We start from the raw sequence: 54,085 nt of genomic DNA on the forward strand, positions 1-54,085 counted from the left end.
TCCAGGGTTCGCACCCCGGCCTGTCGAGCGGACTCTAAGATCAGGCCAACTTCTTCAGGCGACACCTGCCCTGACTGATTGGCTATGCCATATTTCAGACCAAACTGAGCGGTTCCCAGCGCAAACTTAGCGAGCATGATTAGACTCTAACTCAGTTAACAAACTATCATTTTTTAAATGCGCAGCATCAATAAGCCTCTTAACCTTCCGGGCCATAGCCTCATGCTTTTTTATTCCTTTAAGCACACCATTTGCGATCACCTCACCGGGCCACAGGTGACCGTCACGCCGCTCAATTAGCCGTAAAAAATCCTGCAAAACAACGCTGATCAGAATTGAATCGGTAACATCCCAACCATGAACGAAACCATTCCTTAAAAACCCTTCCACCTTGAAACCGACGACTTCTAAGGCTCTATTCCATGATTCCAAGCCCGGATAAGCTTGACCAGCCCAGACACGTTTCATACCAAGACGTTTAAAAGCGTGCTCCACAACTAGCGCCATAGCCTCTAGAGCCGCCATAGGCGAATTTTTGCTTTTTACGGGACACACTAACGATATTTGACAAGAAGATTTTTCATAATTTATCTCAGACAAGCTAATCACGCCAAGCAATACGCCATCTTTACCTTTTATCAACACAATAAACCTATTGCTTTTTAAAGCATTGAAATAAAACTCTCTTTGCTCATCAACGGTATTTGGGAACTTACCTTGATCAAGAAATTGCGTATTTTTTTGGCTATTGAACCAGCCCGCCCATATAGGGAAATCCTCTTCAGAGGGAACACAAAGATCAATTTTTTCACCTTCGATAAAGATATTATTCATTCGCCTCCCCTCGCGATTGCGGCCCGGAGAGCGGACGCAACCTGCTCAATATCTGAAATCTCTAAAGATGAAAACATTGGCAAACTGATGGCTTCGGCGTAATAGCGCTCGGCCTCGGGAAAGTCACCAACCTTAAACCCGATATGTCGGTAATACGGCTGAGTGTGCACAGGAATGTAGTGCAGGTTCACGCCAATACCCTGTTCCCGCAGGGATCCAAAAACCTGGCAATGTGTCTTGGCAATCTGGTCAAGTTGCAGACGGATGACATAGAGGTGAAGGCCCGAGTAGCTGTCCGGATGCTGCCAGGGCTTGATGACGGGCAGGTCGGCAAGCAGATCGTCATAGCGACGGGCCAGCTGATGCCGGCGAGCCACATATTGATCGAGGCGCTGCATCTGGGTGACGCCCAGTGCTGCTTGCAGCTCAGTCATTCGATAGTTGAAGCCCAGATCGATCTGCTGGTAGTACCAGGGCCCGTCAGCATCATGCGTCATCTGCGCGGGGTCGCGAGTGATACCGTGGCTGCGTAGCAGCGTCATCTTGTTCGCCAGCTTGGCATCGTTAGTCAGTGCCATGCCGCCTTCGGCAGTGGTGATGATCTTAACGGGGTGGAAACTGAAAACGGTGATGTCGCTATAACGACAGTTGCCGATGAATTCACCGCGATATTTGCCGCCAATGGCATGGGAAGCGTCTTCGATGACTTTGAAATCGTAGCGTTGCGCCAGGGCATGGATAGCCTGCATATCGCACGGCTGCCCACAGAGGTGCACTGCTACTAGCACTTTCGGCAAGGTACCGTTCTGCTCGGCCTGCTCCAGTTTGTGAGCCAGTGCCTTGGGACAAAGGTTGTAAGTGCATGGGTCGATATCGACGAAATCAACCTTTGCCCCGCAATAGAGCCCGCAGTTGGCGGAGGCCACAAAGGTAATTGGACTGGTCCAAAGATAGTCACCGCTATCAAGCCCCAGCGCCAGGCAAGCGATATGCAGCGCGGAGGTAGCGCTATTTACCGCCAGTGCGTGCGTTGCGCCGACGTGATTGGCCACAGCCTGCTCGAAGCGCGGAACCATCGGACCCTGGGTAAGGAAGTCCGAGCTCAGGACTTCGACAACAGCGTCAATATCAGCCTGGGTGATGTCCTGGCGACCATAGGGGATCATCAGATTTTTCCGATATTGTCGCGATTGTCGTTAATCCACGCCTGCAGCTGGGCATCGCTCATCCACTCAGTATTGTTGTCGCTGGCGTAGACGAAGCCCTCAGGTACTTTCTTGCCGTCTTTGATGCGCTTCGGGCAAGTAGCCCAGCTATGGATCGTCGGCAGAATTTTGAAATGTTCCTGGTACTCGTAAGTGTAATAGGCGTCTTCGGCACTGATCATCTGCTCGTGCAGCTTTTCACCCGGACGAATACCCACCACTTCCTGCCTGGCTTCAGGCGCCACGACTCGCGCAAGATCGGTGACTTTCATCGACGGGATCTTCTTGACGTAGATTTCGCCGCCCTCCATGTCCTCGAAGGCATGCCAGACCAGTTCAACGCCCTCTTCCAAGGAAATCATGAAGCGGGTCATACGCTCGTCGGTAATTGGCAGCACACCCGACTCCTTAATAGACATGAAAAAGGGAATGACCGAGCCGCGGGATCCCATTACGTTGCCATAACGGACAACCGAGAAGCGTGTCTCATGGCCACCGACGTAGGAATTGCCAGCTACGAAAAGCTTGTCGGAGGCCAGCTTGGTGGCTCCGTACAGATTGATCGGGCTGCTTGCCTTGTCGGTGGAAAGCGCAACTACGCCCTTAACGCCCTTGTCGATGCAAGCGTCGATCAGGTTCATAGCACCATTGATGTTGGTCTTGACGCATTCGAAGGGGTTGTATTCCGCAGTCGGCACGATCTTGGTGGCTGCGGCATGCACAACGTAATCCACGCCATCGAGGGCTCGATACAAGCGATCCTTGTCTCGCACGTCGCCGATGAAGAAACGCACGCGATCATCGGCAGTAAATTTCTTGGCCATGTCCCACTGTTTCATTTCATCCCTGGAGAAAATGATGATTTTCTTGGGATTATACTTAGCCAAAGTCATCGGCACGAAGGTATTACCAAAGGAACCCGTGCCGCCAGTGACGAGGATGGTTTTATTAGAAAGCATACTTACTCACTCTTAACTCTGGTAATTATTAACAGTCACTAACGATCTTAAAAATTCAAGCTTAAGAGAATCTTGCCATCTTCGTGAATTTTTCATTATTGACTACTAGATCTTTGTAGGCTCCCTTATCTACTACCCTGCCTTTTTCCATCATGTAGATAATTTCGCATTGCTGCACTGTTTTCAGGCGATGCGCAATGAGGATGATAGTTTTTTTTCCGGCCAATTCGTGAATAGCACTCATGATGATGTTTTCCGTAATGCCATCCAGTGCGCTGGTAGCTTCATCGAAAACCAGAATACTTGCATGGTTATATAGGGCACGGGCGATGCCTATGCGCTGGCGCTGGCCACCGGAGAGTTGCACGCCACGCTCACCAACCTTAGTGCTTAGCCCATTCGGCAGGCTGGAGATGAGATCATCCAAGTGTGCGAGGCTGGCGGCTTGTTTAACTTTGTCTTGGTCAATTTCTTTGAGGCTTAGACCGAAGGCGATGTTTTCGGCCATGGTACCTTCAGTCAGAAAGATTGTTTGCGGGACAAAGCCGATCTGTTGTTGCCACAAACCTTTATTGCTTCCATCGATAACCGTACCACCTATCTTTAACCGCCCTTGTTGCGGTTCAATCAGAGCAAGAATCAGATCGATCGTGGTGGACTTACCTGAACCAGACTCGCCTACAAACCCAACAGTGCTGTTAGCTGGAATCGTCAGATTCAGGTTATCCAAGGCCGGCTTATCTTTGCCCGGATAGGTAAAGGTGACATTCTCAAGAGTAATTTCGCCAACCGGAAGCGGTGAATCATGGCAGCGGGGCGATTGGTCTTTTTCCGACAAAAACCTCTGAGATGCAATAAGGTCGGACTTGATCGAATCAAATCCTGGCAGCCCGCCTTTTATAGTAGTAATACTGCCGTATATCTGCTGTAGTGCCGGCAAAAGTTTAAAGCCAGCAAGAGCGTAAACAGCGAGCACGGGTAGTACTTGACTGAGAGTTCCGTTGTGCAGTTTAAGTAGAATCAAAATCAAAGCTATCATGGAACCAAACGCAATCAATTCCATGAAATAGCGCGGCACCTGGCTATAGGCATTCGTGGTGCCTTGGGCGTGCGCCAGGCTTTTTCCCGTAGAGCTGAACTGCTCGATAAAGTTATTGGTGCGGTTGAGCAGCAAAAGATCCTTGATACCGCCAAACCCTTCATTCATCAGGCGAAAGCGCTGGGTACTTGTATCTGAGATGATGATGCCGTTGCGTATCAGGCGGTTTCGGATTAGAAAATACACACCCACATAGCCGCTGGTAAAAACCAGCAAACCCACAATGGCAATAAGCGGGTTATAGCTGATCACTGCTACCGAGATAAATATGGCCAGCACCAGCCGGGAGATCAGATGCATAACCTGAACGATAATTGAGTGGGTGACCCGGCTTGCTTCTGTGGTGATCTGCTTGGTCAGTTGAGCACTAGAGCCTGACGCGTGGAACAGCCAGTTTTGACGGAGGTAATGCTGGTAGAGGCGGTCAGCGATTTCTGTACCCACTTGCATGCTGAACAGGGATAACCGCCAGATGGTAAAGATAGAAACAAAGGAGGCAATCGCCAGTATGGCCAGCACGCCAGCTCCCGTAGCGAATAGAAAATCCGTAGGACTGTTCAGCCCGCTGATAACATAGAGCTTGTTATAAATCTCATTACTTTCCAGCAGGTTGATTTCTGCCACCAGCGCCATAAAGGGACCGATCGAAGCGATGCCAACCAGTTCCAAAAAGGCCATCAGTACTACCAGGACCTGCAGGCTATAAAAGCGTTTGCGTTGATCAGGGGTAAGTAAGCGGAAGAGCTCTATCAAAGTTTTTAGCATTAGGTTTCTACCAATGTCGTTTGCCACACCACGAGACGAGATTTAAGAGTATGTGAGGCGGACTAAGCGACACTTCATTTCTATTCGCACATTGCCGTTACGACTTGCCCAACTTCTGTTTCGGTCATATAGGGATGAAACGGCAAACTGATAACTCTTTCAGCAGCAGCATCGCCAACTGGCAAATGTGCACTGCTATCTGCTACTGCGGGCTGCTTATTAAGTGGGGTAGGATAATGAACGGCGGTCGGGATGCGCTGGGCCTGAAGTTTGGCCTGGATGGCTTGGCGATCCTCTACCTGAATGGTGTATTGCGCATAGACGCTGGTGTTGTGCCTCTCAACAAAAGGCATGGCTGTGATGCCTGCTTGGTTGAGTAGTTGATCGTATTTAGCCGCAACGTGCTGGCGAAGCTCGACTTCTTCCGAAAAAATCTCAAGCTTGGGTAATAAAATGGCTGCCTGCAGTGTGTCTAACCGGCTGTTTACGCCCACACGTATGTGGTGATAACGGCGATCCTGACCGTGGCGGGCGATCTGGCGGATAATTTTAGCCAGTTTATCGTCATTGGTGAAAATGGCACCGCCGTCGCCGTAACAACCCAGCGGCTTGCTAGGAAAGAAGCTAGTACAGGCAACGGTAGTCAAGTTACAAGACTTTTTTCCTTTGTAAGTTGCGCCAAAGCTTTGAGCAGCATCTTCGATTACGGGAATGCCATATTTTGCGGCGATAGCGTTAATAGTGTCGAAATCGGCACACTGGCCGTACAAACTAACCGGAATAATAGCTTTGGTGCGCGGGGTAATAGCTGCTTCCAGCTTGCCTGGATCTAAATTGTAGGTTTGTGGGCATACGTCTACATACACTGGTTTTGCACCTAGCAAGGCCACGGTTTCTGCGGTGGCGATATAGGTAAAACCGGGGGTGATTACTTCGTCGCCAATACCAATGCCAAAGGCCATTTGGGCGATTTGCAAGGCATCGGTGCCATTGGCGCAGGTAATGCAGTATTTGACACCAACGAAATCGGCCAGCTTTTCTTCCAGCTCGGCGACTTCCGGGCCGAGGATGTACTGGCCGTGGGCAAGCACCCGCTGGATTCCAGCGTCGATCTTGTCCTTGATGCGGGCTTGCTGGGTTTTCAGGTCGATGAATTCGATCATTTACTGCGCATCCACTTTGTTCAGGATGTTGCCGGTTAATACATAGCGGGCGCTGGTATGGGGACAAGCGACTTCACCCTCCCCGTTTACCGGCAATTCGAGTTGCTCACCAAACTCACTCATCCAGCCGATCTGCCGGGCCGGCACACCAACCATCAGCGCATAAGCGGGTATATCCTTGTTGACCACCGCACCGGCGCCGACAAAAGCATACTCACCTATCGTCACGCCGCAGACGATGGTGCAGTTGGCTCCCAGAGTGGCGCCTTTCTTCACCAGGGTGTCGAGGTACTGGTCCTTGCGCTCGATCAGCGAACGAGGGTTGTACACGTTGGTAAAGACCATGCTCGGGCCACAGAACACGCCCTCTTCGAGGGTGACGTTGTCGTAGACGGAGACATTGTTCTGCACCTTGCAATTATCACCGATGAGAACCTTGTTACCGACAAACACGTTTTGCCCGAGGGAAACGCCCTTGCCGATGCGGGCACCGCTGCAGACATGTACGAAATGCCAAACGCGCGAGCCTTCGCCGATCTGGGCGCCGTCATCAACGATGGCGCTCGGGTGCTGGTAGTGGTTCATGAGAGTCTCCCGTACCAATGAACATCTTTTGCCAGCAAGCCGGCTCCTACGTATCAGACCAGATGGTTCAGGAATGGGTGGCCTTCGCCGTTCTGTGAGCTGACGATGGAGGCAGAGCGAATGGTGTTGACCGTTTCCACGCAGTGGCGGGCATCTTCGATACCGTAGCCGCGACCGGCGAGGATTTCTGCGTAGCTGGTGGTATGCAGATCGGTGAAGCCGTCGGAGAACTCAATTTCGTCGCCGTTGACGGTAATGGAGCGATAAGTTGGCTTCTTGCCCTTCACCGCTTCCGGCAGATCGTTGGCGTCGATGGAGAGGAACCAACGCACGCGGGCCTTTTCGTATTCGAGGTAGCCAGCCGCCTTGTAGTCGGAAGCAAAGTGCACGACGTTGCGCTGCAGCTTGCCAAAGATGAAATGCAGCATGTCGTAGAAATGCACACCGATGTTGGTGGCCACGCCGAAGGATTTGCGCGGGTCACCCTTCCAGCTTTCCATGTACCACTTGCCGCGCGAGGTAATGTAGGTCAATTCGACATCGTATTTGTGCGCGGCGTTTTCGCGAGCGACCTTGTCCTTTAGGTTGAGGATGGCCTGGTGGTGACGTAGCTGAAGGATGTTGTAGAGGCGCTTGCCGGTTTCGCGTTCAACTAGAGCCAGCTCATCCAGATTTTCTGGCGTCGGCACCAACGGCTTTTCACAGATCACGTCACAACCCAGACGCAGGCCGGCCACGATATGCGCGTGGTGCAGGTAATTGGGTGAGCATATGGACACATAATCCAGCGCTGTAGCGGGATCTCGCTTGATGCGATAGGCATGTTCCTGAAAACGCTCGAACTCGGTGAAGAACTCGCTCTGCGGCGAGATACTATCGATGATGCCGACCGAGTCATTGATGTCATAGGCGGAAACCAGAACATTGCCGGTGTCCTTGATGGCGCGCATATGACGGGGAGCGATATAACCGGCAGCGCCGATCAGGGCAAAGTTTTTCATCAGAGTTCCTTGTAACGCATCAGGAACCGGCAGGTGATCGAACAGGCCTGCCGGGCCATGTTATTGATATCTTCGATCAGGCCTTTATGATGTGCGAAGCCGGCGCGCGATATTTTCCACGGCTATCAACGATCAGTTTGGCGTTCTGTTTGATTAATTCGTAATCGAACTTGTCATGATCGGTGGCCAATACCACAGCATCGAAGCTGGCAAGGCTCTCAGCAGTCAGCGTTTCGCTATTCAGCTTAAAGTGATGCTCGCGCATTTTTGGAAAGGCCGGCACGTGCGGATCGCTGTATGCGACAACACCACCCTTGGCTTCGATCAGCTCCATGATCTCTACAGAGGGAGATTCCCGCATGTCGTCTACGTTCTTTTTGTAGGCGATACCCAGAACAAGCACCTTGCATCCCTTCAAGGCTTTGCCACGATCATTCAAGCCATCCATCAATTTGCTCAGCACGTACTCAGGCATAGCCTGGTTGACCTCACCGGAAAGCTCGATAAAGCGCGTGTGCAGGCCATACTCTCGGGCTTTCCAGGTCAGGTAGAACGGATCGATAGGAATGCAATGTCCACCCAGGCCAGGACCGGGGTAGTAAGCCGTAAAGCCGAAAGGCTTGGTCGCAGCAGCATCAACCACTTCGAAGATATCGATTCCCATGCGGTCAGCGACTACCTTCATTTCATTGACCAAGCCGATATTGACTGCTCGATGGATATTTTCCAGTAATTTGGTCATCTCAGCGGCTTTGGTTGAGCTGACCGATACCACTTGATCAATGGCCTGCTCGTACAGGGCGATTCCCACTTCCAGGCAGGCTGGAGTGTGTCCGCCGATAACTTTTGGAATGGTACGGGTTTCAAAGTTAGGGTTGCCCGGATCTTCACGCTCGGGCGAATAAACCAAGAATATGGATTCACCCACTATCAAGCCACTTTCCTGCATTCTAGGCAGCAGCTCTTCTTCCGTAGTACCTGGGTAGGTAGTGCTTTCCAGGGAAACGACTTGGCCTGCACGTAGGTAAGGCTTAAGCGAGTCGGTGGTATTAATCACGAAGCTCATATCTGGCTCGCGATATTTGTTTAGCGGTGTGGGCACACAAAGGATCAGAGCATCACACTCACTAGCGCGCCGGAAATCTGTAGTCGCCTCAAAGCCGCTCTCGCGAGCGGCAACAATTTTTTCAGAAGCGATATGTTCAATATCGCTTTGTCCTGCATTGAGGTTGGAAACCTTTTCCTCATCTATATCGATGCCCAACACACGGTAGCCAATAGCATTGTATCGCAGCATCAAAGGCAGCCCCACGTAGCCAAGGCCAACGATGCCAATTAAAGCTTCCTTGTTTTTGAACTTCGCAACGCTGGCCAATTTTTGTTGGGACATCAAATACACACTCCAAATATAATAAACATAATAAAAAGAATGACCGCCTCAGTCGAAATACCTTAGAGCAATCAAGAAACAAAACCTAATAAATAACCTGATACATACTTCTAACAGATGACTCACATGACCCCATGTACGTCTGCCAGCATAAATATATCTCTAAAAAGTTGTAATAATCAGGATTAACATCATCTTCGCCTAGCCTGCTTCTCATACATTGAGCTGCAGGCATGTCGTTATCTGAAGACCGACACAGTCTTGAGAAAAAGCGTTTCTGCTGGCAATTTTACGTTGGATGCTTACCACAACACTAGTGCGTTTGATCCTGAGGCTGCAGGACATCCAAGATTCGCTCCAGCGGTGCTTGAAGCGGTCCACTTCTGGACGACGCTGACGAAAACAGCACAGGGCATGACCTACATCCTGCTCAGTCACTCGCCTGCTCCACCCGTCGAGATATTTGCGCCGGGCCTGTCCTTCTCCTCATACCTCGCGTGTAGCTGAGCGGCGAGGACCTGCTTGGCGTTACCCTCACCATGCACAACTCGAATTTCAGTTGGCCACTGCTGCATTCCAGTCACAAATTCTACCAATCCTTTCTGGTCCGCATGGGCAGAATAGCCACCGATATTGGTAATGCCTGCACGGATGTCAATGCGCTTGCCTTCCAGATCAACGTAGCCGCCTTTCGGGCCATAGTTCTGAATCGCATCCCCTGGCGTGCCTTTGGCCTGGTAGCCAACAAAGAGGACGTTGTGCCTTTTGTCACCCAGCATGGCCTTTAGGTAATTGACGATACGGCCACCGCCGCACATCCCGCCACCGGCAATGACGATAGCTGGACGAGCGGTTTGGGTCAGATGGTTCACGATGCGCTGGTGATCCGCATGGCTATCTATGGTGATGAGCTGCCCGAAGGTAAGCGGGCGGCGACCGGACTGGAGGCGCTCACGTGCCTCCTGATTCCAGAAGAGATGAAGCTCCCGATAAGCCGCCGTGAAACGGCTGGCAAGAGGGGAATCCAGAATGATGGGGAGTTCGGGCCAGTTGGTTTCCTGGCTTGGCGATGCATTGCTGATCGCGGGCAAGCCCGCTCCTACAGGGAGGTGTGCGGGGTTGGTGAGTTTGGTGTGAATGATCTCTTCGAGCTCGTAGAGCAGCTCTTGCGTTCGACCGATGCTGAAGGCTGGGATCAGGACGGTGCCCTGGTCCTGCAATGCTTGCTCGATGACTGCTTCAAGGCGTTGACGTCGGGTGTTGCGATCTTCATGCAGGCGGTCGCCGTAGGTGCTTTCCAGCACCAGAATATCGGCCCGTTCCGGTGCTACAGGTGGCCGTAGGAGCGGCGCATTAGGTGCGCCGAGATCGCCGGAAAACACGATGCGCTTTTGAGCGCCGGTGGCCGGGTAGGTGATGTCGAATTCCACATAGGCCGAACCAAGGATATGGCCGGCACGCTGCAGCCGAACTCGGCAACGCAAGTCCTTGGAATCATGCAGGGTGAACCAGGTTTTGTAGGGCAGCGCGATGATGCGTTGTTCGATCAGCTTGATATAACGCTCAACCTGCTTCTGGTCCCTGCTGACACCTAGCTTGAACGCGTCTTCCAGCACGATGGGCAGCAGTTTTGCCGAAGGCTCGCTGCAAAGGATTGGCCCTTTGAAACCGGCTGCAAGAAGATATGGGATACGGCCAACGTGATCGATATGCACATGGGTTGCGATCAGCGCTCGTACGGTATCCAGAGGAAACTCTATATCCAGGCTGCCCTGCCCCGTGGTTCCGGAGGCATTGGTTTCTGCACCCTGAAACAAGCCACAGTCGATCAGGTAACTGTTGGCTACGCTGGCATGCAGCTGATGGCAGGAGCCCGTTACACCGCTGACGGCACCGTGGTGAACAATTTTCGGAAGAGACATCGGTTAGTTCCTTTAACCAGATTTATCGGAGGGCCATCGGAAACATCGCATCTTGCCAGCGAACTTCCATACCTCCAAGGTTCGACGTCAATAGGCAACAAGAACCAACTGAGCCGACAGGATAATGCCTGCCACCGTGGACATTATTCTTTTATTCGGGCCAGCCCTGCCAACAGCCGAGCCAAAGCGCCCTGATTGTTTTGCAATACGGAATATCCTGCGCTACGCATGCGCTCGGTTCGCGCGGGGTCACCCCATAAGGCCTCGACCTCCTTTGCCAACTCAGCAGCGCTGGTGATCTCAAAGAGCGCGCCGGCATCTCGTAACTGCGCGGCGATATCGAGGAAGTTGAACAGGTGCGGGCCGGTCAGCACGGGCTTGCCGAGGGCGGCGGGTTCGAGCAGGTTGTGCCCGCCGGTGGGCACCAGGCTGCCGCCAACGAAGGCGATATCCGCCAGCGCGTAGAGAAACAGCAGCTCTCCCATGGTGTCGCCGAGCACTACCTGTGTAGTCGCCTCTGGCGGCTCGTTCTGGGAGCGCCTGACTGTGCTGAAGTCCTGCTTACGGCATAGCTCGTACACCGCCGCGAAGCGTTCAGGGTGGCGCGGCACGAGAATCAACAAAGCATCGGGGTGTGTGGCCAGCAACTGCCGATGTGCGGCCAGCAGGATTTCGTCTTCACCGGCGTGGGTGCTCGCCGCGATCCATATCGGTCGATTGACTGCGTTCCACTGGCTGCGAAGTTCCGCTGCCTTTTTGGGGAGTGCCGGGTCGATGGTCAGGTCGAACTTGATCGAGCCGGTTACTTCGACGCACTCGGCGCGGGCACCCAGACGGCGGAAGCGCTCGGCCTCGGCCTCGGTCTGTACGGCAATCAGGCTCAGCTCGGCCAGCATTGGCGCAGTCAGCCGGGCGAAACGCGCATAGCCTCGTGCCGAGCGCTCGGACAGTCGCGCGTTGGCCAGCGCAACCGGAATACCACGCCGCACGCACTGGTGAATGTGGTTGGGCCACAGCTCGGTTTCCATCACCACGGCCAGCTTGGGTTGGGCGCGATCCAGAAAACGCGACGCTGCCCAGGGGAAGTCATAGGGCAGGTAACAATGCTGCACGCTGTCGTCAAAGAGCGCCTGGATTCGCTCGGACCCGGTCGGTGTCATGCAGGTGATGGTGATCGGCAGTTCGGGATAACGGGCCATCAGCTCGCGGATCATCGGCGCTGCGGCGATGCTCTCGCCCACCGAAACCGCATGCACCCAGATACCGCCCGGTTTCAACTCGGGCAGCCCCAGGGCGAAACGCTCACCGATGCGCTTGGCATAAGCCGGCGCCCGCCTGGCGCGCCAGAGCAGACGCAGAAAAACCAGCGGCAGGCCGAGGTGGAACAGCAAGGTATAAAGGGTGCGATTCATGGGGGCGAAGTTTACGCGAAAGAAATCCCTGTATGACAAAGCTGCAAACCGTAGATTGGATTAGCCGCAGGCGTAATCCAACACTGGCGATGCAATCGCCACCTTCAAACAATTGCTCGCGGCCAGCGGCGGAAGCGCCTCCGGCGATTCCGCCCTACGAAAAACCATGCCGGACGACCACCATCTGTAGGGCCGAATTTATTCGGTCGAAGATGCGCAGCCGAACAACAGCCGAACAAGTTCGGTCCTGCACGTTGTCACGCAGCCCTGTATGACAAAGCTGCAAACCGTAGGCTGGATTAGCCGAAGGCGTAATCCGGCACTGGCGATGCAATCGCCACCTTCAAGCAATTGCTCGCGGCCAGCGGCGGAAGCGCCTCCGGCGATTCCGCCCTACGAAAAACCATGCCGGACGACCACCATCTGTAGAGCCGAGTTTATTCGGTCGAAGATGCGCAGCCGAACAACAGCCGAACAAGTTCGGCCCTGCACGTTGTCACGCAGCCCTTTGCTTGACGCTTGCCGTTGCCCCATCCGGTTTATACTGCCGGCCTGTTTTCTTGCGAGGTCCGCCCATGTCCGAATCCCTCAGCACCGACGTCCTGATCGTTGGCGGCGGCGTCGCCGGTCTCTGGCTCAATGCACGCCTACGCAAGCAAGGCTTTGCCACTGTGCTGGTGGAAAAAGCCGCATTGGGCGGCGGGCAGAGTGTGAAGTCCCAGGGGATTATCCATGGCGGCACCAAGTACGCGCTGAGCGGCGCGCTGACGGGCGCCTCCGAGGCCATCGCCGATATGCCCAGGCGCTGGCGTGAGGCGTTGGCGGGCAATGGCGAGCTGGATCTTTCCGGCGTGCGGCTGCTCTCCGATGCGCACTATCTGTGGTCACCGGGCACGCTGGCAGGCAACCTCACCAGTTTTTTCGCCAGCAAGGCCGTGCGCTCGCGGGTCGGTCAGGTCAAGGGCGACGAGCTGCCGCCGGCGCTGCAACATCCGACGTTCAAGGGCAAGGTCTACCGGCTCAGCGAGCTGGTGCTGGATGTACCGAGCCTGATCGCCCGGCTGGCCGAGCTGGCGGGCGATAGCCTGTTGGCTGCCGAGTATGTCGAGCCGCTGCGCGAAGGCGATGAACTGGTCGGCCTGCGTGTGGACGGACGCGATATCCGCGCACAACGCATCGTCTTCAGCGCCGGGGCGGGCAATGCCGAATTGCTTGCCGCGCTGGGCCTGCAACAACCGGCCATGCAGCGACGACCGCTGCACATGGTGATAGTCAAGGCGCCCTCGCTTAAGCCGATTTACGCGCACTGCCTGGGTGGCGGCACCAAGCCGCGGATCACCGTGACCAGCCATCCGGCGGCGGACGGTGAGTGGGTCTGGTATCTGGGCGGCGATCTGGCCGAAGCCGATGGCGTGGCGCGCGACGAAGCCAGCCAGATCGCGGCGGCGAAAAAGGAACTGGCTGATCTGGTGCCCTGGATCAACCTGTCCGCCGCGCACTGGGCAACGCTGCGAGTCGATCGTGCCGAACCGGCGCAATCCAGCCTGGCCCGCCCGGACAATGCCTTTATCGCCGAGCAGGGCCGCCTGCTGGTCGGCTGGCCGACCAAGCTGGCGCTCTCGCCGGACTTTGCCGACCACGTTCTGGCTGCGCTGGATCGCGACGGCATCCGCCCTGACAGCCATCCCCCGCTGCCACAACTGCCGCGCCCGCCTGTGAGCGGACCATTCTGGGAGGGCCTGCTGTGACACTGCACGATCATTACCGCCCGCTGGGCAGCACTGGCCTGCTGGTCTCCCCGCTGGGCCTGGGCACGGTCAAGCTGGGCCGCGATCAGGGCGTGAAATACCCCAGCGGCTTCAGCATTCCCGACGATAAGCAGGCGCTGCAATTGTTGGCGCTCGCCCGCGAGCTGGGCATCAATCTGATCGACACTGCGCCGGCCTATGGCGTCAGCGAAGAACGCCTGGGCCCGCTGCTGGCCGGCCAGCGTGATGAATGGCTGATCGTCAGCAAGGTGGGCGAGGAGTTCGAGAATGGCCAATCGCGCTTCGACTTTTCCGCCGAGCACACTCGGTTTTCGGTAGAGCGCAGCCTGCAACGTCTGCGCACTGACCGCATCGAGCTGGTGCTGGTGCATTCGGATGGCAATGATCTGGATATCCTGCGCAACAGTGGCGTGTACCAGACCCTTGCCGACCTCAAACGCGAAGGCAAGATCCTCGGCTTTGGTTTCTCCGGCAAGACGGTGGAAGGTGGATTGCTGGCTCTGGAACAGGGCGATTGCGCGATGGTCACCTACAACCTCAACGAACAGGCCGAGCGCCCGGTGATCGATTACGCCGCCGCACACCGCAAAGGCATTCTGGTGAAGAAAGCGTTGGCCAGTGGGCATCTTGCAGCGGGAGAGGATCCGGTGCGACGCAGTTTCGAGCTGCTGTTCGGTCAGCCGGGGGTCAGTAGTGCCATTGTCGGGACGATCAATCCGCGGCATCTTGAGGATAATGTGCGTACAGCTGCGGCGGTAATGTCAGATTACGCCTTCGGCTAATCTGGGTTTCGGGGGCGCAATCCTGGTGTTGATGTAATCCGCGGTCATGCCTACACAGGCCCTGTGCAAGCCCTGGAGGAAACGGGTGGATGTCGCTTTTTACATCCACCATGACCCCGCCCGGTGGACCGCCACCCGGTGGATCGGTGAAGCGTGATCCACCCTACGCCAGGCCGTAGCTTGGATTCACCTTCGCTCGTCGAGTCGATGAAACATGACCCGATTATCAGAATCCCGGAGGCTGTCACATGCCGAAAGTCCTGGCACGCAAGAGCCCCACTGCATTCAAGACCCTGCCACTGCTTGTCGAAGCCGGCCCGGACAGCCTCAGCTATCAGAGCCTTGGCAGGCCGCTGAATTTTAGTGAAGTGATCGAACGTCGCCGCCCAGTGAGCGTCCCCGACACCAACGCTTTCGCCATCGAACTGGCCAACCTCGGCGTCTCGGTACGTCTGACCCTCAGCTTGCAAGGTCGCGAATATTGGGTGCTGGTCCGTCAGCGGCGTCTGGACCGGGGCGACGTGGTGCTCAAGCTGATTTCCGGCTACGTCCCAGCGCATGAATTGAACCTGCCGCTGCTCACCGCCATTCAGGAAATCGCCGAGGAATGCCTGCTGGAAACGCCCGAAGGTTGGCTTGCGGGGCGCTTCGGCGATACATGGCTGCCCACGCCCTACCAGAGCAGCCTGCCTTATCGAGAAGCAGTCCACTTCAAGCTCGCGCCGCTATCGGGTGCAACACGTCCGGTGCACTGTGGCAAACAAATGCTGATGGAGCGCCCGCGCGCCTACGTTCATCTGCCGACCGCATCCTTGCAGCTGGTTTACGACATGCACCTCGAAATACCGAAAGAGGTGCGCCAGCTCAGCCTGTTCCATGTGGACGAACGCCTTGAAGGCGAGCAACTGGTGGCGCGCCTGGATCGAAGCCGGGCGGACCTGTACCTGATTCCCCTGCATCAGGGCCAGCCGCAGGCGCAACTGCTGCAACTGCGGGATGGTCAGTTCATTACTGTGAGTACGCGGGGGCTGTGGTTCTCGGAGAGCTTTGCGCCGCAGAACGACTGGGTGGTGCATGAAGAGAGAATTCGCTGGAAGGACTGGTGGGCGGCCAGGTCGGTCAACGTGGTGCGCTGAGATTCTGTAGGAGCTGACCATGCCTGCGAAGCGGTGCTCAGCCTATGCTCGGGCTCGGAATCCTTAAGGGGCATGGCCCGTTCCCACGAAAGCAGACGGCTATGTCGCGCACAAGATTGCTAATGGCGCCATCAAAAATCCGATAGAGCGGGCATTACAATACCCTTTCTCCACCTTGATAACGATATAAAAGGTATTTTATTGCCTTTTATAGTGCGTCGGGCTATTTTTTAGGCAGTTTGATGCCGGTAGCAAACATGTATCCACTCACGCTGCAGATATATACAAACCATGCATGGCACGATGCCATGCAGCTCACTTTTGGACGACCCGAACTGGGGCTAGCCGGCGCCTGTTCTTATGCCTATAGGCAGGAATATCTCGTTGATGTTCTGGATAACATGGGCAGCCGGCTGGGCGATGCGGTTAGCGCCACACTACCGCTGGGCTGGGATCTCTGGCGCCTCCCCCATGCCCCGAGTTTCCTCTTCGACATTCTGCCTTCAGGAGCGGCTCGTCGATTCCTGCTCAAACGCTTGGCAGGTGAGCGCCCCGAGGAACTCGATCTTGATCTTTTTCTGCTGAGTCGCTGCACACCGGCGCCAATCGGTAACCTACGCATCAAGGAGGCGGCAGAAACTATCGCCGGTAGCCCGATGCTGGGCTTCTCGCGGGACGACGTCGTCAGTCGCGACGCACGCTTCCTTGAGTATGCCTACGAGCAAGGCGCCGCCATCGGTGGCGCCACTGGCGCAGGCGGTGAGGCGCCCAAGCTACTTTTGACCGAAGATCGGCAGGGGGCACTACACCCCGATGCCGCGTTGCCTGATGCAGAAGTCACTCGGCATTGGTTTGTAAAATTCGCACGCAACAAAGCCAACAAGACCGACCAGGATATTCTGCGCAGCGAATTCTGCTATTACCGGAGCATCCAGAAGCTGGGGATGAATACCGTTGACGCTGAAGGTTTGTCATTGGAAGAAGCGCGCAAGCCCAGCTTGTGGATGCAGCGCTTCGATCGCAATGTCACCGTCAATGGCGTTGACAGAACTGCCGTCGAATCCATGTATTCGCTGACGAGCGTGACCGAACCTGGCAGCTATCTGTCGCACATCCACGTGCTGCAACAGCTCGTCGAGCTTTGGCAAAGTGCGGGACAAGGCGAGCAGGTCGGCGATCTGGTATTTGAGTATCTGCAACGCGATCTGCTGAACCTGATTCTGGGCAACTCAGACAACCATGGCCGCAACACATCGATTCTGCGCACGGACAAGGGCGTAAAACTGGCACCTATCTATGACCTGGCTCCCATGGTTATGGACGATGAAGGCGTGACACGCACGACCAAGTGGCCGCAGCCCATTGAACTGGCTGGCGAGGTGGACTGGCGCAAAGCCTGTGATGCGGTGGTGTCATGGACCGATTCAGAAGCCTTGTTCGAGCGGCTCAGAGCAGCTGCACGACAGTTCATGGCCTTACCCGACCTGCTAACTGATGAAGGCGTGCCTCAGGCAACCATGAATCATCCGCGTATCGCGCTACGCAACCTGCCTCAGCGTCTCACCAGCTGGGGGCTCATCTGAATGGAGATTACAGAGCGTGACCGCACCCTGACGGAAATACGGACGCAACTGGCTGCCGGCGATATCACCATTGGTCAAGCCGTCCGCAGGCTGCGCAAGGAAGTCACCGGCCTGCAACAGGCCAGGTTCGCCCAGATGTGCAAGCTGTCTCTGCGCGCGCTGCGTCAGCTGGAACAGGATGAGGCCAACCCAACCCTGCACACGCTGAACAGCGTATTCAGCCCCTTCGGCATGCAGGTCGGCATCGTATCGAAGCCGAGGCATTCCACAGAACTGCCAAAGGCTTGAGACCATCGGCAGGTTGAACCTGCCTTACGCCTTACGAATCTTCTCGACAATGGCCGTGGTCGAACTGTTTTCCACCAAGCCCAGAACGCGCACCTCGCCGCCCCAGGCTTTGACTAGTTCGGCACCGACCACCTGATCGACACCATAGTCACCGCCTTTGACCAGCACATCGGGGCGTACTTGAGCCAGCAGGCTCTCCGGGGTGTCCTCGGCAAAGCACACCACCCAGTCCACCGCTTCCAGTCCGGCCAGCACAGCCATGCGTCGATCCACGGTATTGATCGGGCGCCCCGGCCCTTTCAGGCGGCTGACCGATGCGTCGTCATTGACCGCAACAATCAACCGGTCACCTTGAGCGCGGGCCTGCTCCAGATAGGTCACATGCCCGGCGTGCAGGATGTCGAAGCAGCCATTGGTAAAGACGATCTTCTCGCCCTGAGCGCGTGCATCCTCGACCACGGTCAGCAACTGCTCGACCGTCATGGTGCCGCGCCCCGAGCCTTCCTCACGCTGTATGGCGCGGCGCAATTCAGGGGCGCTGACGCAAGCAGTACCCAACTTGGCGACGACAATGCTGGCAGCCAGGTTAGCCAGCGCCACAGCTTGCGGTAGCTCGGCGCCGGCAGCCAGCGCGGCAGCCAGGGTGGAAATCACGGTGTCGCCGGCACCCGTCACATCGAATACTTCGCGCGCCCGTGCCGGCAGGTGCAATGCTGCCTGGTCAGGGCGCAGCAGCGTCATGCCGTGCTCGCCACGGGTCACCAGCAGCGCATCCAGTTCAAGACTGCGCATCAGCGCGGCACCCTTGGCCACCAGTTCGGCCTCATCGGCGCAACGCCCGACGATGGCCTCGAACTCGCCCAGGTTCGGCGTGATCAGCGAGGCGCCGCGATAGATTTCAAAGTCCTTGCCCTTGGGGTCGGCCAGTACCGGGATGCCACGACCGCGTGCGGCCTGGATCAGCGCTTGATGATTCTTCAGCGCACCCTTGCCGTAGTCCGACAGCACCAGCACCTTGACCCCGGCCAGCAGGCTTTCGACCTCACCCAGCAGCGCCGCCGGATCGGTGTCGAAGGGCTCTTCGAAATCCATTCGCAGCAGTTGCTGATGACGGCTCATGACCCGCAGTTTGACGATGGTCGGCTGATGATCGAGACGCTGGAAATGCGCCTGCACACCGGCTGCCGCCAGGCTGTCAGACAGGCTCTGGCAGGCTTCATCTTCACCCGTGACCCCCACCAGCGCCACCGGCGCGCCCAGCGCTGCGATGTTCAGCGCCACGTTGGCCGCGCCACCGGGGCGATCCTCGATCTGCTCGACCTTGACCACCGGCACTGGCGCTTCCGGCGAAATCCGCGATGTGCCGCCATGCCAGTAACGATCAAGCATGACATCGCCCACTACCAGAACGGGGGCTTGGTCAAAACGGGGCATGGACAGCTTCATGAAGGCTCCGGCGGGCAGGAAAAAACGGCGGTGATCATAGCATGTGGAAGGAAAACGCCAGTCAGCGCAGAGCCCCAGGCCCGCTACAGCTTGCGGACCCAGAACAGCTCGTGGCGACGTACCGCCTTGCGAAAGAACTCGTCGTCCCCAGTTGTCGGCCAGCGACGACCCGCCAGAATGCGCTGAATACTCCGGCGCAGACGCTTCTTGAGTGGTAGAGGTACTTGCAGGTCATGCTGCATGGCCAGCGCCATGGCCTTGTCCAGCCGTGTCTCGGCACTCAACGTCGGGCTCCACAGCTGATCAGCCGGCAAAGGCTCGATAGCCGGCGGCAGGGCGATACCACAGCCAGCCGGCCCCATGGGCCAGCGATCGTTGTCGTGCAGATGATTGGCGTAGAGCAGAAGGGCTTCGGGTTTCCACTCCCCCTCCTCTATTGCCTGACGAAGCGCACGGGTTGCGGCAACGTGATCGGCGTGCGGATCCAGCTCCGGGTGAGGGGTGATCACCACCTCGGGACGGAAATGCGCGAGCAGAGCCCGCAGATCGGCCTGCAGGTTCTCCCACGTAGGCTGTCCGTCGCGGTCCCCTGGCAGCTGCAACGGGTTGTGCGCTCTCACAGTACGTATGTCGGTTTCACTCGACTCACGAGAACCAAAGACCCGCTCAGGCATGGCCTCCATCGCCGACAGTTGCAAACAGTAGTAGCCAAGCTGCACGCAGTACTGCTGCGCCACGCCCCCCCACAGCGGCACAGCCAGGCTGCCCCAGGTGCGCAGCCGGCCTTTGAGCCGCGCCGCAGCAGTGCTGTCCAGGCCAAGGCGGCGGTAGTTATCAGCCTCAATCTCACCCTGGGTCAGCGTGACGATGGCCACCTCCCCGGTATGACTGTAGAGACCAAAGGCCGCCAGCTCGGCGTCATCGGCATGGGGCGCGATAATCAGCACCCGCCGCTGCGTATAGTCGGGGTTACGCATGGCATGCAGCCTGACCTCGGCACCCAGGCGGCAGTAGCGGCTATCGAAACGCAGCGAACCCGCCCGCAACGCCTCTTGCTGGCCGGACAGGTTCAGATAGCGCCGCCCTCTTACGCCGCGCTCGAAATCCTGGCGATCCCCACCGATATACACCCGCGGGTCACGCAGGCGTCCGGCCCAGGTCGCCTTGAGCTGCACTTCCAGAATCAGCGTTTCGCCATCAGGCAAGTCACCGGCCAGGTGCAGACAACCACGCTCGATACGTCCGTCCAGTTGCACGGCATTCGGGGGGAACTCGTAACGGTAATCTTCCTGCGGACGATAGAACAGGTGATCCGCAAACCACGCCTCGTGGGCAATCCAGCCCAGAACCACCAGCAGCGGCACCAGCCAGAAGCTGACGGTCACGCCTATCACCAGCAGCGCGACGAGCGCCGTCAGCATTGCAATACGTTTGTCACGACGATGCTGCCGCAACAGCTTTTGTTTGCGCGTGTCCATACTTACACCTGAAAGACCGGAACCCGGTTACACCAGCGGTCCTTGTATTCACGGTCCGCACGGCCAAAGGAATAACGCAGTGGCTTGCCCAGCGCACGCGCCTCAGCCCAGGCCGCCTGGGTGTTGACGAAGCTCAGCACACTGCCAGGACTGAAGTCGCGCTGCTGGGGATCGACGCCCCCGTTGATGTACTCGACCGATACCCACTTGGGCGACTCGACCCGGTAGAGCACCTGGATGGCGATGGGTTGCTCGTCGAGCAGCACCACCGAACCGGTCATGAATTCCCGCAGCAGGTCGAACACTTCATGAAGATGCGCCTTGCCGGGCGCTTCGAAATTCCAGCGGCGCTGAAAAAGATCGGCATACATCGCCGCCTGCTCTGCCGGGGAAAAATCCTGCATCGGACGCAATACACCGCCCGCTTCCTCCAGCAAGCGCTGCTCGCGCCGCTGGTTGTAGCGGAACTTCTTCGAATACTGTTCCGGCTCACGGGCCAAGGCCAGGCCCTCCGGCTGCTCGCGCAATGTACTGATCGCGCCAGAATTAAGCTCGGAGACGTAACGCATGCGCTGACGTACCGGCACACCGACCTGCTCAGCAACCGGCAGGATGATTTCAGCATTACCCAGATCGAACAGGCCACGTTTGCCGGTCTTTTTCAGAACATCCTTGGAAAGCGCCAGATACCGCCCCCAGCAAGGGATCGCAGCGACCCATTGGCCCTGCCGTTCCCAAGCCAGATAGCGCACCGGAATATTGGCAAGACGGGCCAGACGTTCGACGACGTCTGGATGTGTGGCAACACTGCCACCATAGCGCTGCCAGATCTCGGCATAGGTGGGGGCATCAATAGTGCGCCAGCCGCGTTCGCGCCAGCGCTGAATAAACTGCAGCATTCAGTATCCCTACTTGTCAGACTCTTCGTCCTTGAACTGCGTGGCGTGAAGCCTGGCGTAGGCACCATTGACCGCAAGCAGCTCGGCATGGCTGCCGCGCTCGACAATCCGCCCCTGCTCCATGACCAGAATCAGATCGGCTTTCTCGATGGTGCTCAGGCGGTGGGCAATGACCAGCGTGGTGCGACCCGTCATCACATGATCCAGCGCACCCTGAATATGTCGCTCGGATTCGGTGTCCAGCGCGGAAGTCGCCTCATCCAGAATCAGCACGGGCGCGTTCTTCAGCAGCGCACGGGCAATGGCCAGACGCTGGCGCTGACCTCCGGAAAGCAGCACACCATTCTCGCCAATCTGGGTCTGGTAACCCTGCGGCATCTGCTCGATAAATTCATCGGCGTAGGCATCGCGAGCCGCACGCTGGATATCTTCAAGCGGCGCGCCGGCCAGATCGCCATACGCGATATTATTGGCGACCGTGTCGTTGAACAGCGTGACCTGCTGAGTAACCAGGGCGATATGCCTGCGCAGATTACGGAGCGTGTAATCACCGACCTCAACACCATCCAGCAGAATCTGCCCCCGGTCATGGTGATAGAAGCGTGGGATCAGGTTCGCCAGGGTGGACTTGCCGCTGCCCGAGCGCCCGACCAGCGCCACCATCTGGCCTGGCTCGACGGTGAAGCTGATGTCGTGCAGCACCTGCTTGTCAGTGCCTGGGTAGACGAAGCTGAGCCCCTCAACCTCCAGCCGCCCGGAAATACGCTCTCGCTCGATCGTGCCTGTATCGATTTCAGGCTCTTCATCCAGCTGCTCGAAGATACTTTCAGCGCCGGAAACGCCTTTCTGGATGGTGGAGCTCACTTCCGAGAGCTGGCGAATCGGCTTGGGCAGCAGGCCGGCCAGGGTGATATAGGCCACCAGATCGCCCGCCGAGGCATCACCGCGCAGCAGCAGCACCAGAAACATCAAGACCGCCATGGCGCTGTAGATCACCAGCTGCAGGCTGGGGGTATAGACCGCGTTGGTCTTCACCATACGCAGCTGCTTGCCTGTATTGTCCTGGCTGGACGCCAGAAAACGCGCCTGCTCGTAAGGCTCGCCACCGAAGCTGCGCACCACCCGGTAACCCTGGATGGTCTCTGAGGCAACATGCGTCACATCACCCATCGCCACCTGAATCTTTTTGCTCTGCTTGCGAAATTTCTTGCTGGCGCTGGAGACCATCACACCAATCAACGGCAGGATCGCCACCATCACCAGCGTCAGCTTCCAGTTCATCCACAGCAGGGTGGCAAACAGGAAAATCACCGTCATCCCTTCGCGGACGACCACCTTGATCGCATCTGTCGCAGCACCGGTGACCATGGTCACATTGTAGGTGATACGCGAAATCAGATGGCCGGAGTTATGGCTGTCGAAATAGCGATTGGGCAGCGTCAGCATGTTGTTGAACAGCGCCACACGCAGGTCGTGTACCAGCCCCAGTGAGACCTTGGCCAGAAAGAAATTGCCAAGAAAGGAACCGACTCCCTGCAGCAGGGCTATGAGCACGATCAGTAAAGGCACGGCCTGTAGCAGCTTGAGCTCAGCAATCCAAGGCGCATGCTCTAGCAACCAAGGCACCCTAACGAACAACCCGGCATCCGGATTACTCAGGCCGTCTACAAAGAACTTGAGGATGTAGCCGAGCATCGGCTGGGTGGAGGCGAATATCAGGAAGCCCAAGATACTGACTACGAACATACCGATATAAGGTCGAACGTACGTCAGCAGCCGCAGGTAAATGCTCAGGCTCGAAGGGGCAGATGAAATTGGAGAAGCCATAGGGAGCCGTCATCAAAAAAAGGCGTCAATTCTATCACAGCCTTAATAAGGCCTCTTTGAGCAGGTAAGATAGCCGACCTACTGCTGATCAGGCCCCCCTTGAATGACCATGCGCACGCTTGACTACGCCCAATATAGCGCCCTGCGTGAAGGGGCAGAGGTACTTGAAGCCGACGGTTCGGGCGACAAAGTGCTGCGCCTGGCAGATGGATCATTCCTGAAGCTATTTCGGCGCAAGCGCCTTATATCGTCCGCACTCTGGTATCCCTATGCTCAGCGCTTTGCCGACAACTGTCAGGCATTGACCGAGCGCAACATCCTCTGCCCACACGTCCGTGATGTCTTTCGAATCAGCGGAATCGCCCGCGACGCCGTGCATTACGACCCTCTACCCGGGCACACGTTGCGCCAATTACTGGGCGAGGTCGAGCAAGCCGACCACCTGAAAGCACAATTCGGTCAGTTGCTCGCCAGACTCCACGAACAGGGGATTTATTTTCGTTCCGCACACCTGGGCAACATAGTTCTGACGCCCGAGGGTGAATTAGGATTGATCGACGTCGCCGATTTGCACGTACGCAAAACGGCGCTGCCACGGTCACTGCGGCTACGCAATTTCAAACACATGCTCCGTTACGAAAAAGATCGCCAGTGGCTGCTGAGCCAGGATGGAGGCTTTTTTATTGGCAGCTACCTAGCCAACCAGTCAGTCTGCGATGCCACGGAGCTAGCTGCAGTGCTGCACTAGAACGGAGTCGACGGGCCTGGGCCAGAGGTAGCTTTTTCGACTTTGGCATCAGGATGCATCATGATGCCACTTTGAAATCATTGTCGATCAGCAATAGCCTCTGAAGAGGGGGCAGATTTAAGGCATATCTCTACACCATGACGCCAGAGCCACAAGAACGACTACAGCCGCTTTCGCAATCCGCCAAACCGCAGCCGCTGATCTCAATCGTCGCCCCTTGCTACAACGCCGAGAAGTATCTGGAAGATGCACTACAAAGCATCTTTGCTCAGGACTATCCCCACTTCGAAGTCATCATCGTTGATGATGGCTCGACGGATAGCAGCCTGGCCATGCTTCGAAGACTGCAAAGCACTTACAATTTCCAGCTCCTGTCCCAACAAAACCAGGGTGTTAGTGCGACGCTAAATAATGGGCTCAAACTAGCCAGGGGCGTCTATGTTTCCACGCCGGACCTGGACGACATCATGCTCCCACACTCGCTCAGTGTCAGGGCCAGATACCTTGATGAGCACCCCAGAGTAGGCTGCGTAGGCGCTTTGATTGCTTACATGGACAGCGACGGGACAGATATCAAAAGTCAGCACCGCACCCAGGTGAAGAAATTCAGTTTTGACCGAATTGTTAGCGAAGCCGTGGTCATCGGTGCACCCGGCGCGCTTTATCGCATGGAAGCCTTACAAGCGGCGCAGTTCTACGACCCGAACATAAAAGTTCAGGACTTCCAGATTACACTCAGAATCGCCAGCAAGGGTTACGAAGTACACGAACTACCAATGTGTGTCACACGTTACCGTCGACACCCGAACAACCTGTCCAGAAGATTCAAGGTGCTATTTGATGCCGATATGCTGGCGATGGCTCCCTACCAGTCGCACCCTGGATACCAGAAGGGCAGGACGGTACTGGTCAATAAGGCATTGAAGTATGCGGCTGTTGCCGACAAGAAGTACGCTTGGAGCCTGTTGCGTACCATTCCGCTACGCCAGTACAACTGGACAACACTCAAACGCCTAAAGCGCCTCGTGCTTCATCGATGACCAGCAAGGGGAAGCGTCGGAAGAAGACTAACCCTGAGGTCCAGCTACTTGCACCAGCAGGATAGTTAACCTGCATGAGTCGGGCCGATTGATAGCCGCTTCTTTCGACTCATGCAGCGCAGTCTTGACCTGAGCGGTCTTGGCAGGGAGCTGGTGCCATTGCCTAGAGACTTGGCAGAATCAGACCGCCGAAGCGTTCCGCTCCCGAATAGTCCGCCCCAATATCAATGCTGCCGGCAACAAAACAAGAGGCCACAGCTCGTCAGGGTTTCCGATCAACTTGCTACCGTCGAAATTGAGCATTACCAACGAACAGGCTAGGTAGACTCCCCACGGATCACGCCCGCGCCAGGCTTGCCACAACGTCATTGCCATCACGACCATGAACAGTATTAAAGAGATGCCACCGGTATAAAGCCCCAACGCAACGAAGATATTGTGGGGGTGCTGAATGGGCATGCCTCCCGCCAGGGTCTGCGAGGTTTGGAAGTCGACGCCACACCCCAAGGCCCATCCACAATTACCCCACTCACCCGTCATGATACGAAACAGATCAATACGGTAAGAGTCCCCCCGGGCGAGCAACGACTGAAACCAGGCTTCATCATGCACCAGCCAGAGTGCCAGACTAAACAAAACGACGGCTACCAGCAGCACAATCGATCCACGGCGAGGGAAGCGATAGACGCCGTAAAGTGCCCACAAACCGAACAGGAACGCCGCCCCAACCAAGGCTGTACGCGTCTGTAGCACGAACGCTACTGCGACCAACGATATCACCACCGCGCATACTGCCTCCATCCAACGGCGCTCGCGCTCCCAAGTCGGCATCGCCAAGCCCAGCGCGCAGAACAGCCAGATGCTGACATAAATTACATTCTCCATACGCCCAGGCAGCAGCCCAACACGCTGCCCAAATATAAATATACCAGTACTCCAGTTATATACAGCACTGGCAAAAATATACAGCGCGATAACCCAGAACAGTGCACGAGCGAAAGAACCGCTACGCAAGAACACAGGATCGGCAAACCCCGCCACCACAAACACAAATAAAGTGACATAGAGGATATGTTTATAAAACTGTGGATCTCCGGCAATAACTGCGGGCACCAGGAACCAGAGCAAAAATACCAACCAAGCCCACGCCAGTGGCTGACCAAGCAAGCCTGCACCACGCTCCTTGAGCAAGAAGAACAAGCCCGGCAAAGCGAGCAGCGCGTAGAAAATATTGTTCGTCCATTTAGCAGAGTTCAGGAGAATGTAACTCAGCAGGAACAAAACCAATACGACGCTAAAGTAACGAGAATAAATCCGCCGACTCAAACTGCCTTCAGCCAATAACATTGAGCATCCATCCCACGATAAGTCCAAGAACAAAAGTACCAAGTAACTTTATCCGCTCCCTGCGCTTGCGCCGCAACTTATTGACTTTTTCCTCCGGGACCTCGACATGCTCGCCGAAACCGGTATGCAGAACGGCATCACTCTCAAGAATGAGCGCATAACGGTTTTCAGAAGCGAACAGGCGCGACAGGTTCTTCTCGCCGCCATGGCTCGAATACGGCGCGTGTTGCTGATAATCGGCCAAGCGTCGCAGTCCAGGGTTAAAGGAAAACCCTTGCCATTCAGGCTTGTGTGAGCCGAGCCGGTAAAAAGCAATGCCGTCGATTATCTGGCGCTGCTCAAGAAAAACGTACGGGCTGTGCACCTGGAGGTCATGGCTAAAGCTACGCAGCCATACTTGCAATGCCTGCGGGTCCGCCTTGAGCAGAGTCATCGAATCCTCAATAAAGCCTGGCCGATAGAATGCCCAATCATCTTCACAATGAAAAATCCACGGCGTCTCAACAAGTGCATATGCGGCATCGATGGATAACATCTGCCCCAGCTTGGGCATATTGATGATGAATCGGGTATGCGGTCGCCAGTGTTCGGGAATACATTTTTCCACTGCTTTGTCTCCCGAATCCTCGGTGATGAGGACCTCGCGAATTGGCGTGGTATTGAATGTATCGAAGCTGGTCAGCGTCTGCGTTAGGAGGTCGAAACGACCGCAACTGGTCACTACCAACGTGACGTCACTGTCTTTGGAAAAGATCAAGATATAGGCCTCTCAAACCCATGGAATGGCACTCTTGGCATCCTGTGCGGCTAGTAGCAGAAAATGGGGCGGAAAACCCAATACGCACGCCCTCTTAAACTCCAAGCCTATTGCGCAGCTGGCAGAACCAGCCGGGAGGTGGAGATGGACGTAAATTTGCTCGCATGGCCTGCACGATCTCAGCACCAATATGCTGAAAGCTGTAACGAGACTCTGCCAGGAGCCGACCGCTCACTGCGATCCGTGCCGCCCAGGCCGAATCGGCCCGCAGTTGAGCCAGCTTGATGCGCAGCTCGTCTATCGTCCGATAGAGCACCAGGTTCTCCATGTCGACGAACCCAAGTGCCCGGTTCTCCTCCTCACCCTGGTCGTACGCCAGTAATACACAACCGCAGGCCATGGCCTCGAAGTTCTTGATCATGTACTCGCCCATGCCGACATCAGCACTAACGAAGAAGCGGATGCGATTTAGAGCGTTGAGGTAATCCTCGCCTGAATTGGTACGGGTCACCACCAAATTTTCCAGCTGCGCCAGTTCATCCAGCAGCGCTTTACGCCCACTGTAGGCGATGCTCTTGGTGCTACCGATAAAGCCCAATTCGATATCGCGCTCGCGCCCGAGATCGCGCAACAGAGCCTGATCGTACCCCTTAGGCACGAACTCGGCATCCACACCCTCCTCTCGCAACCGTCGAGTCACGAAACTACCCGAGCTTATCACTCGCACCCAAGGCAGCTTGCGGTAGTACGCGCTGAACTTTCCGGTGTACTTGCAAGGTATATAGTTCTGGTAAGCATCATGCTCGAGAACCACCAGATTTGGGACACTGCGAATGAAGTCCACCTGGCGAATCTCCTGCTTGAATCGCAGAAAGAACAGGATGCGGTCATAGCGGGTCACATCCACGTGCAGACGGAAATAACGGCGCAGATTTGCCTGCTCCTCTCGCCCCAGCCAACGGATATCGCAATCGCAGTGGTGCTGAACACTTTCGTAAAGACGGTCCAGGATCGCCCGCTGTTCAGCTTGAACCAAAAATAGGACTTTCAATATATTCATCCGTCTACTCGGCGCTCAGCCAAAGGAAGTTCATGACAGCCTCGGCGGCTGAACTCGGTCGCCTGTCACTACTACAGAGAATAAAAAGGCTCAGCCTCATCCAAGAAGCCCCTCTTCCATCGCACCACCTTACTCGTCAAGGTATGGATATCTATAACCAGCTTTAACCACGTTGTGTGCAACCAACATCTGCGAGGGATTGCTCTAAGCGCTTTAAGCACAATCAATAATCTCTGAAGTCTATTTGCATCATAGGCAGGGGACGCGCTAGCTAATAGACACATAGCAACACCTAATCTGCCAATAAGCGCTGCCGGACCACCATTGGCAATTGCCAGAAGACGGCACGAATCTTTTCATCCGAAAAAGCGTGTAACTTCGCAGCGGCAACCTGGCTCTCGCATGGCGCAGCAATCTGCTGTCTCAAGACTCGCGCCAGGCTATGACTGTCGGCCAGTTCAAACAGTATCCCGGCCCCCTCCACAACTTCACGCCCCCCGCCACAATCCGAGCAGACCACTGGCACCCCTGCCGCCATCGCCTCTAGCAGTACCATACCGAAGGGCTCATGGTCGGAGGTCAGAGCAAACACATCAAAGGCCTTAAAATAGCGCCGGCCATTGGCTACTTGGCCGAGAAAGCGTACCTGCCCAGATACGCCCAGCTCGGCGGCGAGATGTTTTAACGAAGCCTCCAATTGGCCTCTGCCCATAATCGCTAGCAGGCTGCCTGTAGGCAGTTGCGGTAGTGCTTGGGCGAAGCCACGTATGAGCGTCGCCTGATCCTTGTCCGGATGCAGACGACCGACATTGCCGACCACCCAGGCGTCCTGCGGCAAGCCCAGGTATTCGCGAGCAACTTCGCGAGACACCTGCTCGGCCTGCACCGCCTCGATATCGATTCGGTTATAGAGCGTTTCAATCCGCTCAGCAGACCAGCTTGGCAAGCAGGCACGAATATCGTCGCGCACAGCGTTGGAGACGCCGAGCAGGGATAGTCGACTTTTGAAAAAATTAGCGAACAGTTTTCTAGAGCGTCGCTTGTAGTCGCCAAAAGCATGGTGCACGCCTATTACCGGCAGATCGGTTCCCAGCAATGCCACGTAGACAGGTTTGAAACGATGCGCGATGCAAAGCGCAAAGTATCGTGTTGCGGCGATACGGCGAATATCACGGATAGCCTTCAACTTCAGCCCACGCACGTCGCGGCTGCTGTAGTTGAGAAACAGCACTTCGTCCGAAGCCGACCCTTTGACAACTTCATCACTGGGTGCGCCAGTCAGATATACGGTGCAAACCTTGTATGGCGTTCCAACGAAAAGCGCGGCGTACTGCCGCGCGCAATCAAGGAAGGGACCATCGTAACCGTGGCAGAACTGCAACACCCACTGCTCAGACGCTGTCATACCAATCCTTGTCATCCTTCACCACCAACACATCCTCCATGATCAGGTACTGCAGATCCGACCCGTAGAACATGTTCAACGCATCAGTCGGCGAGCAGATCATCGGCTCACCACGGCGGTTGAGTGAGGTATTCAGCGAGACGCCGTTGCCGGTGAGTTTTTCCAGTTCCAGCATCAGGTCATACCAGCGCGGGTTGTGGCGGCGTTCGAGGACCTGGGCGCGGGAGGTGCCGTCTTCGTGGACGACTTCGCTGACGCGCTCCTTCCACTCATCATTGACTTCAAAGGTGAAGGTCATGAAGGGGCTCGGGTGATCGACCTTGAGCATCTGCTCGGCCACGGTGTCGAGCATCGACGGGCAGAAGGGTCTCCAGCGTTCGCGGAACTTGATCTGCTCGTTGATGCGATCGGCCACGCCTGGAATGCTCGGGCAGCCGATGATCGAGCGACCGCCGAGGGCTCGCGGGCCAAATTCCATGCGACCCTGGAACCAGGCCACCGGGTTGCCGTCGACCATGATTTTGGCGATACGCTCAGGCGTGTTGGCAATCTGCTTGAACACCGGCTTGTTCGGGTGCTTGGCACAGGCGGCAATCACGTCCTCGTTGGAGTAGGACGGACCAAGGTAGACGTGCTCCATCTTCTCCACCGGCACGCCGCGCTGGTGCGAGACGTAGGCGGCGGCGCCAACCGCAGTTCCGGCATCGCCGGAGGCGGGCTGGACAAACAGCTCTTTCACGTCCGGACGAGCAATGATCTTCTGGTTGAGCTTGACGTTCAGCGCGCAGCCGCCAGCGAAGGCGATCTTGCCGGTCTCGCGGATGATGTCGCCCAGGTAGTGCTCCATCATCTGCAGCGCCAGCTTCTCGAACAGCGCCTGCATGCTGGCTGCATAGTGGATGTAGGGATCGTCGGCGATGTCGCCTTCGCGCTTCGGGCCGAGCCAGTCGATCAGCTTGGGCGAGAAGTAGTAACCCTTACCCTTTTCCTTGTAGCGACGGAAGCCGATGACGTTGGCGTAGTCGGTGTTGATAGTCAGCTCGCCGTTCTCAAAGGTCGCCAAACGGGAGAAGTCGTACTTGGCGGCATCGCCATAGGGCGCCATGCCCATGACCTTGAATTCGCCGTCGAGCATCTCGAAACCGAGGTATTCGGTGATCGCGCCGTAGAGTCCGCCGAGGGAATCCGGGTCGTAGAATTCCTTGATCTTGTGGATCTTGCCGTTCTCGCCCCAGCCGAAGAAGGTGGTGGCGTATTCACCCTTGCCGTCGATGCCGAGGATCGCGGTCTTCTCGGTGAAGCCCGAGCAGTGATAGGCGCTGGAGGCGTGAGCCAGGTGGTGCTCGACCGGCTGCAGCTTGACCTTTTTCAGGTCGAAGCCGAGCTGCTGCAGGCACCACTCGATGCGCTTCTTGTAGCGGTAGTAGCGCCGGTTACCCATGAGGATGGCGTCAAGCGCACGATCCGGGGCGTACCAGTAGCGCTTGGCGTAGTGCCAGCGAGCCTTCTCGAAAATGCTGATGGGCGCAAAGGGAATCGCCACCACGTCAACGTCCGACGGCTTGATGCCGGCCTGCTCCAGGCAGAATTTTGCCGACTCGTAGGGCATGCGATTCTTGGCATGCTTGTCGCGCACGAAACGCTCTTCTTCCACGGCGGCGATGAGTTTGCCGTCGATATAAAGCGCTGCGGAAGGATCATGACTGAGAGCGCCGGACAAGCCGAGAATCGTCAGGGCCACGGAGAAGCCTCTTGAACAGGTGATAGCCGGATGCTATCACGAACCAAATAAACACGGCCCCAATGGGTGGCCGCATGCAAAGCGCGAATTATACCGGCACGACCCGCCTCGAAGCATCAGGACGAACGGCGCATCGCCGAACGGCACGCACTAAATCGAGCCTTCACAGCCGGGGCAAACGCTCGTCGAGCAGGCGATACAGCGCCGAATCGGACGGCCAATTGCGCAGCAGCCGCGCCCTATCCCTTGCATAAGCGCGCGCAAAGGCAGCGGCACTGCTGTGCTGCTGTACCGCATCAAGATCGATCAGCGTCCAGCGACCGTTCTCCCAGAACAGGTTATGCCCTTTGAGATCACCGTGGCTGATGCGCTCGCCAATCAGCCTGGCAAAAAGCCTATCCAGCGCCTGCAGCTCCTCTTCGGGAGGCATGCTGTTCAGATACGGCTGCCAGCGGGCAATCAGGTCTTCTCCGGCAAGCAGCTCGGTAATCAGCCAGGCCTTGCCACGCAACCACAACCAGCGCCGCTCCTTCACCGCGAGCAGCCGGGGCGTGGCGATACCCAGGAAGTCCATACGATTGCCTTCGACCCAGCTGTGCCAGGCCCGGCTCGGACGCCAGAAGCGCTTGAGCCAGTGCAGTAAACCTTTGATGTTGTAGCGCTTGATCAACAGCGCCCGTCCATCCAGCTCGACCCGCGCCACCGTGGCCGTGCCGCCGCCCTTGTATAGCGTGCCCTGTGCGATGAAAGCATCAGGATCGGCGAGCAGCGCCTGCAGATTTGCTTCTTCTTCGCGCCGCACCACCTGGGCGCCGAAAGGCCCGATGCGCGCACTGAACAGACTGCAGTCGCGCGCGACCTTTTTCAGATAGTCGTTCAGCCGCCAGTTGCGCGTCTTGTGCATCTCTTTGAGCAAGGCTTCCAGCGGCAGTGCATGCTCGCTGTTGGCGAGCAGATAATGCACCAGCAGCTCTTCGATGAAAGGCTCCAACTCAGCAGGTAACTGGGCGAAGAACACCCCGAGATTCTCCACCACCCGGTCGCGCGACAGTGGGCGGCCCGGTGTCTCACTCCTGACTCCGCCGCCATCGACGACGAACAGCTGTTCGCTTGTGCGCAACAGATTATCGAGGTGCAGATCGTCCTGCCAAAGCCCGCACGCGTGCATCTGGGCTATCAGTTCAAGTGCTTCACCGAGTACGCTCCGCTGGGCGTCCGAAAGCACCTGCTGGCCGGCAACGGAGCGCCAGGCATCCCAGAGGCTTTCAGCTTCGTCGAGCCAGTCGAACAGCAACCATCCACCTTCGCCGTCCTCCCAACCCTCAGCCACCAGCGCCGGCGTCGGCAACCCCTGGGCAGCCAACAGGCCGGCACCGTCGCGCTCACGCTGATAATGCCGGCCCGCCTTGGGGCCAACCAGCAGCTTGGCCAGCACCGTGCGCCCGCCCCATAAGGCTCGACCGACATAACGCTGCCCCGGCAACACGCGCAGCCAGCAGGTGATATCAAGCACGCCGAAATCGGGTAGTTCCAGCCGTATAGGCAAGGCCGGCATTCGCCCGGCGGAGGCCAGAGCAGACAGATTCATCCGCGTGCTTCCTTGTTCTTGCGGCGCTGAACAAGTCGCTGGAACCAGGATTCGACAGCCCGCTGATCATCCAGATAGGCGGCCAGCAACCCACGCACACCCTCCTCGCCCATACAGCGCGCACGACGAACCAGCGGCTCCAGATCCTTGATCCGATCCCGCTGCCCCAACAGAAGGGGACGGGTCTTTTCCAGGTCGATCAGGCAAGCCTGCCAGCGACCGTCCAGCTCACGCAGGAAAACATGCTTGGGATAGAAGCAACCGTGTACCTGCCCGGCCTGATGAAGGTCGCGAGCCAGTTCGCCGACAGCGCGAATGATTGCCTGCCGGCGGGCCTCGTCCAGTTGCGGCCAGCGCTTCAACCAGTCATCCAGATCCTCCCAGCCATCCAGCGCCCGCGTCAGCAGAATCGCCCGCTGCTCGCCAGCGAGCCTGCGACAACCGAAAAAGCTTGCCTGCAGGGTCGGAATGCCCAGCTGTTGATAGCGTCGGATGTTGCGAAACTCGCGGGCAAAGGTGGGCTCGCCAAGGGGATGCCGCAGACTGCGGGTCAGATGATTGCTTTGGCGCTTGAGGTAATAAGCCGTCTCGCCCAGCTCCAGCCGGTAGACACTGCTCCAGCCTCCGCGCTCGGTATTGGGCTCGTCCACCGCTTCCAGCCGGAGCGCCCAGAGCGCATCAAAGCTGGCAAGGCCATTGCTTTCGAGCACTGCCCGATCACGCTCGGCAATGAAATCGTTCATTCTCGTCCCTGAAAGTAATGCACGATCTGGCGGATGCGCGGCTTGTCGTTCGCCGTCAGCCGTTCGCGCTGGGCGTACTGCAGATAAAAGCGCAGACGCTGGGTCTGACTCAGATGATACTTCGCAACCTTGTCAAGACAGGCCAGGTCCTTGACGATGCGATGCTGCAGGAAAGGCCCGCGCCAGAACGAGCCGGTCGGGCAGTCGATCAGATACAGGCGACGCTGCGGATCGACCAGCAGATTGCGCCATTTGAGATCGTTATGGGCAAAGCGGTGTTCGTGCATGGTGCGTGTCGAGTGCGCCGCCTGTTGACTGACTTCCCGTACCCAGCGCGGATCCTTGAGGCGAGCGTCATGGTTGTTTGCGAGCAAGGCCAGGTCTTCGGTCTGCTCCAGCTCGCGCGTAATAAGCGCCCCACGCAAGAACAGACCAGCGCGACGCTCCAGACCGTACGCCACGATTGGCGCTGTCGGTATGCCCCAACGGTGAAACAGCTTGAGATTCTGCCATTCAGCCTTGACCCGTGGCCGACCGATAAAACGTCGCAGACCCTTGCCGGCACCCCAGTAGCGCTTGACGTAATAGCGCACGCCGTTGCGCTCGATGCGAATCACTTCCGACAGCGGGTCAGAGGTCAGCCGCTCCCCCTGCAGGGCAAAGACGGCATCCAGACTGGCAAAGTCATCGGCAAGCACGGTGTAGGCCGGCAGCAGAGTCCAGCACGCCATCAGAGCACACCCCCATAACGCTGCTTGCGTCTGTAAAGCCGTTCCGCCTTGCCTTCCAGCCAGCTCAGCAAGGCCGCTTCGTCACGCAGAATCTCGCGCAGTGGCTTGTTGAAATAATCTCGCAGGAAACGCAGGCGGTCGCGACGGGTCAGGCCGATGTCCAGTGCCGAAAAATACAGCCCGGCCAGATCCTTGTTGCGCCAGCGGTGGGGGGTTGTGGCGCGGACCTGGGCGCGGTGCAGATCGATCAATGAGAGGCGGAAATCATCGGCCGTTACGGCCTTGTCGGTATGCAGCAGGAAGTGGCAGATATAGAAGTCCCGATGATTGACGCCGGCACGGTGCATGGTCCCGGCCATGCGTGCGACTTCGGCGATCAGTGCGCGCTTGAGTGCCGGTAATGGCGGCCGTTCATGCCAGTGGAGCGAAAAGTCTTCGAGGCTGATGGTCGGCGCCAGCTCTTCGGTAATGATGAATGAGTGCTGGGTCGCCGGATTGCCCCCACGCTGGCCATAAGCCACTGCGGTCATGGTCGGTACGCCGGCTTCATGCAGACGCTGAAGCGCTCGCCACTCCTGACCGGCACCGAGTACCGGCGCCTTGGCGGTGACCAGGTTCTTGGCGATCTCGCCCCAGCCGATGCCGCGGTGGATCTTGACGAAGTAGCCGCGCCCGTCGACTTCGGTACGCAGGGTGCGGCGGCCTTCCAGCTCGCGGTAGACCTCGCCTTGCAACTGCTCGACTTCGACGAAGGCATCCTTGGCGTGCCAAAGCGTTTTGAAGGGTTCAGCGAGAATCAGCTTTGTAGACACGCGCGCCCCTTATGAAAAGCTTCGCGGGCATGGCCCGCTCCTACCGGGTGGGCAGCCATAGCGTGCCCGCTCATACCTGCTCCCCGAGAATCACATCGGTGGCCCGCTGCGGCATGCTGTAAAGATCGGCGCTGTCGGCATAGCGCAGCGCATTACGGCCCCAGACGACCCGCTGCGCATCATCTTCCAGCATCTGCGCCAACATGCGGTCCAGCGTGGATTGCTCGAACGGGCTGGGCACGACCCGGCCACAGTCGGCATCCTCAATATAGTGGGCGTAGCCGCAGACGTCGGTGACCAGCACCGGCAGGCCGGAAACCAGCGCCTCCAGCAGCACGGTGCCGGTATTTTCGTTGTAGGCGGGATGGATCAGCAGGTCGGCACCCAGCAGAAAGCGCGGGATATCGCTACGCCCCTTGAGAAACTCCACCATGCTCGAAATGCCCAGCGTCTTGGCCTGCAGCTTGAAGGGCTTGGGATCATCCTGACCGATCACCAGCAATCGCGTGCGCTTCCTCAGTCCACGGGGCAGCGCAGCGAGCGCCTTGAGGCTGCGATCCACACCCTTGGTCTTGAAGCCGGAGCCAATCTGCACCAGCACCAGCTCATCGGCTCCCAGCTCGAATTCCTCGCGAAACCCGGCGCGTATTTCAGCCGCATTGGCCGGCGCGCGGCGATCCGCAGCGATGCCTGGCGGCAACAGATGGAAGCGCTCGGCGGGCGTACCGTAGTGCTTGACGAACAACGGCTGCTGCACCTCGGAGATCATCAGAATCTCAGTCTTCGACTCGGGTGCGAACACCGCGCGCTCGTACTCGGCAAAGTGCTTGTAGCGGCCCCAGCGGCGGTAGACCGGATTGCGCAGGGTCTGCGCCTTGTCCTCGAAGCAGGGATCGGCGGCGTAGTAGACGTCCAGACCCGGCATCTTGTTGAACCCCACCACTCGATCCACCGGACGCTGCGCCAGATCAGCCTCGACCCAGGCAGTGAAACGTTCATTACGGGTGTGGTTGAAGAGAGCTTTGACCGGCGCAATCAGCACCTCGAAGCCCTCTGGCACCTCGCCCTCCCAGATCATCGCGTAGACACGAATGCGGTGCCCACGACGCTGACACTCCAACGCGATGCGCATGAAATCGCGCTGCAGCCCGCCGAAGGGAAAATACTTGTAAAGGATAAAGGCCAATTGCATCAGGTTGTCTCCGATGACCGCAACAGGGCCTTGAGTTCGCTGGCGACGCGCTCGGGCAGCAGGTCGTCGAAACAGGGTGTGTGGCGATTGCCCTTGCCGGCATTCGGGCCGGTGGCACACAGATGCACCTGCGAGCGACCGTAGGCGCCCACGCGACCCGGCAGGGTCGGGCCGTAAAGCGAAATGCTCGGCACATCGAGGGCTGCGGCAAGATGACCGAGGCCGGTATCCACCGCCACGCAGGCGCGGGCGCCGGCAATGACCTTGGCCACGCCGCCAAGATTCAGCCGGGGCAATACCGAAGCACCGGCGATACCGTCGGCGATACGTTCGGCGCGGGCCTTTTCCTCGGCATTGCCCCAGGGCAGGCGAATCGCCCAGCCGAAAGCGCTCATGCGCTCGGCCAGCTCGCGCCAATAGGCTTCCGGCCAGTGCTTGCTCGGCCAGGTAGTGCCGTGCAGGAACAGCAGATAGGGTTCCTCGCCAGGCGCGGCCAGCTGGGCGCGATCGAGGCCGTAATCGCCGATAGCCTGTGGCAGCGCGTAACCGAGCGCCTGAGCAAACAGCTGCCGGACTCGCTCCAGTGCGTGCTGATCACGCGGCACGGTATAGCGGCGATCATAGAAGCGCGACGCCATCGGCTCGCGCGCCGAGTCGCGGTCCAGACCGGCCACCGGCGCTTTCACGTAACGGGTCAGCCAGGCACTTTTCAGCAGGCCCTGAGCATCGATGACCAGGTCATAGCGGGTTTCACGCAGACGCTCCTTGAAGCGCCGCCATTCGCCGGTACGCAGGGTCTGTAGCAGGTTTTTGCGCCAGCGACGGATGGCCACTGGAATCACCTGGGCCACGGCCGGATGCCAGGCGGGAATCTCGGCGAAGCCTTCTTCGACCACCCAGTCGAACTGGATGCCGGGGATCGCCCGTTGCGCATCGGTCAACGCCGGCAAGGTATGCACGACATCGCCCAGCGACGAGGTCTTGATCAGCAGAACGCGCACTCAGTGCTCCAGCGGCAGCGGGTCGGCCAGCGGATCGCCGGCCAGGCGTTGCAGCGCATCCAGCACCGGCTGCGGATGCAGATCGCGCAGGCAATTGTAGTGGCCGAAACGGCAGGTACGGTCGAAGCAGGGGCTGCATTCCAGCCCCAGGCGGACGATCTCCACCTGATCGGCCAACGGTGGCGTGAACTGCGGCGAGGTCGAGCCATAGACTGCCACCAGCGGTCGGTTGAGCGCAGCCGCCACGTGCATCAGACCGGAGTCATTGGACACCACCGCCGTGGCGCAGGACATCAGGTCGATGGCCTCGGCCAGGCTGGTCTCACCACTCAGATTGACCGCCTCTTCCTGCAGGCCCGGGATCAGCTCGTCGCGAATCGCCTCACCCACCGGATGATCCTTCTTCGAGCCGAACAACCAGACCTGCCAGCCGGCACGAATCTTTGCCTCGGCCACAGCGGCGTAGTGCTCGGAAGGCCAGCGCTTGGCTTCGCCGAATTCGGCACCGGGACACAGCGCCAGCACCGGGCGATCAAGCTCCAGGCCAAACCTGGCGAGCGCCGCTGTGCGGCTGGCTTCGTCGATCTGCAAACGCGGTTGCGGATATGGCTGAGGCAACTCGGCATCCGGCTCGAAGGCCAGCGCCATGAAGCGCTCGATCATCAGCGGGTAGCGCTGCTTGTCGAGCCTGCGCATGTCATTGAGCAAGCCGTAACGCATCTCTCCTCGCCAGCCGGTGCGCTTGGGAATGCCGGAAAAGAACGGCACCAGCGCGGACTTCAGTGAGTTGGGCAGCAGGATCGCCTGCTCGTATTGACCACGCAGTCCCTGCGCAATCTTGCGCCGCGCGGCCAGATCCAGCACGCCATGACCGAGCGGAAAACTCAGGGCCTGGTGCACCTCGGGCATGCGTTCGAGAATGGGCCGGCTCCACTCGGGTGCCAGCACGTCGATCCGGCAGTCGGGATGGCGCTGTTTCAGGCAGGCGAACAGCGTCTGCGCCATCACCATGTCGCCAACCCAACTGGGACCCACGATCAGAATATTCATAAGCTGGAAGTCATAAGCTTGAAGCTGGAAGCAGGTGCCAGAAGCATTTCACTTCCGGCGTCCGGCTTCCAGTCTCTGACCTATTTGACCAACGTCCGCCATTCGGCGTGAGCATCGGTCTTGCCGGTGACCAGATCGAAGTAGGCTTTCTGCAGCTTTTCGGTGATCGGGCCACGACGACCGATGCCGATTTGGCGGCCATCCAGCTCGCGGATCGGAGTGACCTCGGCGGCGGTGCCTGTGAAGAAGGCCTCATCCGCAATATAGACCTCGTCGCGGGTGATGCGCTTCTCGACGATCTCGATACCGAACTCGCGGGCCAGCGCCAACACGGTGCCACGGGTGATGCCGTTCAGGCAGGCGGTGACTTCCGGGGTGTAGATCACGCCGTCCTTGATGATGAAGATGTTCTCGCCCGAGCCCTCGGCCACGTAGCCTTCCGGATCGAGCAGCAGGGCTTCGTCAGCGCCGGCAGACACTGCTTCCTGCAGCGCCAGCATCGAGTTGACGTAGCTGCCGCTGGATTTGGCGCGGGTCATGGTGATGTTGACATGGTGACGGGTGAAGGAACTGGTGCGGATCTTGATGCCCTTCTCCAGCGCCTCATCGCCCATGTAGGCGCCCCAGTGCCACGCGGCGACGACCACATGCACTTTCAGGTTGTCGGCGCGGATGCCCATGCCTTCCGATCCGTAGAACACCAGCGGACGGACGTAGGCGGTCTCCAGGTTGTTCTCGCGCACCGCAGCGCGGGTCGCCTCGTTGATCTCTTCCTTGGTGTAGGGAATCTTCATGCCCATGATGTGGGCGGAGTCGAACAGGCGGTCGGTGTGCGCCTGCAGGCGGAAGATCGCCGTGCCCTGCGGCGTGTTGTAGGCGCGCACGCCCTCGAACACGCCCATGCCGTAATGCAGGCTGTGGGTCAGCACATGAGTGGTCGCGTTACGCCATTCGACCAGTTCGCCGTCATACCAGATCACGCCATCACGATCGGCCATCGACATTGGTTGCCACCTCAGAATTCGATAAATGCTCTGTTTGTCAGACGAGAATCAGCTGAGCCCAAGCTCACGCCACATGCGCATGACTGCGCGACGCTCATCATGAAATTGGTCCCCACTCACCACTTCGGGCAGTTTTTGCAGTGATTGCCGGTGAGCTGCGCCACGGTAGGCCTTGTAGGCGTCCTGCAGCAGCCGAACCTCATCGCCGGTCATCAACCCGGCCTGCTCCAACCCGTCGAGAATGCGGATGTTATCGGTATAGCGCAGCAGTTGCGGATGCTGGTGCGACCACGCCAGAGCCGCGTATTGCACCATAAATTCGATATCCACGATACCACCGGCGTCTTGCTTGAGGTTGAAGACGCCGTCTGGCTCGAACGCCTTGCCCGCCATGCCGGCCTGCGTCACACGGGTGCCCAAGTTGTCGCGCATCTTCGCGCGCATCTCGCTGACTTCACTGCGCAGCTGTGCAAGATCGCGCTCACGCCCCAGCACGGCGGCGCGCACCCGCTCGAAGTCCTGCGCCAGTTGCGGGCAGCCGACCAGCACCCTCGCACGCACCAGCGCCTGGTGTTCCCAGGTCCAGGCCTCCTCGCTCTGATAGCGCTCGAAGGCGCTCAACGAGCCAACCAGCAGCCCGGAAGCGCCGGAAGGCCTGAGGCGCATATCGACTTCATAGAGCTGACCGGACGTGGTCTGGGCCGTCAGCAAATGAATGATGCGCTGCCCCAGACGGGTGAAGAACTGCGCGCCATCGATGGGTTTGGCGCCATCGGTTTCGGCATTCGAATCGCCATCATGAATGAACACCAGATCAAGGTCGGAACCGTGGCCCAGCTCGATGCCGCCGACCTTGCCATAACCCACCACGATAAAGGCCGGGTCGCACAGCTCGCCGTCAGCGCGCCGCGGACGCCCATGGCGCGCCACCGTGTGATGCCAGGCCAGCGCCAGTACTTCGTTGAGGATCGCCTCGGAGAGCCAGGTCAGGTAATCGCTGACTTTCATCAATGGCAGCGTGCCGGCAAGCTCCGAAGCCGCCACGCGCAGCCGGTGCGCCAGCTTGAAGTGGCGCAGCGCTTCCATCTGCTGCTCCAGATCGTCCTCGGGAATGCGCACCAGCCGCTCGCGCAACTCGGCGGCCAGCTCCGGCGCCTGCGGTGGCCGGAACAGCCGTCCGGCATTGAGCAACTCATCGAGCAGCAGCGGAAAACGGGCGATCTGTTCGGCAATCCAGGGGCTGCCCGCACAAAGCTCCAGCAATCGCTGCAGCGCCCCAGGATTTTCCGTCAGCAGCACCAGATAGGCCGAACGCCGCGCCACCGCCTCAATCAGCGGCAACACACGCTCAAGCACCAGATCCGGGTCGTCCTGCTCAACCGCCTGCGCCAGCAGCCGGGGAATGAAAGCATCCAGGCGCTCACGCCCCAGGCGCTGCATGGTCCGCACCTGCTTGGCGCTGCGCAGCGCGGCAAGCCGCTGGCAGGCGACCTGACCGTCGCGAAATCCCGCATCGGTCAACTGGCGACAGGCGAATTCCTCGTCCCAGTCCTGCTCCCAGAGCGGCAGCCACTCGCCCCCAACCAGCGTTTCACCCTCGGCAAGCTCGTCCTCGTCGGGGTCGGCGATCACCTGACGGAAGTGCCAGTCGACCCGGCTGCGCCAATGCAGCAGGCGCTCATGGAACGCATCCCAGCTATCGAAGCCGAGAATGAAGGCTACCCGGTCGCAGTCGGTGCGGTTATCCGGCAACATCTGCGTCTGACGGTCGTCAATGGCCTGCAGCGCATGCTCGGTGTAGCGCAAAAACTCGTAGCCTTCGCGCAACTCTTCGACCGCGGCAGCAGGCATATAGCCCTGCCCTGCCAGGGTCGTCAGCACCTTGAGCAGCGGTCGCTGTTGCAGGCTCAGGTCGCGCCCACCGTGAATCAGCTGGAACGCCTGGGCAATGAATTCCACTTCGCGAATGCCGCCAGAACCCAGCTTGATGTTCGCCGCCACACCCTTGCGCCGCACTTCCTGCTGGATCAGCTGCTTCATGCCGCGCAACGCATCGATGGCGGAAAAATCCAGATAGCGCCGGTAGACAAAAGGTCGCAGGATATCGAGCAACTCCCTGCCGGCCTCCTGGTCACCGCCGACCACCCGCGCCTTGATCATCGCGTAGCGCTCCCAGTCACGGCCCTGATCCTGGTAATACTGCTCCAGCGCATTGAAGCTCATCACCAGCGCACCGGATGAGCCATAGGGCCGCAGGCGCATGTCCACCCGGAACACGAAACCATCGACAGTAGGCGCATCCAGCGCCTTGATCAGGCGCTGCCCGAGGCGGACGAAAAACTCCTGGTTGTCCAGCGAGCGGCGGGCGCCAACGGTTTCGCCGCCTTCCGGGTAGCCGAAGATCAGATCGATATCCGATGACAGATTGAGTTCATGCGCGCCCAGCTTGCCCATGCCGAGCACCACCAGATGTTGCGGGCGGCCACTTCTGCGCCCGGTGGGCACACCAAACTGCTCGCAATGACGCGCATACAACCAGCGATACGCCAGATCGATACAGGTATCGGCCATGTCGGACAAATCGCCGCAGGTCTCGGCAAGGTCGGCCTGGCGGGTCAGGTCGCGCCAGATGATCCGCACCTGCTGGCGATTGCGAAAACGCCTGAGCAGCGTTGCCAGCCCGGCTTCATCGGTGCAGTCGGCCAGCGCCGTGTTCAGCGCCGCGTGCATCTCGCCCGTGCGCAGACGCCGCTCAAGCAGCCCCGAGCCGGCCAGCTGCAGCAACATTTCCGGATCTCGGCTAACCTGTTCGGTGACAAAATCGCTGGACGCGCAGACCCGCTCAAATGCTTCGCGACGCTCGGTGGGCCAGGCCGCATAATCCTCCCCGGCTTGCGCCGACAGCTCGCGCGCTGCGTTGAGGAACGAGTCCCTGGCACGAGTGACCAATGGCAATAGCGATGTCGGCAATGCAACCAGTGATGGCAGACTCATATAGCATCCTCAATGCCGAAAACGGCTGCAGGCAGCGCAAACACCCAGGCCAGAGCCTTGGCGTCGAAGTCAGCCAGGCAGGCCGAATCGCCGCAATTGTAGTTTTACTACGAAAGAATGTTGCAGGGGGCTGAAACAACCGCAGTTTTGTAGTAAAACTACAGGAACCGGCTCTACCCCCGGCACAAAATCCAAGAACATATACGCGCCGGCCCACAAAGCCGGCAGCGAAGCAGGCAACCGATTCTGGAAGCCTTTCCGCCCTGGAGCAAGCCATGCAAGATCTCGATCCCGTCGAAACCCAGGAATGGCTGGACGCCCTCGAATCCGTACTCGATAACGAAGGCGAAGAGCGAGCGCACTACCTGTTGACCCGGATGGGTGAACTCGCCACCCGTACCGGCACACAGCTGCCCTACGCCATCACCACGCCCTACCGCAACACCATCCCAGTCACCCACGAAGCGCTGATGCCCGGCGACCTGTTCATGGAGCGGCGCATCCGCTCACTGGTCCGCTGGAACGCGCTGGCGATGGTGATGCGCGCAAACATCAAAGACCCCGACCTGGGCGGCCATATCTCCACCTTCGCCTCCAGCGCGACGCTCTACGACATCGGCTTCAACTATTTCTTCCAGGCCCCCAACGAAGAACACGGCGGCGACCTGATCTATTACCAGGGCCACGCCTCGCCCGGCATCTACGCGCGCGCCTTCCTCGAAGGTCGCCTGAGCGAAGACCAGATGAACAACTTCCGCCAGGAAGTCGATGGTGGTGGTCTGTCGTCCTACCCGCACCCGCACCTGATGCCCGATTTCTGGCAATTCCCCACGGTATCCATGGGGCTGGGTCCGATCCAGGCGATCTACCAGGCACGCTTCATGAAGTACCTGGAGAACCGCGGTTTCATTCCCGCCGGCAAGCAACGCGTGTGGTGCTTCATCGGTGACGGCGAGTGCGACGAGCCGGAAACCCTCGGCGCGATTTCCCTGGCCGGGCGTGAAAATCTCGACAACCTGATCTTCGTCATCAACTGCAACCTGCAGCGCCTCGATGGTCCGGTACGCGGCAACGGCAAGATCATTCAGGAGCTGGAAGGCAACTTCCGCGGTGCCGACTGGAACGTGGTCAAGGTCGTCTGGGGACGCCTGTGGGACCCACTGTTCGCCGCCGACCATGACGGTCGCATGCAGCGCCGCATGGACGAAGCCATCGATGGCGAATACCAGAACTACAAAGCCAACGACGGCGCCTATGTGCGCAAGCATTTCTTCGGCGCCGACCCGGAGCTGCTCAAGCGCGTCGAGAAGCTGTCCGACCAGGAAGTCTGGAACCTCAATCGGGGCGGCCACGACCCCTACAAGGTGTATGCGGCCTACCATCAGGCGGTCAATCACAAGGGCCAACCCACCGTCATCCTTGCGCACACGATCAAAGGCTACGGCACCGGTGCGGGTGAGGCGAAGAACATCGCCCACAACACCAAGAAGGTCGATACCGAAAGCCTGAAGAAATTCCGCGATCGCTTCAACATCCCGATCGACGACTCGCAGCTGGAAGAACTGCCCTTCTACCGCCCTGCCGAAGACAGCGTGGAAATGCGCTACCTGCGCAAATGTCGGGAAAAACTCGGCGGTTCGCTGCCTCAGCGCCGGCCCAAGAGCTTCAGCATTCCGACGCCTCCGCTGGAAACGCTGAAAGCCGTGCTTGACGGCTCTGGTGAGCGCGAGATCTCCACCACTATGGCCTTTGGCCGAATTCTCTCGCAGCTGATCAAAGACAAGGATCTGGGCAAGCGCATCGTGCCGATCCTCGCCGACGAGGCGCGCACCTTCGGCATGGAAGGCATGTTCCGCCAGCTGGGCATTTACTCCCCTGTTGGGCAGCTGTACGAGCCGGTCGACCGCGATCAGGTGATGTACTACCGCGAAGAGAAAAACGGCCAGATCCTCCAGGAAGGCCTCAACGAAGCCGGCGCCTTCTCCTCGTTCATTGCCGCCGGTACCGCCTACAGCAACTACAACCAGCCGATGCTGCCGGTCTACATCTTCTACTCGATGTTCGGCTTCCAGCGTATCGGCGACCTGGCCTGGGCAGCGGGCGATGCGCAGACGCGCGGCTTCCTTCTGGGCGGCACCTCCGGGCGCACCACGCTGAACGGCGAAGGCCTGCAGCATGAGGACGGCCACAGCCACATCCTCGCCAGCACCATTCCCAACTGCCGCAGCTATGACCCCACCTACGGCTACGAGCTGGCGGTGATCATGCATCACGGCATGCACGAGATGATGGAGCAGCAGAAGAGCGTCTACTACTACATCACCGTAATGAACGAGAACTACCAGCAGCCGGCCATACCAGAGGGTGTCGAGGACGGCATTATCAGGGGTATGTACCTGCTCGAAGAAGCCAAGGGCGACTTCAAGCACCGCGTGCAGCTGATGGGTTCGGGCACCATCCTGCTGGAAGTGCGTGCCGCCGTGGATATCCTCGCCAAGATGGGTGTGGGCGCCGATGTCTGGAGCGTTACCAGCTTCAACGAACTGCGCCGCGACGGCCTGGCAGTGGATCACTGGAACCGCCTGCACCCAACGGAAGAGCCGCGCAAGAGCTATGTCGAACAGTGCCTGGCAGGACGTGAAGGTCCGGTCATCGCCTCCACCGACTACATGAAGCTGTTCGCCGACCAGATTCGCCAGTGGGTTCCTTCACGTGAATACCAGGTGCTGGGCACCGACGGTTACGGTCGCAGCGACTCGCGGCGCAAGCTGCGTGATTTCTTCGAAGTCGATCGCCGCTGGGTCACGGTCGCCGCGCTGCAGGCGCTGGCCGATCGCGGCGCCATTGAGCGCAAGGTGGTGGCCGAGGCCATCGTCGAGTTCGGGATCGACCCCGAGAAGCGCAATCCTCTGGATTGCTGATGCTGCGTGCGCACAGGAGAACCTATCGTGAGTGAAACCATACGCGTACCCGACATCGGCAGCGGTGAGGGTGAAGTAATCGAATTGTTCGTCAAGGTCGGCGACCGTATTGAAGCCGACCAGAGCATCCTGACGCTGGAGTCGGACAAGGCCAGCATGGAAATCCCCGCGCCGAAAGCCGGCGTGGTGAAAAGCCTGAAGGTCAAGATGGGCGACCGTCTGAAGGAAGGCGACGAACTGCTGGAGCTGGAAAGCGAAGGCGCCGAAGAACCTGGCCCGGCAGCCGAAGCAACTGCCGAGCCAGCAGGCGCGGCCACTGGCGGCGCCGCGGATGAAACCGAAGCATCAACAGCCCCCGGCGATGACGCCCCTTCGGCCTCCGCCGAAGCACCTGCTGGCGACAGCGTGGAAGAGGTACGGGTCCCGGACATCGGTTCCAGCGGCACCGCGGGCGTCATCGAGGTGATGGTCAAGGTCGGCGACACGGTGGAGGCAGAGCAATCGCTGATCACCCTGGAATCCGACAAGGCCAGCATGGAAATCCCGGCACCCAAGGCCGGCGTTGTTGAAAGCCTGGAAATCAAGGTTGGCGACCAGGCCAAGACTGGCGACCTGATCCTGCGATTGAAGGTGGCCGGCGCAGCGCCAGCCAAGGCTAAACCGCAGGCCGCAGAAGCCAAAAAGGCCGATGCGCCCGAGGAAGCCGTTCCGCAGCAGTCTCTTGCGCCGAACAAGCAGGGCGTGCCGGAGGCCGAAGCCGCCACCAAGGCGCCACCCGTGGTCAGCGGGCCAAGCAAGGCCGGCGCCAGGGTTCATGCCGGTCCGTCGGTACGTCTGACCGCACGCGAGCTTGGTGTTGAACTGGCCGAGGTCAAGGGCACAGGCCCCAAAGGTCGTATCCTCAAGGAAGACGTCCAGGCTTACGTCAAGACCATGCTGCAGCAGCGCAAGGACACCGGAGAAGCGACTGGCGGTGCAGGCATTCCGCCAATCCCGACCGTGGACTTCAGCCGTTTCGGTGAAATCGAAGAAGTGCCGATGACGCGCCTGATGCAGGTCGGCGCTGCCAATCTGCATCGCAGCTGGCTCAACGTGCCGCACGTGACCCAGTTCGAGTCAGCCGACATCACCGAGCTGGAAGCCTTCCGCACCGCGCAGAAGGCCGTGGCGGAAAAGGCCGGAGTCAAACTCACCGTACTGCCGCTGCTGCTCAAGGCTTGCGCGCACCTGCTCAGGGAGCTGCCGGACTTCAACAGTTCGCTGGCGCCGAGCGGCAAGGCGCTGATCCGCAAGAAGTACGTGCATATCGGCTTTGCCGTGGATACGCCGGATGGCCTGATGGTCCCGGTGATTCGTGACGTGGACCGCAAGAGCCTGCTGCAACTGGCCGGCGAAGCGGCGGCCCTGGCTGAGAAAGCGCGCAACAAGAAGCTTTCGGCAGATGAAATGCAAGGCGCCTGCTTCACCATTTCCAGTCTCGGGCACATTGGCGGCACCGGCTTCACGCCGATCGTCAACGCGCCGGAAGTGGCGATTCTGGGTGTCAGCAAGGCGACCATGCAGCCCGTATGGGATGGCTCGGCCTTCGAGCCGCGCCTGATGCTGCCGCTATCGCTGTCCTATGATCACCGCGTGATCAACGGGGCGGCGGCGGCACGTTTCACCAAGCGCCTCTCCGAGCTGCTGGCGGACATTCGTACCATCCTGCTGTAACTGTCAAAGCCAGACAAAACGCCGCATACCCTCACGGGATGCGGCGTTTTTTTGGTTTATGCCCCTGTTGACTCGCCTGTCGGGTCGGTGAAGCGTGACCCTGCGACTGCGGTGTTATTGACGGAAGCGCCTTCGGCGATTCCATCCTACGAATCCACGTAACTGCACAGCGCCCCATATTTTGTAGCCTGTATTAGCCGAAGGCGTAATACGGGTTTCCAAAGCCGGAATACTGGTCAACCCTTCTGCAGATTGCGGAACAGGAAGGACAGGGCCTTGGCCAGCTCTTCGGCGCCTTTGGGGTCACGCAGGATGGTCAGCCAGGGCTCGCCGCCCGGTCGGGCGAATGTGCAGATAACCCCCTGCGGCGGGCATTGATACTGCACATAGGGGTCCATTCCGAATACCGAAAAACTGCGGTTGCGCACTGCCATCTTGCCGGACTCATCGCGCCGCTCTTCACGAATGCGCAGTTCGCCCGGCGCGCCGGCTTCCAGCTGATAGCGCAGATCCTGCGGATTGGCCTGACCCACCTGATAGGCCGCCCGCAGCCCATAGGTTTCAAGCAGGGCATTGCCATGGGCAAGCAGTGCTGTGCGCTCGTCAGCGGTCAGATAGAGGGCCTTGAGTTCTGTCAGGTATTTCCCCGGCTCGTCGGAACTCAGCGTATTGGTTTCAGCCGCCTGCAAGGGAATGCCGATGCCCAGGAAAACCGCGAGAACCAGTAACTTCGAAAGCCGACTTGTCAGTCCCTGCTGCATGATGCACCCTTGCCGTCATTGATTGGATTCAGCCACGCAAGCGCCTCGGGGCGCATACGCCGCAGCTGGTCAGAAGACTCCCGCAGCATACTGGAAGCAAACCGCTCGATGAAAATACATACCGATGCCGCCAGCCGTTTGGCGACCGAGGTTGTGACGCAGTTGCCAGTGCCCTCAAGGCTGGGAATGCTGCGTTTCGAGCGTCTGAACGAGTCCAGCTGGGCCTTGCTGTATCTCGACCCGGCCTGCGAACGCTATCTGGATCAATCTGCAGAGGACCTTTGCTCACTGATCGACTCGCCCTACGCCTGCCTGATGGAACCTCCGGTACGCCTGCACCTGCACGACATCGTTCAGGCCCAGCTGGCCAGCCACGGTCATTACTCCATCCGCTATCGCCTGCATGCCGCCGGCGGGCCGGTGAACATGCTGGAGATCGGCGAGACCTGTCAGCAATTCGGACGAGAGCTGATACGCGGCTACCTGATCGTCGAGCAGCCAACAACCTCCGAAGCTGCCGCGCCACAGGCACTACCGACAGCAGTGCTGGATTTCCACCAGCAGACCCAGGACCATCACCTGGAGCACCTGATCCGCTCGCGCGCGCAGCAGAACCTGATCGTCCGCCTGGCTCGGCACCGTTACAGCTCGTCCAATCCACAGCTCGAAGCCGCACAGCTGATCACCCAGGCTGCCTGCGAAGCCTACGGCGTTGCCCGAGCCGCCATCTGGCAACTGAATGGAAACAGGCTGGAAGCTATCGCAGCCTACCGGCGCGACAACGACAGCCACGAGTACCCGTCGGCACTGGACATGTCGCTCTACCCTCGTTACCTGCAAGCGCTGCACAGCGAACGTGCGCTTGACGTGACGAACGTGCGCGAAGATCCACGCACCCAGGAGCTGGCCGAGAGCTTCTTCAAGCCCCGAGCAATCACCTCCATCCTGGATGCGACCATCCGGGTAGGCGGTGAGGTGACTGGCGTACTCTGTCTGGAGAACGCCGGCAATCAACGTGTCTGGCACCCCGATGAAATCGCTTTTGCCGGCGAACTGGCCGATCAGTACGCGCAGGTACAGATCAACCAGCAACGACTCAGCGCCACCCATACGTTGCACCTGTTCCAGCGGGCGGTCGAACAGAGCGCGAGCGCCTTCATCCTGGTTGATCGCGAGGGTGTCGTCGAATACGTCAATCCGAGCTTTACCTCCATCACCCAGTTTTCCGCAGATGAAGTCCGGGGGCGCCCTCTGGCCGAACTGACGGCGCTGGAAAACCTCAGCAGCCTGCTGTTCGATACCTCTTCCACCCTGGCGCAGCACAACAGCTGGCAAGGCGAGTTCCACAGCCGCCGCAAGAACCTGGAACCCTATTGGGGGCAACTGTCGATCTCCAAGGTGTTCGCCGAAAGCGGCGAACTGACGCATTACATCGGCATCTATGAAGACATCACGAACAGCAAGCTGGCTCAGCAGCATATCGAGCGGTTGGCTTATACCGACAACCTGACCAGCCTTGCCAACCGCCCCTTCTTCATCGGCAGGCTTGAAGAGCGCTTCACCAACGGCAAGCAACCCCGGCTCTGCCTGATGCTGGTCGATATCGACAATTTCAAACGCATCAACGACAGCCTTGGCCACCAGACCGGCGACAAGCTGCTGAGCAGCCTGGCCCGCCGTCTGCGCAATGGCCTCAGCCGCGACGGCGTCCTCGCACGTTTCGCCAGCAACGAGTTTGCCCTGCTGTTCGACGATATGGGGCTGGAAGAAGGGCAACGTCTTGCCAACCAGGTGCTCAGCACCCTCGACAAGCCTCTGTTCGTCGATAAACAGCTGATCAGCGTCAGTGGCTCGCTGGGCCTGGCCTGCTCTCCCCTGCACGGCAACGATCCGGAAACACTGATGAAGCATGCAGGGCAAGCCCTGCACAAGGCCAAGGCAAACGGCAAGAATCAGGTGCAGGTGTTCACCGAAGCGCTGCACGCCGAGGCCAACTACAAGCTGTTCCTGGAAAACAACCTGCGCCGCGCGCTGACGCAGGACGAGCTCGAAGTTTTCTACCAGCCCAAGCTGTGTTTGCGCACGGGCAGATTGCAAGGCCTGGAAGCGCTGCTGCGTTGGCAGCACCCTGAAAAAGGCATGATCCGCCCCGATCAGTTCATCGGGGTTGCGGAAGAAACCGGGCTTATCATCCCAATCGGCAAGTGGGTCGCCCGCGAGGCCTGCCGCACAGGCGTACAACTGGCGGCGCTGGGCCTTGGCACACTGCAGATCGCCATCAATCTGTCGCCCAAACAGTTTGCCGATCCCGACCTGGTCAACTCCATCGCCACCATTCTGCGCGAAGAGCAACTGCCACCCGAGCTTCTGGAACTGGAACTGACCGAAAGTCTCCTGCTCGATGCCACTGAAGAAACACGCCAGCAACTGCTCGGCCTCAAGGCGCTTGGCGTGACGCTGGCGATGGACGATTTCGGCACCGGCTATTCGTCGCTGAGCTACCTGAAAAAATTCCCTATCGACGTGATCAAGATCGACCGGAGTTTCATCAAGGACATTCCCGGCAATCAGGACGACATGGAGATCACTTCGGCCGTAATCGCCATGGCGCGCAACCTGCGTTTGCAGGTGGTTGCAGAGGGTGTCGAGACCACCGAACAGCTGGCCTTCCTGCGCCACCATCGCTGTGATATCGGCCAGGGTTATCTGTTCGACAAACCGATTCCCGGCACCCAGCTGATCGAAGCCCTGCGACGTTATCCGCGCTGGGCCTGAGAGTGGAGCAGCCGTCAGCCGGGCTTTAGAGGCTTCAGTGTTCGGGAAAGCCTGCCAGTTGAACGCGGCACGCTACAAGGCTCGTTTGGCTTTCACGATTCTGTCGCCGAATAAATTCGCCCTGCCGACCAGGGCCCTGAAACCGAGTATCGCCATGACCCTGCGCTCACACTCACAGATTCTGGTTCACAAACAGTCTCTACCGGAGACGGAACAGGCCCTGCCAGGCCGCGCAACTGCGGTTCAGGTTCCTGCTGCCCATTTCGTTAACGGTAATCCACTGCAGCCGCCGTTTCCCGCACACTTGCAGCAGGCAGTGTTCGCCATGGGTTGTTTCTGGGGTGCGGAGCGGCGTTTCTGGCAACAACCGGGTGTCTGGACGACAGCTGTAGGCTATGCCGGCGGCATCACGCCCAATCCCAGCTACGAGGAAGTCTGCTCGGGCCTGACCGGCCATACGGAAGCCGTGCTGGTGGTCTTTGATCCGCTACAGATCACTTACCGCGAACTGCTCAAGCTGTTCTGGGAAGCCCACAACCCGACCCAGGGCATGCGTCAGGGTAACGACATCGGCACCCAGTACCGCTCTGCCATCTACTGTTTTGACAGCGAACAACTGACACAGGCAAAACGCTCTCAGGAATGCTTCCAGGCCCGGTTGAATGAGCATGGCTTCGGCCCAATTACGACCGAGGTCGCCGAAGCACCAGTCTTTTATTACGCCGAGTCATATCATCAGCAATATCTGGCCAAGAACCCCGGCGGCTATTGCGGGCTTGGTGGTACGGGAGTCTGCATGCCGCCTCTGGGGATCGATCCACAGTCAGCCCCCTGATAGTTGAATCGCAGGTGCCGATTCGAATGACCAGCGCCAGCTTTGGCAAAAGCGGATAAAGAAAACCCCGCCGTAGCGGGGCCTTTGCAGACTGAATCCGACATCCCTGATATGCGCCATCCTGGCGCCATTCCTGCGAGCATCCGTATTGTTGTCTGCGCTTCCCTGCGCGGCGTCCGTAGTGGCAGAAGACTACCTATGACCTTCATGACGCAGTAGTAGCCAACCGCACCGCGCCTTGTAAGCCATTACTTACAGGGTGGATTTACAACCAACCTGTAAGTAATTCACCACAAATGGCACCGATTTATGACTGGATGCCAAGGTTTATTGTTCCCGAAGGTGGCCAATTAATCTCAATGTGCCTTGATGTTTCTAAAACTGGCCCGCGTCAAGCAGATACAGGGAGTCGCTACCGGCTTTCACCGAAGCACTGAGCGAGTCGATGCGTGGCAGCAGTCGGGCAAAATAGAAGCGTGCCGTGCCCAGCTTGCTCGCGTAGAAGTCGTCCTGATCCTCCTTGCCCAGGGCAGCGCCAGCCATGCGCGCCCACATGTAGGCGTAAGCCGTGTATCCGAAGGCATGCAGGTATTCGACCGATGCCGCACCAATCTCGTTGGGATTGCTCTCCGCACTCTCCAGGACAAAGCCGGTCAGCTCGTCGAGTGTATACAGCGCCGCTTTCAGCGGCGTGACGAATTCAGCCAGCTCCGCACCAGCCGAGGAACAGTAGGTGCGAATTTCCTCGGAGAATATCCGGTACAGCTCGCCGCCACTGCCCACTACCTTGCGACCCAGCAGGTCCAGCGCCTGGATGCCGTTGGTGCCTTCGTATATCTGCGTGATGCGGCAGTCGCGGACCAACTGCTCCTGGCCCCACTCGCGAATGAAACCGTGACCGCCGAAAACCTGCTGGCCATGAATTGTGGTCTCCAGTCCCATGTCGGTGAGGAAAGCCTTGGCCACCGGCGTTAGAAGAGCCACCAGAGATTCAGCATGCTGACGCGCCTGGGCATCCTCGCTGAACTTTGCGATATCCAGCTGCAGCGCGACGTAGCTGGAGAATGCGCGCCCTCCTTCGTTGAGCGCCTTCATGGTCAGCAGCATGCGGCGCACATCGGGATGCACAATGATCGGATCGGCAGCCTTGTCTGGCGCTACCGCTCCGGTGGGAGCACGACTCTGGATACGCTCACGGGCGTATTCAATGGCGCTTTGATAGGAACGCTCGCCCGTCGCAAGGCCCTGGATACCAACCCCCAGGCGCTCGTAGTTCATCATGGTGAACATCGCCGCCAGGCCCTTGTTCGGCTCACCGACCATCCAGCCGGTGGCGCCGTCGAAGTTCATCACACAGGTGGCCGATGCCTGGATACCCATCTTGTGCTCGATGGAGCCGCAGGACAGCGAATTGCGCTCACCCAGCGAACCGTCGTCATTGACCATCACCTTGGGCACCAGGAACAGTGAAATTCCACGCGAGCCGGCCGGTGCGTCCGGCAGCTTGGCCAGTACCAGGTGGATAATGTTCTCGGTGAGGTCGTGCTCGCCGCCGGTGATGAATATCTTGGTGCCGCTGACCTTGTAGGAGCCATCAGGCTGGGGTTCGGCCTTGGTGCGAATGATGCCCAGATCAGTGCCGGCATGAGGCTCGGTGAGACACATCGACCCCGCCCATACACCGCTGTACATACTGGGCAGATATTTCTGCTTCAGTGCCTCACTGGCATGGGCATAGATCGACAGGCAGGCACCGGATGTCAGCATCGGATAGAGACCGAAGGCCAGGCTCGCCGAGTTCATCATCTCCTCGACCTGAGCGGAGATCGCCTTGGGCATGCCCATACCGCCGTAAGCTGGATCGCCACCGACCCCCACCCAGCCACCTTCGGCATACAGGCTGTAAGCTTCGCGATACCCGGCAGGCGTAGTGACCGCACCTTCGTCCCAATGACAACCTTCTTCATCACCGCTGCGATTGAGCGGTGCGATGGTGTTGCCGGTGATCTTGCCGGCCTCTTCGAGAATGGCCTCGGCGGTTTGCGCGTCGACCACTTCTGCCAGAGCGGGCAGCGTCTGCCAGAGCGCCGGAGCATCGAAGACTTCATTCAGGACGAAACGCATGTCGCGCAGCGGTGCTTTGTAATCAGCCATGGAGAGACCTCGCAGAAACATGTCACCCGGCCGGTTGGCCGCAGGTTTTAGCGAGTCTAACTGACGCCTACAAGCGCCCGAAGCGTCTTTTTATGACTGAAGGGTTCTCGTCCAGGCACTGCACAAGGACGCAGCCAACACAAATCTCGCGCCATAAAAATCTATGGTCA

The 54,085-nt window shown here is 58.6% G+C and carries 42 protein-coding genes (1 of these 42 cut by a window edge); 11 read left to right on the plus strand and 31 right to left on the minus strand.

The features are described from left to right. The 11 genes from NAV32_RS01915 to waaA all read right to left on the minus strand — a co-directional run. Nucleotides 1-137 carry the beginning of an aldo/keto reductase gene (locus tag NAV32_RS01915; protein ID WP_256051096.1) on the minus strand. 736 nt of this gene lie to the left of the window's left edge, so only the first 137 of its 873 coding nucleotides appear in the window; it begins with the start codon at nucleotides 135-137; its stop codon lies beyond the left edge, outside the window. Next, complete coding sequence (locus NAV32_RS01920; RefSeq protein WP_256051097.1) at nucleotides 127-834, minus strand: GNAT family N-acetyltransferase; 708 nt, start codon at nucleotides 832-834, stop codon at nucleotides 127-129. Before NAV32_RS01920 ends, NAV32_RS01915 begins: the two co-directional genes overlap by 11 nt. Then, nucleotides 831-2,000: a UDP-4-amino-4,6-dideoxy-N-acetyl-beta-L-altrosamine transaminase gene (gene pseC / locus NAV32_RS01925; RefSeq protein WP_256051098.1), complete on the minus strand. Its 1,170-nt coding sequence runs from the start codon at nucleotides 1,998-2,000 to the stop codon at nucleotides 831-833. The genes NAV32_RS01920 and pseC overlap by 4 nt, the downstream gene beginning before the upstream one ends. Continuing rightward, nucleotides 2,000-2,998 carry a UDP-N-acetylglucosamine 4,6-dehydratase (inverting) gene (pseB, locus tag NAV32_RS01930; protein WP_256051099.1) on the minus strand — a complete coding sequence of 333 codons (999 nt, stop codon included), beginning with the start codon at nucleotides 2,996-2,998 and terminating at the stop codon, nucleotides 2,000-2,002. Before pseB ends, pseC begins: the two co-directional genes overlap by 1 nt. Nucleotides 2,999-3,059: 61 nt before the next feature. Next, a complete protein-coding gene (locus NAV32_RS01935; protein WP_256051100.1) occupies nucleotides 3,060-4,862 on the minus strand; it encodes an ABC transporter ATP-binding protein in 1,803 nt (600 codons plus the stop codon). Nucleotides 4,863-4,942: 80 nt separating this feature from the next. Next, nucleotides 4,943-6,025: a DegT/DnrJ/EryC1/StrS family aminotransferase gene (locus NAV32_RS01940; RefSeq protein WP_256051101.1), complete on the minus strand. Its 1,083-nt coding sequence runs from the start codon at nucleotides 6,023-6,025 to the stop codon at nucleotides 4,943-4,945. Then, nucleotides 6,026-6,610: a UDP-2-acetamido-3-amino-2,3-dideoxy-D-glucuronate N-acetyltransferase gene (gene wbpD, locus NAV32_RS01945; RefSeq protein ID WP_256051102.1), complete on the minus strand. Its 585-nt coding sequence runs from the start codon at nucleotides 6,608-6,610 to the stop codon at nucleotides 6,026-6,028. A 53-nt stretch (nucleotides 6,611-6,663) separates the two neighbouring features. Continuing rightward, on the minus strand, nucleotides 6,664-7,611 hold the full coding sequence (gene wbpB / locus NAV32_RS01950; RefSeq protein WP_256051103.1) for a UDP-N-acetyl-2-amino-2-deoxy-D-glucuronate oxidase: 948 nt from the start codon (nucleotides 7,609-7,611) through the stop codon (nucleotides 6,664-6,666). A 76-nt stretch (nucleotides 7,612-7,687) separates the two neighbouring features. Continuing rightward, nucleotides 7,688-9,001 carry a UDP-N-acetyl-D-glucosamine 6-dehydrogenase gene (gene wbpA, locus NAV32_RS01955; RefSeq protein ID WP_256051104.1) on the minus strand — a complete coding sequence of 438 codons (1,314 nt, stop codon included), beginning with the start codon at nucleotides 8,999-9,001 and terminating at the stop codon, nucleotides 7,688-7,690. A gap of 434 nt (nucleotides 9,002-9,435) precedes the next feature. Next, a complete protein-coding gene (locus NAV32_RS01960) occupies nucleotides 9,436-10,923 on the minus strand; it encodes an MBL fold metallo-hydrolase RNA specificity domain-containing protein (protein WP_256051105.1) in 1,488 nt (495 codons plus the stop codon). Nucleotides 10,924-11,066: 143 nt separating this feature from the next. Next, complete coding sequence (gene waaA / locus NAV32_RS01965; protein ID WP_256051106.1) at nucleotides 11,067-12,335, minus strand: lipid IV(A) 3-deoxy-D-manno-octulosonic acid transferase; 1,269 nt, start codon at nucleotides 12,333-12,335, stop codon at nucleotides 11,067-11,069. Between the two features lie 575 nt (nucleotides 12,336-12,910). Between waaA and NAV32_RS01970 the strand changes: the two genes are divergently transcribed. The 5 genes from NAV32_RS01970 (at nucleotide 12,911) to NAV32_RS01990 (ending at nucleotide 17,893) form a co-directional block, all read left to right on the plus strand. Continuing rightward, entirely contained in the window at nucleotides 12,911-14,083 is a 1,173-nt protein-coding gene (locus tag NAV32_RS01970; RefSeq protein WP_256051107.1) for an NAD(P)/FAD-dependent oxidoreductase, read from the plus strand. Then, nucleotides 14,080-14,886: an aldo/keto reductase gene (locus tag NAV32_RS01975; RefSeq protein WP_256051108.1), complete on the plus strand. Its 807-nt coding sequence runs from the start codon at nucleotides 14,080-14,082 to the stop codon at nucleotides 14,884-14,886. Before NAV32_RS01970 ends, NAV32_RS01975 begins: the two co-directional genes overlap by 4 nt. Nucleotides 14,887-15,134: 248 nt before the next feature. Further along, nucleotides 15,135-16,022, plus strand: coding sequence for a metal ABC transporter ATPase (locus NAV32_RS01980; RefSeq protein ID WP_256051109.1), 888 nt, complete (start codon nucleotides 15,135-15,137; stop codon nucleotides 16,020-16,022). A 257-nt stretch (nucleotides 16,023-16,279) separates the two neighbouring features. Next, entirely contained in the window at nucleotides 16,280-17,605 is a 1,326-nt protein-coding gene (locus NAV32_RS01985) for a type II toxin-antitoxin system HipA family toxin (RefSeq protein WP_256051110.1), read from the plus strand. Beyond that, nucleotides 17,606-17,893, plus strand: coding sequence for a helix-turn-helix domain-containing protein (locus tag NAV32_RS01990; protein WP_256051111.1), 288 nt, complete (start codon nucleotides 17,606-17,608; stop codon nucleotides 17,891-17,893). Between the two features lie 24 nt (nucleotides 17,894-17,917). Here the strand turns inward: NAV32_RS01990 and hldE are convergent, their stop codons facing one another. From hldE to msbA, 4 genes are all read right to left on the minus strand, one after another. Then, a complete protein-coding gene (gene hldE, locus NAV32_RS01995; protein ID WP_256051112.1) occupies nucleotides 17,918-19,339 on the minus strand; it encodes a bifunctional D-glycero-beta-D-manno-heptose-7-phosphate kinase/D-glycero-beta-D-manno-heptose 1-phosphate adenylyltransferase HldE in 1,422 nt (473 codons plus the stop codon). An 83-nt stretch (nucleotides 19,340-19,422) separates the two neighbouring features. Beyond that, entirely contained in the window at nucleotides 19,423-20,817 is a 1,395-nt protein-coding gene (locus tag NAV32_RS02000; RefSeq protein ID WP_256051113.1) for a PIG-L deacetylase family protein, read from the minus strand. Nucleotides 20,818-20,819: 2 nt separating this feature from the next. Continuing rightward, nucleotides 20,820-21,716, minus strand: coding sequence for a GNAT family N-acetyltransferase (locus tag NAV32_RS02005; protein WP_256051114.1), 897 nt, complete (start codon nucleotides 21,714-21,716; stop codon nucleotides 20,820-20,822). Nucleotides 21,717-21,725: 9 nt separating this feature from the next. Beyond that, a complete protein-coding gene (msbA, locus tag NAV32_RS02010) occupies nucleotides 21,726-23,543 on the minus strand; it encodes a lipid A export permease/ATP-binding protein MsbA (protein ID WP_256051115.1) in 1,818 nt (605 codons plus the stop codon). Between the two features lie 109 nt (nucleotides 23,544-23,652). Between msbA and NAV32_RS02015 the strand changes: the two genes are divergently transcribed. Beyond that, on the plus strand, nucleotides 23,653-24,291 hold the full coding sequence (locus tag NAV32_RS02015) for a toluene tolerance protein (protein WP_256051154.1): 639 nt from the start codon (nucleotides 23,653-23,655) through the stop codon (nucleotides 24,289-24,291). 137 nt (nucleotides 24,292-24,428) lie between these two features. Continuing rightward, on the plus strand, nucleotides 24,429-25,331 hold the full coding sequence (locus NAV32_RS02020) for a glycosyltransferase family 2 protein (RefSeq protein WP_256051116.1): 903 nt from the start codon (nucleotides 24,429-24,431) through the stop codon (nucleotides 25,329-25,331). Nucleotides 25,332-25,511: 180 nt separating this feature from the next. Here the strand turns inward: NAV32_RS02020 and NAV32_RS02025 are convergent, their stop codons facing one another. The 14 genes from NAV32_RS02025 to glnE all read right to left on the minus strand — a co-directional run bounded on the left by NAV32_RS02025 (nucleotide 25,512) and on the right by glnE (nucleotide 42,756). After that, on the minus strand, nucleotides 25,512-26,678 hold the full coding sequence (locus NAV32_RS02025; RefSeq protein ID WP_256051117.1) for an O-antigen ligase domain-containing protein: 1,167 nt from the start codon (nucleotides 26,676-26,678) through the stop codon (nucleotides 25,512-25,514). Further along, nucleotides 26,665-27,435 (minus strand): glycosyltransferase family 2 protein, encoded by a 771-nt coding sequence (locus NAV32_RS02030; protein ID WP_272890080.1) that lies wholly within the window; start codon nucleotides 27,433-27,435, stop codon nucleotides 26,665-26,667. The genes NAV32_RS02025 and NAV32_RS02030 overlap by 14 nt, the downstream gene beginning before the upstream one ends. A gap of 94 nt (nucleotides 27,436-27,529) precedes the next feature. Continuing rightward, nucleotides 27,530-28,486, minus strand: coding sequence for a glycosyltransferase family protein (locus NAV32_RS02035; protein WP_256051156.1), 957 nt, complete (start codon nucleotides 28,484-28,486; stop codon nucleotides 27,530-27,532). Nucleotides 28,487-28,787: 301 nt separating this feature from the next. Next, a complete protein-coding gene (locus NAV32_RS02040) occupies nucleotides 28,788-29,900 on the minus strand; it encodes a glycosyltransferase (protein WP_256051118.1) in 1,113 nt (370 codons plus the stop codon). Then, the gene (locus tag NAV32_RS02045; protein ID WP_256051119.1) at nucleotides 29,887-31,641 is read right to left on the minus strand and encodes a carbamoyltransferase family protein; all 1,755 of its coding nucleotides are present in this window, start codon (nucleotides 31,639-31,641) and stop codon (nucleotides 29,887-29,889) included. The genes NAV32_RS02040 and NAV32_RS02045 overlap by 14 nt, the downstream gene beginning before the upstream one ends. Nucleotides 31,642-31,804: 163 nt before the next feature. Next, nucleotides 31,805-33,229: a lipopolysaccharide kinase InaA family protein gene (locus NAV32_RS02050; protein ID WP_256051120.1), complete on the minus strand. Its 1,425-nt coding sequence runs from the start codon at nucleotides 33,227-33,229 to the stop codon at nucleotides 31,805-31,807. Then, nucleotides 33,226-33,972, minus strand: a complete 747-nt coding sequence (locus NAV32_RS02055) for a lipopolysaccharide kinase InaA family protein (RefSeq protein WP_256051121.1) — start codon at nucleotides 33,970-33,972, stop codon at nucleotides 33,226-33,228. The genes NAV32_RS02050 and NAV32_RS02055 overlap by 4 nt, the downstream gene beginning before the upstream one ends. Continuing rightward, nucleotides 33,969-34,703 carry a lipopolysaccharide kinase InaA family protein gene (locus NAV32_RS02060; protein ID WP_256051122.1) on the minus strand — a complete coding sequence of 245 codons (735 nt, stop codon included), beginning with the start codon at nucleotides 34,701-34,703 and terminating at the stop codon, nucleotides 33,969-33,971. The genes NAV32_RS02055 and NAV32_RS02060 overlap by 4 nt, the downstream gene beginning before the upstream one ends. Next, on the minus strand, nucleotides 34,703-35,515 hold the full coding sequence (gene rfaP, locus NAV32_RS02065; RefSeq protein WP_256051123.1) for a lipopolysaccharide core heptose(I) kinase RfaP: 813 nt from the start codon (nucleotides 35,513-35,515) through the stop codon (nucleotides 34,703-34,705). The genes NAV32_RS02060 and rfaP overlap by 1 nt, the downstream gene beginning before the upstream one ends. Before the next feature lie 70 nt (nucleotides 35,516-35,585). After that, nucleotides 35,586-36,707, minus strand: a complete 1,122-nt coding sequence (locus NAV32_RS02070; RefSeq protein WP_256051124.1) for a glycosyltransferase family 4 protein — start codon at nucleotides 36,705-36,707, stop codon at nucleotides 35,586-35,588. Beyond that, nucleotides 36,707-37,708, minus strand: coding sequence for a lipopolysaccharide heptosyltransferase I (waaC, locus tag NAV32_RS02075; protein WP_256051125.1), 1,002 nt, complete (start codon nucleotides 37,706-37,708; stop codon nucleotides 36,707-36,709). The genes NAV32_RS02070 and waaC overlap by 1 nt, the downstream gene beginning before the upstream one ends. Continuing rightward, nucleotides 37,709-38,758, minus strand: a complete 1,050-nt coding sequence (gene waaF / locus NAV32_RS02080) for a lipopolysaccharide heptosyltransferase II (protein WP_256051126.1) — start codon at nucleotides 38,756-38,758, stop codon at nucleotides 37,709-37,711. It abuts the gene before it with no gap. Between the two features lie 80 nt (nucleotides 38,759-38,838). Beyond that, nucleotides 38,839-39,762, minus strand: coding sequence for a branched-chain amino acid transaminase (locus NAV32_RS02085; RefSeq protein ID WP_256051127.1), 924 nt, complete (start codon nucleotides 39,760-39,762; stop codon nucleotides 38,839-38,841). A gap of 48 nt (nucleotides 39,763-39,810) precedes the next feature. Beyond that, nucleotides 39,811-42,756, minus strand: a complete 2,946-nt coding sequence (gene glnE, locus NAV32_RS02090; protein ID WP_256051128.1) for a bifunctional [glutamate--ammonia ligase]-adenylyl-L-tyrosine phosphorylase/[glutamate--ammonia-ligase] adenylyltransferase — start codon at nucleotides 42,754-42,756, stop codon at nucleotides 39,811-39,813. A 275-nt stretch (nucleotides 42,757-43,031) separates the two neighbouring features. Here glnE and aceE point away from each other — a divergent pair, with 275 nt between their 5' ends. After that, nucleotides 43,032-45,677 (plus strand): pyruvate dehydrogenase (acetyl-transferring), homodimeric type, encoded by a 2,646-nt coding sequence (aceE, locus tag NAV32_RS02095; protein ID WP_256051129.1) that lies wholly within the window; start codon nucleotides 43,032-43,034, stop codon nucleotides 45,675-45,677. A gap of 27 nt (nucleotides 45,678-45,704) precedes the next feature. Then, nucleotides 45,705-47,390 (plus strand): dihydrolipoyllysine-residue acetyltransferase, encoded by a 1,686-nt coding sequence (gene aceF / locus NAV32_RS02100; protein WP_256051130.1) that lies wholly within the window; start codon nucleotides 45,705-45,707, stop codon nucleotides 47,388-47,390. Between the two features lie 236 nt (nucleotides 47,391-47,626). Here aceF and NAV32_RS02105 read toward each other — a convergent pair whose 3' ends face one another. Then, entirely contained in the window at nucleotides 47,627-48,151 is a 525-nt protein-coding gene (locus NAV32_RS02105; RefSeq protein ID WP_256051131.1) for a hypothetical protein, read from the minus strand. A gap of 108 nt (nucleotides 48,152-48,259) precedes the next feature. On the opposite strand from NAV32_RS02105, the gene NAV32_RS02110 reads away from it, so the two are divergent. Together NAV32_RS02110 and msrA are read left to right on the plus strand one after the other, a co-directional pair. Then, nucleotides 48,260-50,926 carry a sensor domain-containing protein gene (locus tag NAV32_RS02110; RefSeq protein ID WP_256051132.1) on the plus strand — a complete coding sequence of 889 codons (2,667 nt, stop codon included), beginning with the start codon at nucleotides 48,260-48,262 and terminating at the stop codon, nucleotides 50,924-50,926. A gap of 154 nt (nucleotides 50,927-51,080) precedes the next feature. After that, on the plus strand, nucleotides 51,081-51,761 hold the full coding sequence (gene msrA / locus NAV32_RS02115) for a peptide-methionine (S)-S-oxide reductase MsrA (protein ID WP_256051133.1): 681 nt from the start codon (nucleotides 51,081-51,083) through the stop codon (nucleotides 51,759-51,761). A 375-nt stretch (nucleotides 51,762-52,136) separates the two neighbouring features. On the opposite strand, the gene NAV32_RS02120 is transcribed toward msrA, so the two are convergent. Further along, the gene (locus NAV32_RS02120; protein WP_256051134.1) at nucleotides 52,137-53,915 is read right to left on the minus strand and encodes an acyl-CoA dehydrogenase C-terminal domain-containing protein; all 1,779 of its coding nucleotides are present in this window, start codon (nucleotides 53,913-53,915) and stop codon (nucleotides 52,137-52,139) included. Between the last annotated feature and the right edge of the window lie 170 nt (nucleotides 53,916-54,085).

It is taken from the genome of Stutzerimonas stutzeri (assembly GCF_024448695.1).
GTDB lineage: Bacteria > Pseudomonadota > Gammaproteobacteria > Pseudomonadales > Pseudomonadaceae > Stutzerimonas > Stutzerimonas stutzeri_T.

Excerpts from the sequence above, each read along its gene's own strand:
- NAV32_RS01920 (WP_256051097.1), bottom strand. The coding sequence starts at position 834 with ATGAATAATATCTTTATCGAAGGTGAAAAAATTGATCTTTGTGTTCCC.
- pseC (WP_256051098.1), bottom strand. The coding sequence starts at position 2,000 with ATGATCCCCTATGGTCGCCAGGACATCACCCAGGCTGATATTGACGCT.
- pseB (WP_256051099.1), bottom strand. The coding sequence starts at position 2,998 with ATGCTTTCTAATAAAACCATCCTCGTCACTGGCGGCACGGGTTCCTTT.
- NAV32_RS01935 (WP_256051100.1), bottom strand. The coding sequence starts at position 4,862 with ATGCTAAAAACTTTGATAGAGCTCTTCCGCTTACTTACCCCTGATCAA.
- NAV32_RS01940 (WP_256051101.1), bottom strand. The coding sequence starts at position 6,025 with ATGATCGAATTCATCGACCTGAAAACCCAGCAAGCCCGCATCAAGGAC.
- wbpD (WP_256051102.1), bottom strand. The coding sequence starts at position 6,610 with ATGAACCACTACCAGCACCCGAGCGCCATCGTTGATGACGGCGCCCAG.
- wbpB (WP_256051103.1), bottom strand. The coding sequence starts at position 7,611 with ATGAAAAACTTTGCCCTGATCGGCGCTGCCGGTTATATCGCTCCCCGT.
- wbpA (WP_256051104.1), bottom strand. The coding sequence starts at position 9,001 with ATGTCCCAACAAAAATTGGCCAGCGTTGCGAAGTTCAAAAACAAGGAA.
- NAV32_RS01960 (WP_256051105.1), bottom strand. The coding sequence starts at position 10,923 with ATGTCTCTTCCGAAAATTGTTCACCACGGTGCCGTCAGCGGTGTAACG.
- waaA (WP_256051106.1), bottom strand. The coding sequence starts at position 12,335 with ATGAATCGCACCCTTTATACCTTGCTGTTCCACCTCGGCCTGCCGCTG.
- NAV32_RS01970 (WP_256051107.1), top strand. The coding sequence starts at position 12,911 with ATGTCCGAATCCCTCAGCACCGACGTCCTGATCGTTGGCGGCGGCGTC.
- NAV32_RS01980 (WP_256051109.1), top strand. The coding sequence starts at position 15,135 with ATGCCGAAAGTCCTGGCACGCAAGAGCCCCACTGCATTCAAGACCCTG.
- NAV32_RS01985 (WP_256051110.1), top strand. The coding sequence starts at position 16,280 with ATGTATCCACTCACGCTGCAGATATATACAAACCATGCATGGCACGAT.
- NAV32_RS01990 (WP_256051111.1), top strand. The coding sequence starts at position 17,606 with ATGGAGATTACAGAGCGTGACCGCACCCTGACGGAAATACGGACGCAA.
- hldE (WP_256051112.1), bottom strand. The coding sequence starts at position 19,339 with ATGAAGCTGTCCATGCCCCGTTTTGACCAAGCCCCCGTTCTGGTAGTG.
- NAV32_RS02000 (WP_256051113.1), bottom strand. The coding sequence starts at position 20,817 with ATGGACACGCGCAAACAAAAGCTGTTGCGGCAGCATCGTCGTGACAAA.
- NAV32_RS02005 (WP_256051114.1), bottom strand. The coding sequence starts at position 21,716 with ATGCTGCAGTTTATTCAGCGCTGGCGCGAACGCGGCTGGCGCACTATT.
- msbA (WP_256051115.1), bottom strand. The coding sequence starts at position 23,543 with ATGGCTTCTCCAATTTCATCTGCCCCTTCGAGCCTGAGCATTTACCTG.
- NAV32_RS02015 (WP_256051154.1), top strand. The coding sequence starts at position 23,653 with ATGCGCACGCTTGACTACGCCCAATATAGCGCCCTGCGTGAAGGGGCA.
- NAV32_RS02020 (WP_256051116.1), top strand. The coding sequence starts at position 24,429 with ATGACGCCAGAGCCACAAGAACGACTACAGCCGCTTTCGCAATCCGCC.
- NAV32_RS02025 (WP_256051117.1), bottom strand. The coding sequence starts at position 26,678 with ATGTTATTGGCTGAAGGCAGTTTGAGTCGGCGGATTTATTCTCGTTAC.
- NAV32_RS02040 (WP_256051118.1), bottom strand. The coding sequence starts at position 29,900 with ATGACAGCGTCTGAGCAGTGGGTGTTGCAGTTCTGCCACGGTTACGAT.
- NAV32_RS02050 (WP_256051120.1), bottom strand. The coding sequence starts at position 33,229 with ATGAATCTGTCTGCTCTGGCCTCCGCCGGGCGAATGCCGGCCTTGCCT.
- NAV32_RS02055 (WP_256051121.1), bottom strand. The coding sequence starts at position 33,972 with ATGAACGATTTCATTGCCGAGCGTGATCGGGCAGTGCTCGAAAGCAAT.
- NAV32_RS02060 (WP_256051122.1), bottom strand. The coding sequence starts at position 34,703 with ATGGCGTGCTGGACTCTGCTGCCGGCCTACACCGTGCTTGCCGATGAC.
- NAV32_RS02070 (WP_256051124.1), bottom strand. The coding sequence starts at position 36,707 with ATGCAATTGGCCTTTATCCTTTACAAGTATTTTCCCTTCGGCGGGCTG.
- waaF (WP_256051126.1), bottom strand. The coding sequence starts at position 38,758 with ATGAATATTCTGATCGTGGGTCCCAGTTGGGTTGGCGACATGGTGATG.
- NAV32_RS02085 (WP_256051127.1), bottom strand. The coding sequence starts at position 39,762 with ATGTCGATGGCCGATCGTGATGGCGTGATCTGGTATGACGGCGAACTG.
- glnE (WP_256051128.1), bottom strand. The coding sequence starts at position 42,756 with ATGAGTCTGCCATCACTGGTTGCATTGCCGACATCGCTATTGCCATTG.
- aceE (WP_256051129.1), top strand. The coding sequence starts at position 43,032 with ATGCAAGATCTCGATCCCGTCGAAACCCAGGAATGGCTGGACGCCCTC.
- NAV32_RS02105 (WP_256051131.1), bottom strand. The coding sequence starts at position 48,151 with ATGCAGCAGGGACTGACAAGTCGGCTTTCGAAGTTACTGGTTCTCGCG.
- NAV32_RS02110 (WP_256051132.1), top strand. The coding sequence starts at position 48,260 with ATGAAAATACATACCGATGCCGCCAGCCGTTTGGCGACCGAGGTTGTG.
- msrA (WP_256051133.1), top strand. The coding sequence starts at position 51,081 with ATGACCCTGCGCTCACACTCACAGATTCTGGTTCACAAACAGTCTCTA.
- NAV32_RS02120 (WP_256051134.1), bottom strand. The coding sequence starts at position 53,915 with ATGGCTGATTACAAAGCACCGCTGCGCGACATGCGTTTCGTCCTGAAT.